Genomic DNA, 55,280 nt, shown 5'->3' on the forward strand with positions numbered 1-55,280 from the left:
GCGCCGGAACTCGAGGAGATGACGAAAGATCATGACGAGCTGAAAGAGACGCTCGGCAACTTCCTGAAGAGTGTCTTCGGCGGCAGCACACAACCGGCCGCTGCCGAGACGGCGAAGACCGCGGCGACCGCCGCCCTGACGAATCAGGCCCTGATCTGCGGTCTCGTCGTCGCCCTCACCGCCGCGATCGCCGTCAGCATCCGCAACCGGCCCCGCCCGGCCGCCGACACCGGCTCCCAGGAGGAGCTCTCGGACCCGTCGACCGCCGATGCGGCCCCGATCCACGTCGATGATGCCGCCGACGTCATGGAGCGCAAGCTCGAACACATCCTGCAACACAAATATCACCTGATCGAACCGGCCGAGGTCGAAGACGACGAGCATGGCCTGGCCCACGAAGTCGGCCAACAACGTCTCCTGCCACGGTCGGAGCGCCCCCACCGCAGCGATGGTCAGACGTCCAGGCAGACCCGCCGCCGTCCTCGGCCGCGGCCCGCGAACCCGACAACCGAGAAGTCGCAGGTTACGCCGTGGGTCGCTGCTTCTCAGAGTGGTCGGCTCGCAACGCCTTCGCGGATATCGTCCACCGCGCTCGCCGAACGCCAACGCTCCCACAGATAAGACCCGTCGGCTGCCGTCCCACGGTGGTCGTCACCGACGGCGACCACTTCGATGGTCTGGATGTCCGCGTCGAACCTGCGCTCATGTTCCACTGACGACCGACCTACCGCGTCCCGGAAACTACATCTCCCGGGACGCGGTAGGCGTTGGATCACTTGGCCGGGAACGGTGCGTTGATGGTGGTGATGTACTGGATCACCGCGCCGATGGCCACGGGTGTGGTGATCAGGATCTGGCCCGCCACGGCGCCCAGGCTACCGACGGCCATCACACCGCCGAGGCAGCCGATGGCGGCGGCGGGGATGAAGGGGCCGAACAGGCCGATGATGGTGGCCGAGGCGATGGTCGCACCCGCGATGCCGCCGAGTACGCAACCGACTGCCGCACCACCTAATCCGCCGACGAGCGCCGCGACGCTGGCGCCGAAGCCGACCGTGCTGGTCATTCGGCTCCACGCATCCTTCTCACGGTCGTACTCGGATTTGTAGGTGGCCTTGTCCTCGAAGGGGAGAGCCACCGGCCGGTAGGCGGCGTGGGCGAGATCGAATTGCGGGGTGAGTGTGGCAGTACGGCCGGAGATCTCGGCCGCGATCGGGAACTCGAACTCGTCCACCCGGAATGCCAGCGGCATCCCCGCGAGCACACTGCCGTTGGGCGCCTTGATTTTCAGCACCCGGTCTTCGACCACCAGCGAACCCGCGTCGGTGTTGATGACGCTGGTGGTGTCGGTGGCCGTCGCGGTGAAGCCGACCGCCTCGGGCTGTGGCGTGGGCGCGGCCTGGGCAGGGGTTGCGGTCAAGCCGAGGGCGGTGGTCGCGGCGATGGTCAGCAGGGCGAATGTGTTGATCTTCATGGGGGTAATTCCTTGTCGTAGGTAGATGCGCGTCGCGTGGGCGGATACGGGTGCGTCCACGCGATCGAGCGCACGGCGAAGTCGGGCCCACGTCGGTCGTGGGCCCGCGAGTCGAAGATGTATGGGTGGCTACCCGGTGGCGCGACCCCGGACGAGGCCGATCACCACATCGATCAGCAAGAACCCGAGCAGGCTCACCCCGATCAGCGGCGCGAACCAACCGATCAGCAGCGTCACCGCCGCCAGCGGCACGATCAGCACCAGCGGACTACGCCGCGACCAACCGCGCTGCGGAGGCTTGCCGACGGCGAACCGCCCGGCATCGCGGATCGGGCGCCGCCGCCACCACAGCAGATAACCGCGCACGATCACCGTGATCAGGCCGATCATCACCGTGAGCAGCAGCAACTGGTTGAGCAGCCCGAACATCAGCCCCATATGGAACTGGATGCCCCAGTTGGACAGCTTGGCCATGAGCGGCCAATCGGCGTAGGGCAGTCGCGCGGTGATGGAACCGGTGGCGCCGTCGACCGCGACCGCGTCGACGGTGTAGACGCCGGGCAGACGCCGTTCCTTGATCGAGAACGCCGTCGAATCGTCGGCGGGAATCGCGATCTCCGCGGGCCGATCGATTCCGGCCGCGCGCGCCGCCTCGACCACCCGATCCAGTTGCACCACTCGATTGCCGGGATCGCCGACGGGCATGGGCGCCGAATCACCGTGGTGGTGGTCGCCGCCCGCATGGGTCGCCGGTGCATCCGATCCGGGCAGTGCGGTGCTGACCGCGGGTGTGGTCCAGCTGAGGTTCTCGCGCAGTTCGGTGATGTTCGCACCGGCATAGGTCGACCAGGTCATTCCCGTCGCCGACAGCAGGAGCAACACCGGAAGGATCCAGAAACCCACGGCACCATGCCAATTCAGAGTGCGCGCACGTCCGCTGCCGGAACGATCCGGCAACAGCAGCCATCCGGCCGAATTGCGCTCGCGCCTGGCACGTACCCGGCGGACCCACAACAGCAGACCGGCCGCCCCGATCACCCACAGCCACGATGCGGCCAGTTCGCTGTAGAGCCTGCCGGGCTCACCCAGATGCAGATCACGGTGCAGCCGGTCGATCCAGGTGCGCATGGGTAGCGCCCCCGAACTGCCGTAGACCACGGATTCACCGACCGGTGTCGCGGTCGCCGGATCCACGAACACCGCGCGCCGCTCGGATTCCCCGAGCGTCGGATCGCTGAAGATCACCCGTGTGGTGTCGCCCGGTTCGGGTGCCGGTGCCACGGCGACCAACGCCAGATCGGGCCGGTGGGCGACGGCGGCGTCGACCTGCTGGGAGACCGGCCGCGCGGGCCCCGACGAATCGACGTGCAGCAGATCGCTGCTCACGATCGACTCCAGCGTCGGCGCGATCGCGTACAGCGCGCCGGTGACGGCCGCGATCAGGATGAAGGGGCCGACGAAGACCCCGGCATAGAAATGCAGCCGCAGCGCCAATGCGCGGGCGGCGGCACCCGGACTCGGCCGTCGCGGTCCGGGTGGGGAGGTGGACTCCTGCGGTGGAGTCCCGATATCAGTGGTACTCATCGTTGTTCGACTACGTCCTGTGCGAGACGCCCAGCCGCCGACACACCCTGGCCAGGACCTGGGTTGTTCGACAGCTCGAATGGGCGAGGTGGAATCCCGGACACGAGACGATCGCGGTGGTCGTCTGCTGCGCGGATGCCTGGACCGAGGTCGCCGGATCAGCGCGGACAGCATGCTCACGTCGGCCGAACCGCAGAACACTCCGCTGACCCACGCAGCACCGGCGGCGTCACAGCGGAACCACCGTGAGCGACGCGGTACTGCACCATGCCCCGCGGTACTGCACCGGGTTGTGCGGTACCGCGTTGCGCCACGCGGGACTTCAGCGAGCCACACGGTGCTCCACCGAGCCATGCGGGACCAGTCTGAGCCACGCGGTGCTGCGGTGCAGCGCCGAGCTACGCGGTGCTGCGCCGAGTAACGCGGTGCTGCGCTGAGCCACGCGGAACTACAGCAAGCCACGCGTGCTGCGCCCAGCTGCGCGGACCGGGGCGAGCGCCGCGGTGCTGCGCTGAGTGCTGCGAGAGCTTCAGCGAGCCACGCGGTGCTACGCCGAGCCATGCGGAGCTTTCAACAAGCCACGTGTGGCTCCACCAGCCATGCGTTGCTCGACCGAGCTACACGGAGCTGCGGTGAACTACGCGGAGTTACGCCGAGCCTCGCGTGGCTTCAGCGAGCTACACGGTGCTGTGCCAGCCATCTGGCGCCGAGCTTTGCGGCACCAGGACGAGCGACGCGGTGCTCCACCGAGCTACGCGGGACTTCGGCGAGCCACGCGGTGCTGCGCCCGAGCCATGCGGTGCTGCGGTGAGCTGCGCGGAACTACCACGAAACTACGCGGAGTTACGCCGAGCCACGCGTGACTACAGCGAGCCACGTGGGGCTGCTGAGCTACGCGGAACTACAGCAAGCCGCGCGGTGCTGCGTCGAACCACGCGGTGGTCGACGGAGCTACAGCGAGCTACGCCGAGCTACCGCCAGCCACGTGGGGCCTGCGCCGGTCGTGCGGTGCTGTGCCGAGCGCCAACGGGTGCGCGGGAGTACGGCGAGTCACGCGGGGCTACAGCGAGCCATGCACAACTACGGCGACATCACGCACACCTGCGGTGCGGCGATGCAGGCCTACGGCCTACGAGAGCACATCTTCTTGTGTCCGAGAGATGGATTCAGAGACGAACGACCGAAGGGGGGCCGCGGGTCCGTCGCGCTTCGGCCGCGAGCACACGCAGGATGACGCGATCGCGATGGCTGGTGCGCAGGGGAGCGGGCCCTGCAATGGCGGGCGGGTGGTACCGCATGGGCAGGACTCGGGCCAGGGCCGAGCCGCCGATCCGGTAGGTGATTTCGGCGCCCCGGATCAGCGCCGCCGCCACCACGACCGCGACCAGGTGCGCGGCGATCATGGCGGGCGTCAGCTGCATATCTCCGTGATGCAGATGTCCCGAACCCCACCCCATCGAGAGGTGGCCGAGGAGCTGGCCCGCGGCGAGCACCGTGATCAGCCCGGTTGTTCCGGTCCGCAACGGGCCGAATCCGCCGACCAGGGCACCCACCAGCGCGGAGGCGGCGAGGAGCAGGACGAGGGTGGCGCCGCTCGGCGCCATCCCACCGGAGGCCCAGCCGTGCGCCGCCACCGAGACCGTGCCCGACAACGATCCGGCCGCCCCGCCGCGCATATGCGCAATGCCGCTGCGGTCATCCGCAGGGGGTCGGCCGAACCTGATGATCACGCGCTGATGATAGCCGAGGGGTATTCATCCGATGTCTACCTCGGCCGCTATCGGGTAGCGGGCACGGGCCTATGACGCGTCGACGTCCATCTCGATCAGCGGCTTACGCAGGAGCTTGCCGGTGGCGTTGCGCGGTAGTTCGTCGAGGAAGATCACTTCGCGCGGCACCTTGTAGCGGGCCAGGTTCTGCTTGACGTAGTCCTTGATCTCCTGGACGTCGCGAGCCGAATCGGGCCCGGGCACGACGAATGCGCGCAGCCGCTTGCCGAACTCGCGGTCGTCGACGCCGACGACGGCCGCCTCCAGCACGTCGGGACGGTTGGACAGCAGGTGCTCGACCTCCTGCGGGAAGACGTTCTCGCCACCGGAGACGATCATGTCGTCGTCGCGGCCGTCGATGAACAGCAGACCGTCCTCATCGAAATGGCCGACGTCACCGCTGGACATCATGCCGTCCACCCGCTCCTTGGTGCGGCCGTCGGTGTAGGCGCGGAATCCGTGCGCGTTCTCGATGAAGATCGTGCCGGTGACATTCGGCTCGGTGATGAGCTTGCGGTTCTCGTCGTAGAGGGCGATCCGGATACCGGCGGGTGGGCGCCCGGCGGTGCTCGGGGCCTTGCGCATGTCGTGCGGTGTCGCCACCGTGATCACGGCGCATTCGGTGGAGCCGTACAGGTTGTAGAGCACCGGGCCGAAGTACTCGTCGGTGCGCACCACCACGTCCGGCGGAATCGCCGAACCCGCCGCGAAGATCACCCGCAGCGTCGACATATCGTATTTCGCGAGCACGTCGGCGGGCAGGTCGAGCATCCGTTGCAGCATGGTCGGCACCACGACCAGCGAATCCGCGCGGTGTTTCACGATATTGGCCAACGTCAGCTCGGGGTCGAAGCGGCGTTGCTGGAAGATCACCCGGTTGCCGAGCGCGAGACCGAGGGTGAACTGCGAGAGCCCGGTGCCGTGGAAGATCGGGGCCGCCATCACCATGGTGCCGTTCTTCGGCAGCGGCACCCGGTCGAGGAATTGGGCCGACATGAACGGGCTGACCCGGTCGCGTGGGGCGCCCTTCGGGGTGCCGGTGGTGCCGCTGGTGAGGATCACCATGCCGCCGGGCTTGGCCGGAGCCGGCATGGTTTCGGTGGAGCGGCCCGCCGACAACGATTCGATGGTCGGGATCGACGCGTCGGCGCCGTCTTTTTCATCCACCCAGGTCAGCACTCGTGGAATATCGGCGGGGATGGCGCTCATCAGGTCGAAGAACTCGCTGTCGTGCAGCACCGCCTTGATCTTCTCGCGGGCCGCCACATCGGCGAACTGGGGTTTGGCGAAGCCGGTGTTCATCAGCACCGCGCGTACGCCGAGCTTCCCGGCGGCGAGCAGGCTCAGCACCATACCGCGATGGTCACGGGCCAGCACCGCGATGACATCGCCCTGACCGATGCCCTTCGCGGCCAGACCGCGGGCGAAGGCGTTGGACAGCTCGTCGAGCTGACCGAAGGTGAGTTCACCCTGCTCGTCGACGATCGCGGCGGACTGCGGCCTGGTCTGCGCGGCGTGCATGACGACACCGGCGAACGGGCCGTACTTACGTATGTTGTAGAACGAGCGGGCGCCATGGTCGAGGCGCAGCGGGTTGAACAACCCGCGCTTGACCATGACATTCACGCCCAGGGCGAGGTCACGCGCCTTGCGGACGGGGGCGGGGGTCGACAGAGCCATGCGACAACAACCTTCCGCGATCCAGCCACCGTGACCGGGGTGGGGTGGATCGCAACCTCGGGATCCAGTGCTGGTGCTAACAATAGCAAGCATTACTGGCGAGTAGTGGTGCTCGTCTCACACACGCCGATGCCGGGGTCGATGTCCACCTCGACCCCGGCATCGGCGGATACGACTACTGCTCGACCTGGTACTCCACCAGCACTCGGCGCAGCAGTTTGCCGGTCGGGTTGCGCGGCAGATCGTCGAGGAAGACCACCTCGCGCGGCACCTTGTACCGGGCCAGGTTCTCCTTGACGAAGGTCTTGATCTGCTCGGCGTCGGGCGTATGCCCGGGCTCGGGGACGACGAAGGCACGCAGGCGCTTGCCGAACTCGACATCGTCGACGCCGATGACGGCCGCGTCGAAGATGTCCTCGCGCTCCAGCAGCAGGTTCTCGACCTCCTGCGGGAAGACGTTCTCACCGCCCGAGACGATCATGTCGTCGTCGCGGCCGTCCACCATCAGCAGGCCATCGTCGTTGAAATGGCCGACGTCACCGCTGGACATGTAGCCGTCGATGATCTGCTTGTGCCTGCCGTCGGTGTAGCCCTCGAACGGCGCACCGCTGCGCACGAAGATGCGCGCGGTGACGTTCTTGTCGAGCACCCGCTGGTCGTTGTCGTCGAACAGCCGCACATCACAGGTGATGGGCGGGCGACCGACGGTGCCGGGGGCCTTGGCGAGTTCGGCGGGGGTGGCGATGGTGGCGATCGCGACCTCGGTCGAGCCGTACAGGTTGTACAGGACCGGCCCGAACACCTCGGTGGCGCGAATGCACAGCTCCGGCGCCAGCGCGGACCCGGCGAGCAGGATCACCTTCAGCGACGACAGATCGTATTTGGCGCGCACATCGGGGGGCAGTTCGGTCATCCGGTGCAGCATGGTCGGCACCGCGACCAGCATCTCGGCCTTGTGATCGGAGATCATCTTCAGCGTTGCCTCGGCATCGAAACGGCGTCGCATCACGATCTTGTTGGTGAGGACCGTGCCGACCAGCCAGGTGCCCAGTCCGGTGCTGTGGAACAGGGGCGAGACGATCACCATCGTGCCGCGCCGCGGGAACGGCACCCGATCGACGAACTGCGCCGTCGCCATCGGCGTGACCTTGGTGCGCGGTGCGCCCTTGGGCAGGCCGGTGGTGCCGCTGGTCAGGATGATGAAACCGCCCGGCTTGTTCGGGGCGGGCAGCGGCTCGGTGGAGTTCGCGGCGATCAGATCATCGAAGGTGGTTGCGCCTTCGGGCAGTGCGGTGCCTTCGTCGACCCAGGTCAGGAAGCGCGGCAGATCCGCGGGCAGGGCGTCGAGCAGGCCGAGGAATTCGCTGTCGTGCAGCACCGCCTTGACGTTCTCGCGGGCGCACACCTCGGCGAACTGCGGCTTGGCGAAGCCGGTGTTCATCAGCGCGATCCGCACGCCGAGCTTGGCGGCGGCCACCTCGGCCAGGATCAGCCCGCGATGATCGCGCGCCAGCACGCCGACGACCATGCCCTCGGCCAGACCGGCGGCCTGGAGTCCCCGCGCGACAGCGGTCGACTGTTCGTCGAGTTCGCGGTAGGTGAGTTCACCGCGTTCGTCGGCAAGGGCGACCTGCTCGGGAGCGATACGGGCCGAATGCCGGACCAGGGCGGCGTGCGGGCCGTAGACCCGCGTCTCCTTCATGGTCTTCAGGGTTTCCAGCGGCGCTTTGGGATCGCTGACTCCACGCGAGCGCAGCACCCCCAGCGCTTTGACGGCCTCCAGCGTATGCGCCAGGTTCACCACGAACACCTCCACAAACTCTCGCGTCGGTACTCGACCTAGCGAAATCGAACGGGCATATCGGATGCCTACCGTAGCAGTGCACGTGTGACAGGTCACATACAAAGCCGACATATCGGACTCTATGTCTGCTCCGGTGCCTGAACCCCGAGATGAGACGGGCGCGCCTGTGACCTCACAGAACGCGCCCGTTATCGGTGAGCGGGGCTGTCAATTGACGACTGCCCCCAGTGACGGGAACGAGATGGTGCCGAGCTTGTACTCGAAGCCGTCCGGGTGCTGATCGCTGACCGGCACCGACCAGCGGTGCCACAGGGTGCCGTACACCGCGGCGACGACCATGCCGGGGCCGGGGTCGATCACCCGCGAGCGGATCGTGGTGTCGACCGGAATGTCGTTGTGCTCGGTCAGCACCTCGGTGCCGCTGCGTCCGTTGGACAGGTTCAACCAGATGACCTCGAGCTTGGCGCCGGTCTGGTTCGGGGCGATCGTGCCGGGTCCACCGAAGAAGCCGAAACGGAATCCGTCGATGCCGAGCGCGATGCCGGAGCCGTAGACTCCCGCACCGCCACCGCGGCCGATATCGGATTGCGCGGGTACCTGGAACGGCTGGGCGGGCAGCGCCACCTCACCGGCGGCATCGAGACGCTCCGGCTCCGCCAGCACGCGGTCGATGGCCTGTTCGGCGGCCGGGTTGCCGGTCGCTACGGCCCGCAGTTGCTCGGCGGCCGAGATCCAATCGACGGTTTGCGACTCCGCGGTCGCGTGACCGGTGAACAGCATGGCGGCAGCGGCGGTCGCGGCGAGGCCGGTCGTGAAACGGGAAATCAAGCGTGGCATGTGCCTGTCTCCTTCGGAAGATTCATTCCTTGGTACAGCTCGACAACACCATCCGTTTCCTGGGACGAAACGGTCCGGCGGCTACGTTGCCAGCGATATGCCGCACTGTCCAGAGCCGCCGCCGAGACGCGCCGTCGGGGCGTTCGCCGATATGCCGGTCAGCGTCGCGTACTCACCACTGCCACGAGCAATGGAACCAGCCGCTGCGCGGGCACTTCGAATCGGCCGAGGCCCGCGGTATGCAGCCAGCCGACCGCCGCGAGTGCGCGTAGACGGTGGTAGATCATCGAAGCTACGTAGCCGGGGGAGCGGGTGGATGTTCGCCGTCCTGCGGTCGCGTCGAGCGTTCGGCAGAGGGTAGTCCGGCGGACTCCGCGCCTATCCCCAACTCCGGGAATGCTCGATACTCGAGGCGTCGCAGGTGTTCGTCATCAGGTGATCTGATGGTTGTGGGCGAGTGAGGGTCCGGATGCTCCTGGTTAACTACTCGCTGGGGAATGGGACCCGGGCTATCGGGAGGTGGTGGCGATGAGTCTGGCGACAGATCTCGAGCAGATCGATAACCTACGTGCTCCAGGCAATTCACCGCCGGGGCTCGTCTCCACCGTCAACATGGCCAAGCTGGCCATTCGGGTGCAAGTGTTGCAGTTCGCCTCCGGTGAGTCACCCGGACAACCGGATCTGCTCGACCGGCTGCAAAAGGCCAAGCTGTTGCGCAACTCCGATATCGACGGTACCGACGCCAAGTCCGTGATGGTCGAAAAGTATGGCGAGCGCAAGAGTGACTTCCAGGCCATCGAGAACGATCTGCGGACCAAAAGCGATAAGGTCGACGGCTCGGTCACCGGCACTTACGATACCGCCAAAGGCACCCGCAAGGATGTTATGGAGCAGGTCGGCATCTTCCGGGACGCGCTCGCGGACGCGGCCAACCTCAGCAAGGGCAAGGAGGAAATGCCTCCACATATCGCCAACCGGACGTCCGCGATCGCGCTGCGGGTCGCCGACCAGGTGTACGACCTGGTCAACGGCGCCTACACCAAGATCAAGAAGGATGCCGCCGCCATCAAGGCGGCTACGCCGAACCCGCAGCAGAACATCGGAAACTCCCCGAGCGCGATGGGCGGAAGAAGTCCGATCAGCATGCCGTCGGGCGGGTCGTACTCGCAGGCGTCTGCGCGCGAACCGCACCGCATCGCGTCGAGCGGGCGCACTCCATGGACCGGAAACACGCAGAGCGTGATTCCCAATACCGGGCAGGGTCCGATCGCTGACGCGGTAACTCTCGCAATAAGCGAGGTGGGCACACGGGAGGTGGGAACATCCAACTATGTGCCTGGAAAGGAATACGACATCAAAGACGCCTGGTGTTCCTCGTTCGCGACGTGGCTATGGGAGAAGACAGGCATTACTCCCCCGGCCAAGTCGTATTGGCGCAACAAAGATGGGGTCGCCGCAGTCTGGTCGCAGGCCGGGGAAAAAGGGCTTGCTGGCAACATATCCACAGCACAGCCAGGCGATCTGATCGTCTGGGGGCACCAGAACCACATCGGTATGGTGGTTGCGCGAAACGGGAACAGCGTCACCGTTGTCGAAGGCAATGCTGGTGATGCTGTTCAGAAGAACACCTACGATCTGAGCCGCGGGGGATTCGCAGGCGTCATCCATCCGCCTGCCTCCTCAGGACAAGGGCAACGGCAACCGGCGGGTGTGGGGAATTGACGGGCTGCCACCGTGTGTCAGTCGTCGTTGCCCGGTAGTCACTCACCAATGGTGCCAGGGTGTTTCCGTGCACGGACGCTCCGCGACTGAATGTAGTGGTCCAACCCACGGTATGTCGGGAACAGATCGGATAGCCGCGATGTTGCTCATCGATCGGGGACACCGCCGTAACCGATGACGAGAGGACAACCGTGCGGGTCGAGATCTGGACCGATATCAACTGTCCGTTCTGCTATCTGGGTAAGGCGCGGTTCGAGGAGGCGTTGACGGAGTTCGCGCACCGCGACGACGTGGAGGTCGTGCATCGTTCGTTCGAACTCGATCCGACTCTGCCCGCCGACGAATCCGGTCCGGTGGTAGCGAAGATCGCCCACAAGTACGGCATCAGCGAGGCGCAGGCGGCGGCCAATGAGCGCGGTATCGGCGCGCAGGCGGCGGAGTACGGTCTGCCGTATCTGACCGAAGGCCGTGATTACGGCAATTCCTTCGATATGCATCGGCTGCTGCATCACGCACTGGCGCAGGGTTCGCAGGATGCCCTGCTCGATGCGCTCTACCGGGCGAATTTCGCCGACGAGCGGTCACTGTTCGGTGATCGGGAGCGCCTGGTCGAGGTTGCTGTCGGGGCCGGTCTCGATGAGGCCGGGGTGCGCGCGGTGCTCGACGACCCCACCGCCTACGCCGACGCCGTGCGCGCGGATGAACGGGAGGCCGCCCAGCTCGGGGCCAATGGCGTGCCGTTCTTCGTCATCGACCGTAAGTACGGGGTTTCCGGAGCGCAGCCCGCCGCAGTGTTCACGCAGGCCCTGAGTCAGGCGTGGGCCGACCGTGCACCAGCCGTGCAGTTGGTCGCCGACGGCGATACCTGCGGGCCGGATGGGTGCGAAGTTCCGGCACGGGACTGATCCCGACGCCGTCGAGGGCGGGCTGATCAGTCGGTGGAGTCGGTACCGGATTCGCGCTTCGGCGCCCCGGTCAACCGGATGACGCCCGCGTTCAGGTCGATATCGAGCTGCGGGCGGTGCGGTTCACCATTGCTGTCGCCGCTGCCTTCATCGGTCAGCTTCTTACCGGGGAACAGTTCGCCGATCACGCCCATGAACCCACCATAGCGACGGCGGAGGCGGTCGCGATTTCCCACGCGTGATCGTGAGAGGACGGAGGCGGGCCGACGGAGAAGAATCAAGCAGGCGGCGTGGTCATGCGTGATCGGCAGGGGCTCCGCCGCGAGCTGAGTGGACACACCATATGCCCTTGTGTGCAGGGTGTTGGTGCACCCGTCCGTCCGGACGCCATCGAGTCGGGCCACGTCCGAACCGATACGCGTCAGTCGGTGACGACCGCGTACGCGAACCCGTCCCAGCCTTTGGAGCCGACAGTCTGAAGCGCGGTCGCGTCCAACCGCGGTTCGCTGCCGAGCAGTTCGAGCACTGCACGGCTGGCGCGCACCGCGGCGTCCTCGGACTCTCCGTCGATGATCCGCCCGCCGCGCACCACATTGTCGACAATGATCACCGAACCGGGCCTGGTCAGCCGCAATGCCCACCGCACATAGTTGGCGTTGTTGACCTTGTCGGCATCGATGAACACCAGGTCGAACGGCGCACCGCCCTCCTGTTCGAGCGCGGGCAGACTGTCCAGCGCCGCCCCGACACGAATGTCCACCCTGGCGCCGACTCCCTTGCGGTCCAGATTCGTCCGTGCGACCTCGGCGTGTCTCGGCTCGTACTCCATGGTGACGACCTGTCCTTGCGGTCCCACCGCCCGCGCCAGCCACAATGTGCTGTACCCACCGAGCGTTCCGATCTCGAGCACCCGTCGCGCTCGCACCGATCGCGCGATCAGGTGCAGGAACATCGCCTGCGCCGCAGAAACGTCGATGGCGGGCAGCCCGGCGGCCGCATTGGCCTCGAGCACATCCGAATCCGCTTCGCCCACAACTGTATCCACCAGGTATCGGTCGACCGCACCCCACTCGGCATTCGTCATACCGGAAGTCTTCCACGCGCATCGTGCCCATGCGATCGGACCCATTCACGCACGATCGAACCTCGTCAGTCCCGCACCGGGGACGGGTCGGGGATCTCGCCCGGCCGGTAGTCGGGAAGCCGACTGGCGGGCACGATCGCCGTCGCGCTGATGCCCGCCAGGATCAGCAGGCCGAATTTGAGGGTACGAAGTCGCACGTCTTCGTTCACCTCGACGGCGGCGTCGACCTGTTCCGGTGTGGCGTCGGTGCGTTCGAGGATCTCGCGCAGCCGGTCGTTGCTGACGAAGTTCACGTTGTCGAGATCGACCTGCGCGATCAGCGAATCGGGCAGCTCCACATTGTCGATGATCTCCTGGCCCACCGTCAGACTCAGGATGGTCACCAGCATCGCGCCGACGACCGCCGTGCCAACGGCCGAGGCGAGATTCTGGGTGGTGCCGCGCAGCGAACCGACATCACCGGCCAGTTTTTTCGGCGCCGAGGTGACGAGCACATTGAACACCAGCGTCACCAGTGCGCCCTGGCCGATGCCGAATACGATCAGTCCGAAGATCGTCGGCACGGTTTCCCAATTGTTGGTGACGACATACGCCAGCCAGATGAGCGCGGCCGTGGTCAGTGTGAACGAGAACATCCCGATCACGCGCGGGGTGAATCGTTTGTAGAACCGCACCACCAGCATCGCGGTGATGAAGACCGTGAGGTTGAACGGCATCATCGCCAGCGAGGTATCGAACGGCGAACGTCCCTGCACGATCTGGATATAGAGCGGAACGGTGAAGATCAGCGCGGCTTCCAGGGCCACGACGATGAACATCGCATAGACCGCGGCGCGTTCCCGTGAACTACCAAGCACCGACAGATCCACCAGCGGCGCCTTACCCTCCCGCATGCGCCGACGAGTCCACATGATGAACGCCTGCCCGAGCACGATGCCGACCACGATCAACACCGGCGCGGGTGACACTCCGAGCAGGTCGAACGGTGCGTCGGGATCGGCGAAGAACACACCCCAGGCATTGAGATTGTTGAAGCCGATGGTGAGCAGCACGATCCCGGCGCCGATGAGCGCCGCTGCGGTGAGGTCTATCTCGATGCCCGCGTCGCCGTCGTCGGAGCGCAGGGTGAAGCTGAAGGCGAAGACCACCACGGCCAATGCGAGCACGATGCCGAAGACCGGCCGCCACCCGATGAGCGTGCCGAGCGCGCCGCCGATGAAGAACGCGCTCACTCCGGAGATGGCGCGTGCGGACCCGAGTGAACCGATCGCCGTGGCCTGCTGATCACCGTGATAGTTCTCCGCGATCAACGCCACCAGCGACGGGACGATGATGGCCGCCGACGCTCCGGCCACACCCTGGGCGGCGATCGCCCAGCCGACCGAGGGCGAGACGATCATCATGATCGCCGAGGCGCCGAACGTGGCGACGACGACGCGAAAGATCGCCACCCAGCCGATCCGCTGCCCCAACTTTCCGCCGACCATGACCAGCGCGGCGACCGCCAGTCCGTAGACGACGATGGTCGAGCTGACCACCGTGGGCGCGACCTCGAAGTCCTCGACCATCCCGCCGAGCGAGATGGGTAGGGCGGCCACATTGAACGACATCAGGACCTGCGCGAAGAACAGGCCGACCATCGGCAGCCACGAGGCGCGTTCGGGTGTGATTGCCGCGGTGGTCGATTCGGTTGTCATGCCGAGGTCTCCTTCTCGGTACCGGGACCGGCCGCACAGCTGCTGCGGCGGCGGACGTATCGGTGCCCGAGAGGCGCCGCAGCTCGCCGGATCGGCAGACCGGGCCCGGCGGGTGCCGGGTGGATGCCGATGGTCGGATCTGGCCCCACGATCAGGTCGAACCCGGGAAGTATGGCTGCCGGTGGCGATCCTTGTCCGAAGCGACACAGGATGGAGGCGACAATGTTATCGAAGGGCCTGCGGTGCACGGGGTCGGCGATTGTCGGTGCCACCTGGAAGAATTCGCCGTATGAGTGCCACCGGTGACGATGTCCGTGCCTTCGCTCTGTCCTTACCGGAGACCACGGAGCAGTTCACCTGGGGTATGCCCATCTTCCGGGTGGCGGGCAAGCTCTTCCTCACCCTGCCCGAATCCGAGACCTCGATGGCGGTCCGCTGCCCCATCATCGAACGCGACGAACTCGTCGTCGCCGAACCGGCCAAGTTCTGGATCGCCTCCCATGAGGCGGCCAACGCCTGGGTGCGGGTGCGATTGGCCGCGCTCGACGACCACGAAGAACTGACGGCGATCATCACCGACTCGTGGCGGCAGGCCGCGCCACGCGAGCTGCTGGGGGACGCGCAGTGACGGCCGATCGCCGTCGAATCCTGAAGGTAGGCGCACGGCAGTACCTGTGGAAGACCTACCACCGGCACCTGGATGGTTGCGAGGAAGTGCTGCGGTTGCGGGAATTCGGGTCGGTGGCCGGTCTGACACTCGTCTTCCGGCCCGGCGGCGAGCGCCGGGTCGCCGACGGCGGGACCTCCGCATCCGGCGACATCCGGCTCGGTGAACGCCTGCTGAACCTGAACGAGCCCGGTGTGGTCCGCGCCTTCCTCGACGCGGCCGTCGATGCGGGCTGGATGGCCGAAACCCGCACCGCCGGGCTTCGAGACGGGTGGGAGCTGTTCGATATCGCCTACGTCAGGCGGGGACCGCGTCACCTCGGATGACGTCGGCGATCTCGTCGAGCAGTCGGCGCTTGGACCGCGCGCCGACCAGCCGCCTGGCCTGTTCACCGCCGCGGAACACCATGAGGGTCGGCATCGCCAGCACCCCGTACGCGGCGCTGGTTTCCGGGTTCGCGTCCACATCGAGGGTCACCACCTTCAATTGCGGCGTCTGCGCGGCCAGTTCGGCGAGTACCGGCGTAATCATTCGGCAGGGACCACAGTGGTCGGAGGTGAAGTCGACCAGCACGGGGAGTTCGGACCGCAGAACCTCGTCCGCGAAGGTCGCATCCGTCACCGTGGTCACCGCGTTGCCATGGGTCATCGTCATCTCCTGTGCTCGTAACCGGCACCGGCGACGGTAGACATTGACGTCGGGGTCAAGGCAAGGGATGTGATCGGGCTACTGCCGGTTCACCGCTGCGAGGAGGTCGTCGGGCGGATGCGGCCGATCCCGTTCTGCGCCGGTCCCACCGCGGTGAACTCGCAGGCCGGCGCGGGTGCCGCAGCGTCGGGGTCCGGTCGGGCGAGTCGGTCGAGGATCCAGCTCCGCACTCCCTGCAACTGCCCGATGAGGTCGTCGACCTCGGCCAGCTTCCTTCGATAGACCTCGGCCGAGGCCGGGCACGAATCGCCGGAGGGGTTTCCGGCTTGCAGGCATTCGACGAACGGGCGGATCTCCTCGAGTCCGAACCCGCAGTCCTGCAAGGTCTGGATCTGACGCACCACCCGGTAGTCGTCTTCGCCGTAGACGCGGTACCCGTTGGTATCGCGGTCGGCGTCGAGTAGGCCGAGTGATTCGTAGTACCGCAGGGCACGCGTAGTCGTCGCCGCGCGCTCGGCCAATTCACCGATCCGCATCCCGATCCTTTCCGATCCGCGCACGGGGCGCGCTATCGGTGACAACCGCGCGGGCCCGGATCTTCATCCGGGGCCGGTGTCAGGTCAGGTGCTTGCGGAGGACTTCCTGATGCGTCGGCCGGGCCGCGGCGAGGCGTTCACGGCCTTCCGGAGTGAGCTTCAGGAAGTTGGCGCGACGGTCGAAATCGCAGGCGGCGCGCTCCACCAGCCCGGCCTTCTCCAGCCGGGTCACGGTACGGGAGAGCGCGCTCTGACTCAGGTACATCTCGGTCTCGATGTCCTTCATCTTGACCTTCTCCTCCTGCGCTTCGCCGCAGCGCCCGCCGAGCACTTGCAGCACCTCGAATTCACTGAGTCCGAGCTGATGCTGCGTTTGTAGCGCGCTCTCCAGCTCGCAGGAGGTGCCGTGGTAGAGCCGCAGCGTATCGGACCACTTCGCGCAGACATCTTTGTCGGTGTCGTGGTACATGACCCGAGGCTAGCATGTCAAGGCATTATATGCACTCGCATTACATGTGTTGACATTGAATGCATGTGCATTTAAGTTACCTGACGTGACCACGACAACGGCACCCCAGAACCTCACCGCTCCTACTACTTCCGAACCAACCGCAGGTGGTTGGGGGCCCAAGCTGTGGGCCATCCTGTTCGTCGCCGGTCTGGCGATGTTCCTCGACGCCCTCGACGTCTCCATGGTCGGCGTCGCGCTGCCCTCCATCGGCCAGGACCTCGGCCTCGACACCTCCGCGCTGCAATGGATCGTCAACGGCTACATCCTCGGCTACGGCGGACTGCTGCTACTGGGCGGACGAGCCGCCGACCTGCTCGGCCGCAGACAGGTCTTCCTCACCGCACTGGTGGTCTTCGGAATCGCCTCGTTGATCGGCGGCCTCGTCGATGACGGTGCGTTGCTGATCGCCACCCGCATCATCAAGGGTGTCGCCGCCGCCTTCACCGCACCGGCCGCACTCTCGATCATCACCACCACGTTCAAGGAAGGTCCCGACCGCAACCGGGCCCTGTCGATCTTCACCATCTTCGGCGCCACCGGGTACGCCTCCGGGCTGATCGTGTCCGGCCTGCTCACCGGCATCGACTGGCGGCTGACCTTCTACATGCCCGTCGCCGTCGTCGCCGCCGTGACGATCACCGCCTACTTCGTCATCCCGCGCAATATCGAAAAAGAAGAGGGCCGCATCGATTTCACCGGTGCCGCGCTGCTGACCGGTGGCATGCTCGCCGCGGTCTACACGATCGTCACCGCGCCGGAGACCGGCTTCACGCCCACCGTCATCGCGACCACCATCCTCGCCGTCGGCCTGCTCGGCACGTTCTTCGTGGTGGAGAACCGGGTGAGCCACCCGCTGGTGCGGTTGAGCATCTTCAAGGTGAAGTCGATCGTGCGGGCCAATCTGGCCGCGCTGGCCATCTTCGGTTCCTACCTGAGCTTCCAGACCATCGTCTCGCTCTACCTCCAGAACACCCTTCAGTGGGAGCCGTTGCAGATGGCGCTGGCGATGGCGCCGACCGGCATCATCGTCGCCATCCTGTCGCCGATCGCGGGCAAGTTCATCGACCGGTTCGGCACCACCCCGATGATTCTGGCCGCACTCACCTCGTTCGTCGCCGGTTACGTGTGGTTCCTGATCCGCGGCGGCAGCCCCGACCCGGCCTACGCCATCGACTACCTGCCCGCGTTCCTGCTGCTCGGACTCGGCTTCGCCCTCGGCTTCTCGGCGGTCATGGTGCAGGCCACCGAAGGTATCGCCGACCATGAGCAGGGTCTGGCCTCCGGTCTGGTGCAGACCTCGTTCCAGATCGGTGGTGCGGTGGTCCTCGCCATCGCCACCGGCCTGATCAGCGGCGCCGCCTCCGACGGCATCGCCGGATACCGACCCGGGCTGTACCTGGTCACCGTGGTCTCGGTGATCGGCCTGATCGCCTCCGCTTCGGCCGTGCTGGCCCGCAAGCAGGCGGTCGCCGAACTCGCGTGAGCGGATTCGACAACTGAACAGACGAGTGGGGTCGCCGAATCGGCGGCCCCACTGTCGTAGGTCGATCTCGAGGCGCAGCACCGCTACGCGGCCGCCCGGTGCGAGGACACCCGGTCTGCCTGTGTCGCATGGCTCGCCGAGGTGACCATTCGCATACCGGATTCGGTACGGCCGTGCTGACCTCATGGGTTACCTCGGCGTAAGCAACTCCACCAAGAAGTAGGTACTTGTCGCGGGCTTGTGGCACACCGAAACTCGGGAAGTCGAACGAGGTCGTGGACCTCGCCGCGGTTCGCAGATGATCGGAGTCGAAATGAATGAAAGAGCACGCACCGCCGTGACCGTCCTCGGGCTCGGTTCGATGGGCAGCGCCCTCGCCGCGGCATTCGTCGGCGCGCAGTACGTGACCACCGTGTGGAACCGGAGTCAGGAGCGGGCGGCGGCGTTGGCCGCGAAAGGGGCGATTCAGCAGCCGAAGATCGCGGATGCGGTGGCGGCGAGCCCGGTGATCATCTCCTGCTTCAGCACCTTCGAGGCGACCAGGGAGAGCCTCGCCGACGTAGATCTGCGCGGACGCGACCTGATCACCCTGAACAGCGCAAGCCCCGCCGAGGCCCGTGATTTCGCACGGTGGGCCGCCGAGCGTGGAGCGCGCCTGCTCGCCGGGGCGATCAAGAACGTGCCGTCGGCGGTGGGCAACCCGGACACGCTGCTGTACTTCGGCGGCGATCGGGAGGTATTCGACGACCATGCCGACACCTTGCGCACGCTGGGCGGCAATCTCGAATTCCTCGGTCCGGAACCGGATCTCGCCGCCCTCTACGAATCCGCCGTCGGCGCCACGCTGCTGCCCGCATTGCTCGGCTTCCTCGAGGGCGCGGCGATCCTGGCCACACGCGGCTATCAGGCGCGAACGATGGTCGGCTATTCCGTGCAATGGTTGCAGATGATCGAGTCGGTCCTGCCGGTCGTCGCCGACGAGATCGACAGCCGCGACTACACCCACCTCGGTTCCTCGATCGAGCTGTTCCAGCACGCGATCGATCAGGATGTGCAGCTCGCCGCCGAGTCGGGTGTCGACCTGTCCTGGCACACACCGATGCATGAGCTGATACAGCGGGCGGTGGACGAGGGCCGGGGTCGGCAGAGCATTACCGCTCTCATCGAATTGCTCGCGCGGCCATCCGGTTCGGTGGTCGCGCAATAGGCGCTGCTCAGCCGAGCTGTTTGAGGTTCTTCATGGTGAATCGGGAATTGACCCGCCCGATCTTCGGGATCGTCATGACCTGCTTGCTCAGGAACGCCTCGTAGGCATCCAGATCGGCGACGGCGACGCGCGCGAAATAGTCGGGGGTGCCGAACAGGCGGCGCAACTCCCTGACTTCGTCGAGTCCGGTCATCGTCTCCTCGAAGCGGGCGACCGTTGTCGCGTCCTGGCCTTCGAGGGTGAGGTCGAGCAGCACCTCGAACGACCGCTCGATCGAGACCGGATCGATCACGGCTCGATATCCGCGGATGACGCCCTCGGATTCGAGGCGCTGCACCCGGCGCAGACACGGCCCCGGTGTGAGGCCGACCCGTCCGGCGAGTTCGACGTTGGTCAGGCGCCCGTCGGCCTCCAACTCGGCGATGATTGCTCGATCCAGCGAGTCCATGCATCTATATTGCTCGCCATAGGTGGTTGTGCGCAATTTATGCAACCAAAGAGCAAGCCGATTGCGCGACCATGGATGGGTGCGACAACTCGAACCGGCGCCGGGCCTCGCGGTGCCATCCAAACCAAGGCAGGAGCAGATCGCCGCAGGCCTCGGCGATTCGATATCGGCGGGGCTCGGTATCTTCCCGCTCGGTATCGCGCTCGGTCTGCTGGTGGTCCAGGCAGGTCTGCCGTGGTGGCTTGCGCCGGCGCTGTCGCTGGCGGCGTTCGCGGGCTCGCTGGAGTTGCTGCTGGTCGGGATGGTGGCGGCGACGGCGCCGCTGATGGCGGTCGCGGTCACCGTGTTCGTCGTGAACTTCCGGCATGTGTTCTATGCGTTCTCGTTCCCGATCCACCTCGTGCGCAACAGATTCGCGCGCGTCTACAGCGTCTACGCGATGATCGACGAGGCCTATGCGGTGTCGGCCGCACTGCCGCCCGCGCAACGATCGGGGCCACGCCTGCTGACGATGCAGCTCGCGTCACAGATCTACTGGGTCGGCGGTGGACTGGTCGGTGTCGCGATCGGTGCGCTGATTCCCGGCCCGATCAAGGGTCTGGAGTTCGCGTTGTGCGCGCTGTTCACCGTGCTCGCGCTCGATGCCTGCCGGTCGCGTCGGGAACTGCCGTCGGTACTGCTCGCGGCCGTCGCCGTCGGGGGTGCGCTGATCCTGGTGCCGCAGATCGCCCTGTTCGGCGCGCTGCTGGCGTTCGTGGTGTTGCTGCTGGTCCGCTACCGGCTCGACGTGCGGAAGGTGGTGCTCGCCGATGCCTGACACCGGATATCTCCTCGCGGTGCTGGTGATCGTCTTCTCCATCACTTTCGCGTTGCGCGCCGCCCCGTTCGCGGTCCTGAAGCCACTGCGCCGGTCACATCTGGTGCGGACGTTGGCGGTGTGGATGCCCGTCGGAATTCTCGCGATCCTGGCGGCCACGTCACTGCACACCAGCATCGTCGATGACGGCGCGGCGCTCTACGCGGTGATCGCGGTGGCTACGACGGCCGCGGTGCATCTGCTCTGCGGGCGGCGAACCCTGCTCAGCGTGGGTATCGGTACCGGTGTCTATGTCGTGTTGCTCAATCTGTTCTGATCGCGGCTGACCATTCGTCACCGATGACGAGCGTGCCCGCATGGCCGACAGCTACTTCCGCCGAATCGGCGCGCAACGATTCCGGCCGACCGTGCATCGGGCCCGGCGGGCAGGCTCAGCCGAATGAATGGGGTCAAGGGCGGATCGAGAAGAGGCTGGCGTCGTAGCAGTAGGTTTCGGTTGTTCGCGGGGTGGTGGCCAGGGCGGCAAGTCTCCGGACGGGCAGTTCCGCCCAGTCGTCCTCGGCGACGACCTCGACATCGTCCGCCACACCGGACACCTCGCTCTCGGCACTACCGAGCACGACCAACGGGATCCATACGCCGGGGTCGGCATGGATGCGCCACAGCGTCGGCTCATATGCGCTCAACACGAGGACCTGCGGACGAGTGGTGTTGTGCACGTACACGTCCGCCGCACCTTGCGGGTGGTAGCCGAACGAGTGGTCGTTCCGGGTCTGGTAGACCTCGATATCGTGCACGTCGAGGTCGTCCGCGGCATCCGAATTCCTTTTCTCGGTCACTTCATACCCACGCTCGAAGTCGCAGTCGTGCACCACGACCGGATGCGCTCCGGGTGGGAGGGGCGGCTCGGGCCGCGGCTGCGGCAGACCGGTTTCGGAGGTCGTCGGCGGTTGCTCGAGAGAGGTCGGATGACCCTCGGTGGAGGTCGCGTACGCGACGGCAGTGGCCGAAGCCAACACTGCGACACCGACTCGCCGAACCGGATCACGGAACGTCATCACCCGAGCATGCGCGTGCCCGGAACGGTGCGGCAAGGGTAGGACTACTCGAGCGCCGTATCCGCTCGCTGGTCGGGCTCAGCGTCCTGCTCGGCGACTGCTGCTGCGAAGTCGGGGTGGGCTCGAATGGTGATCGAGTCGGCGTCGACGATCGGTTCGAATCGGATGAACTGACCCGCTGCCTGATACACGAGTGTGGCGGTGAGGAGGCCGATGGGTAGCCAGCCGGGAAAGAAGGCCACGACCCAGGCCGGGTGGATGTGGTCGACGCCGAGCTGGAGGGCGATGAGGAGGGCCGGTAGCAGGGGGAGCCCGATGACGATGAGTATTCGGCCCAGCCAGCGCAACAGCGTGGTGCGGCGCACGCAGGTCGCGCACACCGGCCACTCACCGTGGAGGTCTCCGGCGACGGGCGGTACCCGATACCCGGACTTGACGATGCCGGAGCCCAGCCCTCGCAACGAAACGCCAAGCCCCTGCTGCTCGATGCCGCGGGGTGTGCGCCGGAAGAGAATCACCTTGTTCCAACGCTCGACGGCAGGCAGCCCATGCGCACTGCATACCTCCGGCAGCGGTCGCTGGAGTTCCAGCGAGAACAGCTCGCGCCATTCGCGAGAGTTCGACATCCGCAACATGTCGAACCCCGTCTCCATGCCGTACCGGGGTTGGACAGGTACCGCGATATCCGCGCGTTCGGAGGAATCGTCGGCCATCAGATCCGCCCGTCCGAAGTGCGGGCCGATGTCGAACCGACATCCCGAAGGACCATGGACGACCTCCTCGATCCCCGCACTTGTCTCGACCGAACCGCCGCTGATCCGTCCCACACTGTCATTGTCCGATGCCCCTCCCTGCGCGCGGCCGTCGAATCGGCCCGATACAGCGCTCGAGTCGCGGTACACGGACCCCTTCGACCACACGCGACACACTCATCGCTGATCTGATAATCCCTGGCCGGGTAACCCGATCGACGTCCTCCGAAACCACGGACCGGTGCGGCCTCAGCAGAGGCGGGTACCGGTTTCGGTTGTCCGCCAGTTCACTTCGGAACATTACTGCGCCGGAATAGGATTCGCCCCTGACACAGACTGCTCGATTATGTCCTACACCGTAGCCGACCGGCACGTACATTCTTGGTGTCGGCGACACCACCGACACCGACCTGGAACCCCTGATCAACCAGCTAGGCCCCCAGGCCGAGGAGACCTTCATGACCACCGCCGAACGACTCCAAGAGCGAGGCCGCACCGAAGGCCGTGCTGAAGGCCGTGCCGAGACGTTGATCGAACTGCTGGCGCTGAAGTTCGGTCCTGTTCCGACTCGGGTGGTCAATGCTGTGCATCAGGCGACTGCTGAGCAGTTGCATGACTGGACGGCTCGTATCCTCACCGCCGCCAGCCTCGAGGAGATGGGCATCGACTGAGTTCGGCTCGCCACCGCCAGGCCGAGGACGATGCCGCTGGCATTTGGGAGCTTCCTGCCGACGACGGCCTAGAGGCGGCCTGAGAGTAGATGCAGCCGTCGGGAGCTTTCGCTGAAGACACGAAACCGGTCCGGGCCACTACGGTGACTCGGACCGGTCTTACGTGTCCGACCTACCTATTTCAGCTCGGCACTGGTCTTCCCCAGCACCCGGCGAGCCACGATCAGCTGCTGGATCTGCTGGGTGCCCTCGAAGATGTCGAGGATCTTGGAGTCGCGGCCCCACTTCTCCAGCAGTGTCCGCTGAGAGTAGCCGATGGTTCCGGCGAGTTCGACGGCCTTGAGGGTGATGTCGGTGCCGGTGCGGCCCGCCTTGGCCTTGGACATGGAGGCTTCCAAGGAGTTCGGCTTCTTGTTGTCGGCCATCCAGGCGGCGCGCAGCGACAGCAGATAGGCCGCTTCGTAGTCGGCTTCCATGCGCAGGAATTCGGCGGCCGCGGCGGGCTGGTTGTTGGGCGGGATGTCGTAGGACGGTTCGATACCCGCGTCCTTCAGCACCGCGCGCAGCTCTTCGAGCGCCGCGCGGGCGACACCGACGGCCATGGCGGCGACGAGGGGACGGGTGTTGTCGAAGGTCTGCATGACCCCGGCGAAGCCCTTCTCCACGTTGACTTCCGGGCTGCCGAGGATGTTGTCCTTCGGAATCCGGCAGTCCTGGAGCAGTAGCACGGCGGTATCGGAGGCCTTGATGCCGAGCTTGTGCTCGAGCCGCGCCACCGACAGGCCGGGAGCGTCGCGCGGGACGACGAACGACTTGATCGCCGCCCGGCCGAGGCTGCGATCGACCGAGGCCCACACCACGATGTGAGTGGAGCGTTCACCGGCGGTGACGAAGATCTTCTCGCCGTTGAGGACCCACTCGTCACCGTCGAGGACGGCGGTGGTGGTGACGGCCGCGGAGTCGGAGCCGAACGACGGTTCGGTGATGGCCATGGAGGCCCACACCTTGCCGAAACGCTTGAGCTGCTCGTCGGTGGCGACCGCGGCGATGGCGGCGTTGCCGAGGCCCTGATAGGGGATCGACAGCATCAGGCCGACATCGCCCCACGAGGTCTCGAGGGCATTGAGCAGCGCGGACATATTGCCGCCGTTGGTGTTTCCGAGCAGTTCGGTGGCATGCGAATTGGTTTCGCTGTCGTCTTCACGGCCACCGGCGGCGCCGCCGATCTTCTGGGTGCCGGAGTCGGCGAGGCCCTCGACCATGGCGGCCATGGTGTCGAGTTCGACGGGGTACTCGTGCTCGGCGAGGTCGTATTTGCGCGAGATCGGACGGAAGATCTGCGAGGCGACCTGATGCGCCTGGTTGGCGCTGGCCCGCAGCTTCTTGGGGAGTTCGAGATTGATCATGGTGGGAATCTCCTGAAGTAACGAACAGGCCGGTTAGACGAGCACGACACCTTCGGCGACGCCGATGCCGCGCAGATCGCGGTACCAGCGCTCGACCGGGTGTTCCTTGGTGAAGCCGTGGCCGCCGAGCAACTGCACACCGTCCAGGCCGATCTGCATGCCCTTGTCGGTGGCCAGCTTCTTGGCCAGTGCGGCCTCGCGGGCGAAGGACAGGCCCTGCTCGGCGCGGGAGGCGCCACGCAGCGTCACCAGACGCAGACCGTCGAGTTCGATGGCGATATTGGCGACCATGAACGCGACCGCCTGACGGTGCGAGATCGGCTCGCCGAACGCCTCGCGCTCGTTGACGTAGGGGATCACGTAGTCGAGCACGGCCTGACCGGTGCCGGTGGCCAGCGACGCCCAACCGAGGCGGGCCAGGCGCACGGCGTCGGCGTAGTCCTCGGCGTGCTGTTTGCTGTCGCCGTCACCGAGCAGTGCGTCGGTGCCGACCGCGACGTTGTCCAGGATGAGGCGGCCGAGGCCCGCGGCCCGCAGACCCATGCTCGGGTCGGCCTCCACGACCAGGCCCTGCGCGTCGGACTCGACGATGAACAGTGCGGGACGTCCGTCGAGTTCGGCGGCGACGATGAACAGTTCGGCATCGGCGGCGGCCGGGACCAGGCTCTTCACCCCGGAGATGCGGTAGCCGCTGGGGGAGCGCACGGCCTTGGTCTGCAACGCGAAGGGGTCGAACAGTGCGCGCGGTTCGCTGATCACCACCGAGGCCTGCGGCACGTTCTCGCCGGTGAAGGCGGGCAGGTAGGTCTTCTGCTGGGCGTCGGTACCCCACTGCGACAGCGCGACCGCGACGCCGCTCGGCGCCAGGATCGGCAGTGCGAGACCCATATCGCCGTGCGCGAGCGCCTCGGCGACCATCGAGTTGGTGACGGCGCCACGTTCGCTGGCCGCACCCTCGAGTTCCTCGGGGACGTTGATCAGGGTGATGCCGAGTTCGGCGGCGCGACCGAGGAGGTCCTTCGGCGCGGCGGCGGCCTCATCGGCGTCGTGCGCGGCCGGGCGCAGGATCTCGGCGGCGAACTCGCGCACCGTCTCGACGATCATCTGCTGCTCGTCGGAGGGGGTGAGGTCGAAGTAGTCCTTGTTCTTGGCCTCGTTGGCGGCCAGGCGTTGCGGCTGCCCGCCGCCTGCGACCTTGCCGAACGCGCGGGTGGCCGCGCCGAGGGTGCGGAACCCGGTCTTGGTGCCCTCGTAGGTGACCCGCTCGATCGGCTTGCGGAGGTTGTACTTCTCGGCGAGTTCGGACCCGGTGAGGGTCGTCATCACCCGCATCGCCGCGCCCATCCAATCCCGTTTGGGCTGGTTCAGGCCGACCGCGGAATCCTGGCTCCGGCCGGTGTCCGGACGTCGCTTCGTCGCGCTGTCTCGAGTGCTCATCATCACCTGTTTTCTCGGATGGGTGGGTGAGGTGGGTGGTCCCATTATCTTACTCCAGAGTAAGGCTATCTTACTCCAGAGTAAGAAAACCGTCGAGACGAGAATTCTGTTCGGAGTCACAGTTGCCTCGCGATAGCCGTAACACCCTTGGTAAGGTTTGCCTTATCTCCTGTCGCCCGCTCTAATGGGCATCGGCCCGGAACTGCGAACAAGGGACGGCAGACATCGACAACTACGGGATTTCACCGAATACCGCCTTGAATCGCCGTCGGCTCTTCGCCGTGGCCGGAATCGTCGGCGTGGGTGCCGCGCTCGCTGCCTGCGGAGCGGGCTCCGAGGACGAGCAGTCGGGCGATGGCTGGACGTTCACCGACGACCGTGGCAACGCCGTCACCCTCGGCGCGACGCCGAGCCGGGTCGTCGCCTTCACCGGTTCGGCCGGTGCGCTCGCCGACTACGGCGTGCGGGAACCGCTGGTCGGCATCTTCGGCGATGTCGAGGCGGGCAAGGGCACGCCACGGGCGCTCGCCGGTGATCTGAACGTCGACGAACTCACCGTGGTCGGCGACGACTGGGGCCAGTTCGATATCGAGAAGTACGCGCTGCTCGAACCCGATCTGCTGGTCACCGACACCTACGTCCCCGATCGGCTCTGGTACATCCCCGATGACAGCAGGCAGAAGATCGAATCGGCGAACCCGAACGTGATCGCCATCGCGATCGCCGACCGTGGGCTCCCGGCGATCATCGGCAGATACGAGGAGCTGGCCGCGGCGCTCGGCGCCGATCTCACCGCCGAACCGGTCGTCGCGGCGACAGCGCGTTTCACCGCCGCCGCGCAATCGGTGCGCGATGCGGTGGCCCGGCGGCCGGGTATCCGCGTCCTCGCGGCCTCGGCGACATCGGCCACCTTCTACGTGTCCGATCCGCGCACCTCGGCCGATCTGAAATATTTCGCCGAACTCGGCGTCGAACTCATCATTCCGGACGCGGTCGACGACGGCGGTTACTTCCAGAGTCTGAGCTGGGAGGCCGCCGACCGCTATCCGGCCGATCTGATCCTGCTGGACAGCCGCTCCTCGGCCATGCAACCGGACGCCCTCGCGGCCAATTCGGTCTGGCGGTCGCTACCGGCGGTACAAGCGGGGCAGGTCGCGCCGTGGAATCCGGTGTTCCGCTTCTCGCACGCGGGCGCGGCGCCGTTGCTGGAGGATCTGGGGGTCGTGCTGGATCGGGCGAACCGCCTGGAGTGAGTCTGCCGCGCGGCGGTTTCCGGCTCGGGAACGCGCGGCCTGCGCTCGAGCAGACCGAGATGGCGGCTTGCCGGAATGCCTGCGTCGCGCGGGTACGACGGCGCGCCTGGGCAGCCGTGTCCGCGCCGCCCCTCCTATTCGCGCACGTAATACCGCAGCGTCGCGTAGGCCGTGAGCGCCGCGAACACCACGCCGACCGGTGCGATGATCAAAGCTGTCGTCGCGATGTCGTCGCCGGTGATCCGCGGGAACACCTTGCTGGCGAACAGATCGCCGAGCGCTCGATCGACCACCAGCGGCCGGGCGATGAACAGGCCGACCACCGCCAGCAGCGAACCGGCCAGCGCCGCCACCACCGCCTCCAGGAGGAACGGTAGCTGGGTGTACCAGCGGGTGGCGCCGACCAGGCGCATGATGCCTACCTCGGTGCGGCGGGTGAACGCCGCGATCTGCACCATGTTCGCGATCAGCAGCAATGCCGCGACGGCCTGCAAGATGGCGAGGCCGAATGCCGCGTTCCGCAATCCGTCGAACAGGTTGACCAGGCGGTCGACGATGTCCTTGTCATTGCGCACCATGCCGACACCCGGCCGGTCGTAGAACGATTCGTAGATCGTCGGATACAGCTCGGCGTCGACCATCTTGACCCGCAGCGACGCGGGCAGCGGGGTGTCGGCCACGAATTCGGCCAGCTCCGGCTGATCCTTGAACGTCTTCTCCTTGGCCTCGCGGATCGCGTCGTCGCGATTGAGGAACTGCACCGATTCCACGCCCTCGGTGGCCTTGAGATCGGCCATCAGCGTCGCGCACGGCTCCAGCGAGCAGTCCGGGTCGGTGGCCGAGACATCCTCGGTCAGATACAGCCGCACCTCGAGCCGATCCAGGAAGTACTGCTCGGTCTTGTCGGCGATCCGTACCGCGAGCAGACCGCCACCGAGCATGGTGAGCGAGACCGCGGTGGTCAGGATCATCGCGATGGTCATGGTGACATTGCGGCGTAGACCCTCGAAGACCTCGCCGAACAGGAAACTCGCCCGCATTATCGATCAACTCCGTACACGCCGGTGGCTTCATCGCGGACCATGCGGCCGTGATCGAGCTCGATGACCCGTCGGCGCATCGAGTCGACGATGTGGTTGTCATGGGTGGCCATCAGCACCGTGGTGCCGATGCGGTTGATCCGTTCCAGCAGGGCCATGATGTCGGCGCTGGTCTCCGGATCGAGGTTGCCGGTGGGTTCGTCGGCCAGTAGCACCAGCGGCCGGTTGACGAACGCGCGCGCGATGGCCACGCGCTGCTGTTCACCGCCGGACAGTTCACCGGGCAATCGGTCGGCCTTACCGCCGAGCCCGACCATGTCCAGCACCTCCGGGACCGTGCGCTCGATGAACTGCCTGCGCTTACCGATCACTTCGAGCGCGAACGCCACGTTCTGTTCGACCGTCTTCTGTTGCAGCAGCCGGAAGTCCTGGAACACGCAGCCGATCCGCTGACGCAGTTTGGGCACCCTGCGGCCGGGCAACCGGTCGACCCGGAAATCGGCGACCTGGATCTCGCCCGCGGTGGGGGTCTCCTCTTTGAGCAGCAACCGCATGAAGGTCGATTTGCCCGAGCCGGACGGTCCGATGATGAAGACGAACTCGCCCTTGCCCACATCCACCGTGATGTCGTCCAGCGCGGGTCGCGTCGAGGTCTTGTACGACTTGGTGACGTTGCGCATGGTGATCACGGGGAGCCAGTGTAACCACCGACCATGGTGTGACCTGGGCGCGTGAGGTCCCTCACCGGTAGCGGGAGACGCTGGTCAGAGCCGTGATCGCGGTCCGCTCAGGCCCGCGACCTCGGGCGGGTCACTTCACCGGCGCCGTCGTATGCACCGCTGCCGGAACGGTATTCACCAGGGGCGCGGGCGGTGTGGGCGTGTCGGGTCTGACGAACAGATACAGCACGAACGTGGCGACCCAGCTCCCCATCAGGATCGCCGTAGATTTACGCGGTCTCACTGATACCCTCCCGGCGCAGCGCTGCGGCTACTCGTACCCGCAGCTCGCGTCCGACTTCGAATTGCTTACCAGGAAGGGTGCGGGCGACCATCCGGATGTTCATCTGATCGACCGTGAGGTCTTCCACACCCATGACCGTCGGCTCGTCGAGCAGCAGTGGCTCGAGCCTGCGGTCGCGGTAGGCCTCTTCGCCCACCTTGTGCAGTATCTCGTTGACCCGGGTGATGTCGGCGCTGGCCGAGACCGGGACGTCGATCGCCGCACGTGCCCAATCTTTCGACAGATTCGTGACTTTCACAATCTGGCCGTTGGGCACGATGATCACCTGGCCGTCGGCGTCGCGCAATGTGGTGATCCGCAAGGTGACGTCCTCGACCGTGCCCTCGGCCGGATCCGCGGCGCCGGTGACATTGATGCGGACCACATCACCGAACCCGTACTGACGTTCGGTGATCAGGAAGAACCCGGCCAGGATGTCCTGCACGATGCGCTGGGCGCCGAAACCGAGAGCCGCACCGAGCACCGCGGCGGGGGCTACCAGGCCGGTCACCGCGAACCCGAGTTTCTGCAACACCTCCATGCCGACCAGCACGTAGACGATGGTCAGCACCACCCAGGTGACGACCTGGGCCAGCGCGTGCCGATGTTTGGCGGCCTCGGTGCGCACCAGCGCATCGCTGCTCTGGAAACCGGCGTCGATCTTGCGGGTGACCCGATCGCGCAGGAACGTCGCGAACCGGCTGAACAGCACCGCGCCGAGGATGAGCAGCACGATTTCCAGACCGGAAGAGCGCAGCCAGGGCGTGACATCGGCGGACATCGACAGTGCGTGGATCCCCGAACTCTGGATCCCCGAGGCGAACATCAGTTGGTCTGCTCCCGCATTCTCCAGCGGATACCGGACTCGATGAACGCGTCGATATCACCGTCGAGGACCGCGGACGGGTTGTTGACCTCGTAGTTGGTGCGCAGATCCTTGACCATCTGATACGGGTGCAGCACGTAGGAGCGCATCTGGTTACCCCAGGACGCGCCCTCATTGGTCTTGAGCGCGTCCATCTCGGCGCGCTCCTCCTGACGCTTGCGTTCGAGCAGTTTGGCCTGGAGCACGCGCATCGCCGAGATCTTGTTCTGCAACTGCGATTTCTCGTTCTGGCAGGTGACCACGATGCCGGTCGGGATATGGGTCAGGCGCACCGCGGAGTCGGTGGTGTTGACGCTCTGACCACCCGGCCCGGACGAGCGATACACATCGACCCTGATCTCGCCCTCGGGGATCTCGATGTGATCGGTGGTCTCGACGACCGGAAGCACCTCGACCTCGGCGAAGGAGGTCTGGCGGCGGCCCTGGTTGTCGAACGGGCTGATCCGCACCAGTCGGTGCGTACCCATCTCCACCGACAGCGTGCCGTAGGCGTAAGGCGATTTCACCGCGAAGGTGGCGCTCTTGATACCTGCCTCTTCGGCGTAGGAGGTGTCGTAGACCTCGACGGGGTACTTGTGCCGGTCGGCCCAGCGGATGTACATGCGCATCAGCATCTCGGCCCAGTCGGCGGCGTCCACGCCACCGGCGCCGGAACGAATGTTGACCAGCGCGTCGCGTTTGTCGTATTCGCCCGACAGCAGGGTGCGGACCTCCATGGCCTCCACATCGGCGTGCAGGGCGGCGCGTTCGGCGTCGGCGTCGGCCAGTGCGGCGGTCATCGCCTCGCCTTCTTCGCCCTCGGCCAGCTCGTAGAGGACCGGCAGATCTTCCAGCCGTTGGCGCAGCTCCTCGACCCGGCGCAGCTCACCCTGGGCGTGTGACAGCTCGCTGGTGACCTGCTGGGCGTGGTCCTGGTTGTTCCACAGATCGGGGTCGGCCGCCTGATGCTCGAGTTCATCGATGCGGCGGCGCAGCTCCTCGATGTCGAGGACCGACTCGACGGTCTTGAGCGTGGTGTCGAGTTCGGCTAGATCGGCGGATACGTCGGGATGCACGATGTCCAAGGCTACCGGGCGGGTGCGGCCGGGTGAAACCGCAGGGCAGGCTATCCGGAGACGGCCCGCAAACCGCCGGGGCGTCGACCGTTGAGCGCGTCGAGCGCGGCCGTCGTCGCGGCGTCGGCGGGTAGGTAGATGATGAGCTGCTGGTCGTCGTCGGCCGGTAGATCGAGGGTTTCGTAGGCCATGCGCAGGCTGCCCGCCTCGGGATGGCGGATGCGGGTGACTCCGGTGACCCTGGGCAGGTTCGGGACCGTGTCCACGCGGTCGGTGAACGCGGCGCCGGCGGTGATGGTGAGCCGGTCGGCGAGGGCGTCGATATTCGGGTCCGCGCGGAACGGGCCCTGTTTCAGAGTGGCGACCACATGGTCGGCGACACTGTCCCAATCGGGGAAGAAGTCCTTGGCGCGCGGATCGGTGAACACGAATCCGGCGAGATCGGGCGATTCGTCGTCGAGCTGACCGGAGGCCCGCATCAGGGTGCGGTAGCCCTCGGTGCAGGCCAGGATCTCGGTGAGCCGGTCGACCACGATCGCGGCCGCCGGTTCCAGCTGCTCGAGAATGGTGCGCACCGTCGGCCGCAGCTGCCGGTTCGGTGGTGCTTCGCCCATGCAGGTGAATCCGGAATCGGCCTTGGTGAGCCGGTAGAGGTGGACCCGTTCGCTGGGGGTGAGGCGCAGGACCTCGGCCAGCGCCGACAACACCTGGGGTGAGGGATTGCGGTCGCGGCCCTGCTCCAGGCGGGTGAGGTATTCGACGCTGACCCCCGCGAGCGTCGCGAGTTCCGAACGGCGCAGACCAGGGGTTCGGCGCCGCTGCCCGGTCGGAAGACCGACCTCGGCGGGCGTGACCGATTCGCGCCGAGTGCGCAGGAACAAGCCCATTTCGTTGGTGCTCACCCGTTCACCGTAGCCAGCTTTCCGGTGCCGAGGGTGGCCCTCGCACTACCACCCTCGGCGCGGCCTCCATCGGCATCCGGATGTCGATGACAGTGATTGCCGAGCGGCCGCCACGGTCGCACCTCGAACCGAAGGAGAACAGCATGACCTCGCCACTGAAGCTCGCGGTGATCATCGGCAGCGTCCGGGAGGGACGGTTCGGCCCGGTGGTGGCCTCGTGGTTCGCCGACCTGGCCCGCGCGCACGGCGGATACGACGTCGACGTGATCGACCTGGCCGATTACGAGATCCCCATGGAGCTGCCCGCCGCCCCGCCCGCCATGGACCCCGAGCCGCAACGGCCCGTCGGGATGAGCGAGCTGACCGAGCGGCTCTCGGCGGCCGACGCCTACGTCATCGTCACCCCTGATTACAACCGCAGTTTCCCGGCCTCGATCAAGGCCGCCATCGACTGGTATTTCACCCAGTGGAGCGGCAAGACCGTGGGATTCGTCGGCTACAGCGGCGGCAGCGGCGGACTGCTGGCCATCGAAGGACTGCGGCAGGTGTTCAACGAACTCGATGCCCACACCCTGCGCGAGTACGTATCGTTCCCGCGCTACTACCTGCTCTTCGACGAGAACGGGTCGTTGCTCGAACCGGAGGAGCCGGTGGCGGCGGCACGGACGATGCTCGATCGGCTGCACTGGTGGGCGACGGCGCTGACGCTGGCTCGGTCGGCGGCGGCCGCCGCCTGATGTGCGGGAGCAAGCAGTGCGGGGCGACGATGGATTACCGATAGGGTTCGGAGGTGGCTGCACACACTTCCGATCTCGAACTCGCCCTGCGACTCGCCGATGCGGCGGACGCGATCACCAAAGAGCGTTTCGGTGCGCTGGATCTCAAAGTCGACGCCAAACCGGATCTGACACCGGTGTCGGACGCGGATCTGGCGGTGGAACGGCAGATTCGGCAGATCCTCGAACGTGAGCGTCCCGCCGATTCGGTGCTGGGAGAGGAGTTCGGTGGCGATGCCGAGTTCACCGGCAGACAGTGGGTGATCGATCCGATCGACGGCACCAAGAACTTCGTGCGCCGGGTTCCGGTGTGGGCGACGCTCATCGCGTTGCTGGAGGACGGTGTGCCGGTGGTCGGCGTGGTGAGCGCACCGGCACTGGCCCGGCGCTGGTGGGCGGCCGCGGGTTCGGGCGCCTGGTCCAGCTTCCATCCCGGCGCGCCGAAGCCGATCACCGTCTCCGCGGTCGCCGACCTGGATTCGGCCAGCCTCGCCTTCTCCAGCCTGTCCGGCTGGCGTGATCGCGGTCTGCGGGAGAAGTTCATCGAGGTCACCGATCAGGTGTGGCGGGTGCGCGGGTACGGGGATTTCCTCAGCTACTGCCTGGTCGCCGAGGGCGCGGTGGATATCGCCACCGAACCCGAGGTGTCGCTGTGGGACCTGGCTGCCCTCGACATCCTGGTCCGCGAGGCGGGCGGAACTTTCACGTCCCTCGACGGAACCTCCGGCCCGCACGGCGGTGACGCGGTGGCTACGAACGGACGCCTGCACCAACAGATCCTCGACCGCCTGCACCCCTGAGGCGGCGCCTGCGCGGTCCGCCTCTCGGTGGCATCAGCAGGGGCAAGGTCGACGTCTGCCGGGCGACCGGAGCGGGTGCCGGCCGACGAATCGCATCGCGCCCTCAACGATCGACCAATGGCTCCCTGATCAGTGAGAGTGCCATGCCTACACTGCAAGGGGTCCTTGCAGCGATTCGTGGTAGTGGATTCCCTTCCATCCGTTGTCGGTGCGATGCGCGATCAGCGTGGCGCGGCCGTGCACGATGAACGGCTCATGCCCTCCGGTCGTCTCACCCTCGATATGGAAGGAAAAGAACGCGTAAGCGACGTTTTCGATGATGTCGATCCGCACGTCGGAGACGGTGATGACGTGCACGTCACCGATGTCCCGGAAAACCCGGTCGAAGTACAGGTCGATCGAGGCCTTGCCCAGTACCGGTCGGGCCAATTCGGAGGGGCAGTACACAGTTTCGTACTCAGAGTCCCACATCGATTGGAGTGTGGCAGCATCCCGTCTCGCCCACCCCCTCTGATAAGCCTCGATCAGTGCGGCAACATCTTCGGCGTCGTTCGTCATGAGCGCGACGCTAGAACATCAAGTTCACTAGAGGTCAAGTTGTCCGCGATACTCGGGTTGCTGTCTCGTGCGGCGATTGGTCGTGCTCGGACTACCACTCGCGATCTTGGGGAGCAGCAGCCTCGCAGCAGTTCGAACGCATTTCGGGACAGGCCCAAGAGATCGGCACTGGTGCTGGCCGGCGCGTCTTCTTGGCTCCAGGTGATGCGGCTCGTCCGCAGCGACCGTCGGCGTACAAGTCCCGGATCGTAGCTATCCACGTGTGCGCAACTTCCGATTCCGGCCCAGGTCGCGCTCGGTAGCCACCCGCAGCTGTCGGGCTGTCCTCGTAGGATGGGCCGCGTGGAAACAGCCGACGCCCTCGCCGCCGTAGACCGCACCGTCACCGGTGCCGAACCCGATGCGGCGCAACAGGTTCTACGTCGGGTGTTCGGATACGACAGTTTCCGCGGCGATCAGCAGCACATCGTCGACCATGTCGTCGCCGGTGGTGACGCCCTGGTGTTGATGCCGACCGGCGGCGGCAAATCCCTCTGCTATCAGGTGCCCGCGCTGGTGCGGCCGGGCGTCGGCGTCGTGGTGTCGCCGCTGATCGCGCTCATGCAGGACCAGGTCGATGCGTTGAGCGCGCTCGGCGTGCGGGCCGGGTTCCTCAATTCCACCCAGAACCCGGATGAGCGCCGCATGGTGGAGGCACAGTACATCGCGGGCGAGCTGGATCTGCTGTACCTGGCGCCGGAGCGGCTGCGGCTGGAATCCACGGCCAGGCTGCTCGAACGCGGCCGCATCGCGCTGTTCGCCATCGATGAGGCACACTGCGTATCGCAATGGGGCCACGACTTCCGCCCCGACTATCTCGCCCTGTCGCTGCTGCATGAACGCTGGCCCGATGTGCCGCGCATCGCGCTCACCGCGACCGCCACCGAGAAGACCCGCGACGAGATCATCGAACGGCTCGATCTGGGCGGTGCCCGCCGATTCGTGGCCAGCTTCGATCGGCCCAACATCCAGTACCGCATCGAGCCGAAGAACCGGCCCGACCGGCAGTTGCTCGATTTCATCCGCGCCGAACACGCGGGTGACGCGGGCATCGTCTACTGCCTGTCCAGGAACTCGGTGGAGAAGACCGCGGCCTTCCTCACCGAGAACGGCATCCGCGCCGTGCCGTATCACGCGGGTCTCGACAATCGCACCCGCGCCGAGAACCAGTCGAGGTTCCTGCGTGAGGACGGACTCGTCGTGGTCGCCACCATCGCCTTCGGTATGGGCATCGACAAGCCGGACGTCCGGTTCGTCGCCCACCTCGACCTGCCCAAATCGGTCGAGGGCTACTACCAGGAAACCGGTCGCGCAGGCCGCGACGGACAACCCTCCACCGCGTGGATGGTGTACGGACTCAACGACGTCGTGCAGCAGCGCAAACTCATCGACGCCTCCGACGGTGACGCCGCGCATCGCAGGCAGCTGCAACTGCATCTCGACGCCATGCTGGCGCTGTGCGAGACGGTGAGCTGCCGCCGCACCCAGCTGCTGGCCTATTTCGGGCAGCGCGGCGAACCTTGCGGCAACTGCGATACCTGCCTGAACCCGCCGGAATCATGGGACGGCACCGTCGCGGCACAGAAGCTGCTCTCGACCGTGCTGCGGTTGAAACGCGAGCGCGGGCAGAGCTTCGGCGCGGGCCATCTCATCGACATCCTGCTCGGCAAGAAGAACCCGAAGGTGCTCCAGCACGACCACCACGAACTCACGGTGTTCGGTGTCGGCACCGATCTGCGCGATGTCGAATGGCGCGGTGTGGTGCGCCAGGCGCTGGCGCAGGGCCTGCTTGCGGTGCACGGCGAGTACGGGGTGCTCACTCTCACCGAAGCCGGTAACGCCGTGCTGTTCGACGGTCACAAGGTGCTGCTGCGCCGTGAGCCCGAACGTCCGGAGCCCACCCGCGCCGCGCGAGCGGCGAAATCGGCGAAGAACCCGCCCGCCGATCTCGCGCCCGAGGATGCCGCACTGTTCGAGAAGCTGCGGGAATGGCGTGCCGCCACCGCCAAGGAGCAGGGCGTGCCCGCGTATGTGGTCTTCCACGACGCCACTCTGCGCGAGATCGCGGCCCGTAAACCGGCCGATCTGTCCGGTCTCGGCGCGGTCGGGGGAGTGGGTGAGAACAAGCTCGCCAAGTACGGCGAACAGGTGCTCGAGGTCCTGGCCGCGCAGTGAGTCCTGGCCCGTGGGCTGGCAGCCGCGCGGCGAACGGAATGTGAAATCTCGACCCCTCAGATCGGGCTGCCCGATCCAGTAGTCCAGGATGACTGGCGGAACTTCATCGGACGATCCAACGAGTCCAGCAGACGGCAAACGGAGGCGCGGCATGAACGGGTCGGCACCTGGCGGTGGCAACGCGCGCCACCACGCGGATCGGTCCGTTCACGACGGTTCATCCGGTATCGGGCGGCGAGAACTGCTGACCGGTGCGGCCGTGGCCGCTGCCGGGTTCACGGTGGCCGGGCTCAGCCCCGCCCATGCCGTTCCCGTCGCCGAGGGCGTCACGAAATTCGGCTTCCCGCCCCGCGGTGACCGGGTCCGCGTGCTCGTCACCGGCGACGCGGGCACCGGGACCAGGGCTCAGTGGGCGGTCGCCGACGCGATCCGCGCGTTCCACCGGTGTGAGCCCTTCGATATGGCGCTCGGGCTCGGCGACAACATCTACGAGAGCGGCCCGAGCAGCGGCGAGGATCCACAGTTCGCCGAGAAGTTCGAGAACCCCAACACCGGCCTGGACTTCCCGTGGGCCATGGTGCTCGGCAATCACGACAACAGTTCGGTCCTGCCCGGTGACGGCGGCTGGCTGCTGCGCGGCGATCACGAGGTCCGCTATCACGCCGACTCGCCGCGCTGGTGGATGCCGAGCCGCTACTACTCGGTGCGCGTGCCCGAACGCGATCCGGTGGTGGAGTTCTTCGTGCTCGACCTCAATCCGCTCGCTGTCTACTTGCCGCCGCTGTTCACGCCGTACTGGGCCGTCGACGGCCAGTTCATGAACGAACAGCGCGCCTGGCTGGACCGCGCCATTGCGGAATCGCCCGCCACCTGGAAGGTCGCCTGCACTCATCACCCGTACCTGAACAATGGGCCGCACGGTGATGCCGGGCATTACGAGGGTCTGCCGATCGAGCCCATCAACGGCGTGCACGTGAAGCAGTTCTTCGACGACCATGTGATCGGCCGCTGTCACCTGATCTTGTCCGGTCACGATCATTCCTTGCAGGTGCTCGACCAGAAGGTCGAGATGAAGGGCACGCGCCAGATCATCTCGGGCGCCGCTGCCAAGACCGTCGGCGCCCAGCCGAGAGAACTGCCGGACACGGCGCACGGCGCCCAGTTCCAGAGCTTCCATCAGCTCGGTTTCCTGGTCCTCGACCTGGCTCCGGGCGCCATCGACGCGCGGGTGTACACGGTCGACCCGGCATCCGGTGCCGCCACCGAAGAATTCCGCCGCAGGATTGCCTGACCGGCCTCCTCGGCCTGCTTCGCGCGGCCCGGAGGCGGCGTCATCGGGAGCCCGGCTGCAAAGTGCCCGCGACTGCCCGCCTCGCTCATAGCCACCTCGGTGGACGCGCCGCTGGCCGCCTGAATTCCGCCGCGACGCGGGCGCCCGGGTTACCGTGCACGCCATGGCATCCGGTGACGGCTCCGAAAACGGCGAAATCTCGGGCGGCTCGTCGAACGCCGAGGCGCCCGACGCCGCCCCCGTGCAGCATCGCAGCGGCGATCCGGCTGTCGAGACCGTCTGGTTGGGCCGCCGCGCCGACCCGCGCCGCCATCCCAGTTGGCCCCGCGTCTCCACCATCGCGCTGACCGTCGCGTTCATCGCGCTTCTTGTTCTCTACGTGGTGCTGCGGCCGAACTGAGCCGATGATCCGTGCTCGGCGGTGTGATCCAGCTCGTCCGAGAATTAGTTGATTAGCGAAAGCAACTAATATAAAGTTGCTTACCGCAAGCAATAATTCTCGTGTTGGGAGTCCGGCATGGCAGTGTCACCCGATACCGCCCAGGACCTGACCAGAGAGCTGTACCTCATGGGCCGCGCGATCCGCGCGGCCATCGCTCATCCCGAAGAAGGTCAGCTGCTCTCGGGCGCCATCGGTGTCCTCGTGGTCCTGGAAGGTGCGGGTCTCATCCGGCAGGTCGACCTGGCCTCACATCTGTGCATCAGCCCCTCGGCGCTGAGCCGCCAGGTCGCCGAGCTGGTCACGGCGGGATACGTGACCAGGCGGGCCGACCCGACAGACGGGCGCGCCACCCTGCTGGAAGTGACCGAGGAAGGCCACGATCTGCTCCGGCGCGTTCGCGCCTCGCGGGCTCGTCGCCTCCAGGCCGTGCTCTCCGATTGGGATGAAACCGAAGCCGCGCAGGTATGCGCTGCCATCGAAAAACTCAGAAACGCGCTGGTCGCGCGTGTTCAGCACACTATGGCCGATAGGCCGGTTATCGAAGAGAGTCAGGAAGTAGATGCCTAGCCAACACGATGAGGTGAACTCGACCGAGGCGGTGACCCAGCGGGATCCGTACGCGATGACCCATCGCGAAGTCCTGGAAGCCATGACCGGCCTGCTGGCGGCGCTGTTCACGGCGCTGCTCAGCACCACGATCGTGGCGACCGCACTGCCGACCATCATCGGTGACCTGCAAGGTTCCCAGACGGCCTACGCCTGGGTCATCACCGCCGCATTGCTGGCCACCGCCGCCTCCACCCCGATCTGGGGCAAGCTCGCCGATCTGTTCAACAAGAAGACGCTGGTCCAGATATCCATCGTCATCTTCGTCGCCGGATCCGTGCTCGCCGGATTCGCCCACAACGTGGACCTGCTGCTCGCCGCACGCGTCGTCCAGGGCATCGGTATGGGCGGTCTGACCGCGCTGGTGCAGGCCATCATCGGCAGCATCGTCGCGCCCCGCGAACGCGGTCGGTACTCCGGCTATATGGGCGCCGTCATGGCGGTGTCCATGTCGGGTGGGCCCATCCTGGGCGGTGTGATCGTCGACAGCCCGCTCGGCTGGCGCTGGTGCTTCTTCGTCTGCGTGCCGTTGGCGGTCATCGCGCTGGTGCTGCTGCATCGCACCCTTCGCCTGCCCACCGAACGCAAGGACGACGTGTCCATCGACTGGCTCGGCGCCGTGCTCTTGACCGCCGGCGTGTCGATCCTGCTGATCTGGGTGTCCTTCGCGGGCAAGGCCGACTACTACGACTGGGTCTCGCGGGAATCGGCGATCTACGTCGGCAGCGGTCTGCTGCTGCTCGCCGCCACCGTGTGGGTCGAATCGAAGGCGAAGTCGCCGATCATCCCGCTGCCGATCGTCACCGAACGCACCACCGGCCTGGCCATCATCGCCTCCATCGCCGTCGGTGTCGGCATGTTCGGCGCGACCACTTTCCTCGGTCAGTACTTCCAGACCGCGCGTGGCTACTCACCGACCGTTGCGGGCATGCTGACCATCCCGATGGTCGCCGGCATGCTGATCGCTTCGGTCGGCTCCGGGCAGCTGATCACCCGGTTCGGTAAATGGAAGGGCTTCGTCGTCGGCGGAGCGTTGGTGCTGGTGGCAGGCTTCGGGCTGCTGTCGACCCTCGATCACGCGACGAACCTGTGGCTGGTCGCGGTCTACATCACCATCGTCGGCCTCGGCGTCGGCAGCCTGATGCAGAACCTGGTGCTGGCCGTGCAGAACACCGTCAGCGTGCACAACATCGGGTCGGCCTCGAGTGCGGTCGCCTTCTTCCGGACCTTCGGCGGCGCGATCGGTGTGTCGGTGCTCGGTTCGGTGCTGGCGACCAGGGTGAGTGATCTGTCGGCGGAAGGATTCGCGAAACTCGGCATCCACCCGGCGTCCTCCGGTGGCAGCAACCTCGACCTGGGTGCGCTGCCCGCGCCTATCGCGACGATCGTGCGTACCGCCTACGGTGACGCGACCGGTCGAATCTTCCTGATCGCCGCGTTCACCACCGTGCTGGCCCTGGTCGCGACCCTGTTGCTACCGAACCGCCCGCTACGCACCACGATCGATATCGATCCAGCGCTCGATCCGATGCGGGAGGCCGAGGAGGCGAAGACGGATACCGCCGAGCTTCCCGCCGATCCGGTGCGGCAGCCCGAACGAGTTCTCCAGAAGTAACTCCGAACGCGTGCGGCAGGTCCCGGTTCGTCCGGGGCCTGCCTCGCCGTCTGTACCGTGTCGACCTGGGAATAATCCGGTTGCTCCATCACTTTAAGGTTGTCGTTATGAAGGAGAAGGGGCGCAAGGTCATCGCGACCAACCGCAAAGCGCGGCACAACTACACGATCCTCGATGTGTACGAGGCCGGGATCGCGCTGGTCGGTACCGAGGTCAAGAGCCTGCGCGAGGGCAAGGCATCGCTGGTCGACGCCTTCGCCACCGTCGACAACGGCGAAGTGTGGTTGCGCGGCCTGCACATCCCGGAGTTCAGCCATGGCACCTGGACCAACCACTCGCCGCGGCGGGTGCGCAAACTCCTGCTGCACAAGCGGGAGATCGAACGGCTGGTCGGCAAATCGCGCGAAGGCAACCAGACGTTGGTCCCGCTGTCGATGTACTTCTCCGACGGCAAGGTGAAGGTCGAACTCGCACTGGCCCGAGGTAAGCAGGACTACGACAAACGTCAGGACCTCGCCCGCCGCACCGCCGAACGCGAAGTCACCCGTGAACTGGGCCGTCGCGTCAAGGGGATGAGCCGCTGACCTGCGCCGCGAGTGGTCGGAAAAATGGGAATGAACACCGGTCGGTGAGGTGTTAACATGACAAGCCCGGCAAGGCGCCGGGACGTACGGGGCTGAACGGTTTCGACTGCGTACGTTGATTCAGGGGAAGCGTGTCGGTGCAGGCAAGAGACCACCGTAAGCGTCGTTGCAACCAATTAAGCGCCGATTCTCATCAGCGCGAGTACGCCCTCGCTGCCTAAGTAGCAGGACGTCTCTGTCAGACCGGGTTCGTCCCTCGACCCGGATCCTGGCATCAGCTAGAGGGACTTACCGTCAGGGCCGGTCGCGGGTCACGGCGGAACATCCAACAGCGACTGGGATCGTCATCCGAGCTTGTTCGCGAGACCCGGAGATCCGAGTAGAGACCTAGCGAACTGCACACGGAGAAGCCCTGAAGACGCGGCGGAGGACCCGGGTTCGATTCCCGGCAGCTCCACTCGAGGCCCCTCACCTGACCCGCAGGTGAGGGGCTTTTTTCATGCGCCGACCGCGCGAAGGCCGGGCCTGTTGCCATACTCAGCGCGGTTTATGCCTCCGACTCCCCATACGCCGCGGCGATGTCCTCGGAGCTGCTCCAGCCGCTGTAGGTGGGGGATTGGGGCCAGCCTTCGGGGGAGTCCTGCCATTTTTCCTGGCGGCCGTAGGGGAGGATGTCGATGAGGGGGAAGGTATAGCTGAGCTGTTCGACGCCGCGGCCGGTGGTGTGCCAGGTGCGGTAGACCTTGTCGCCGTCGCGTAGGAAGACGTTGAGGGCGAATCCCCCGCCGGGAGGCGCGTCGACGTCGGTGCCGAAGGAACTGTTCGCCGTGGAGTACCAGGTCATCTTGTTGCCGACGCGGCGCTTGTAGGCGAGCGCCGCATCGATCGGGCCCTGGGTGACGATGACGAACCTGGCGTCGTAGTTCTCCAGGATCCGCAGGCGGGTGAACTGGGAGGTGAATCCGGTGCAGCCGCCGCATTGCCACCGCTGGCCCGGTGCCCACATGTGGTTGTACACGATCAGCTGTGCGTGGCCGTCGAAGATGTCGACCAACCGGACCGGTCCCGCTTCGCCCTCCAGGGTGTATTCGGGCATCTCGACCATCGGCAGACGGCGACGCTGCGCGGCGATCGCGTCGAGTTCCCTGGTGGCGGCCTTCTCCCGAACACGCAGCTCGGCGAGTTCACGCTGCCAGGTCTCGGCGTCGACAACGGGTGGTAATGCGTTGGTGCTCATGGGGCCTCCCTGACCGGTCTCATACATCGCGCTCGTAGATAGAGACGACGGCCGTTCACCGGATTCATCGGTGAACGGTCGCCTCCGCGTCGCAGGAACCGGCCGAGGCGGCTTTTCCGCATCGACCGGGAGGTTCAGCGTGCGAAATCGAGTCCGGTGCCCGCCACATAGGTGGCGGTGATGGAGCCGTCGGGGTGTCTCGTGCCATAGGCCGCGATAACCGCACCCGGTGAAATATCGGCGACGCGTGAGCCGAAGAGGACGTGGACTTTGGTGGAGGGGGTCGTGCGGATAGTGGTCTTCGTACCGAAGAGGCTTTCGACTTGCAGCGTGGTGCCATCGGTGTCGGCGACTCTGCCGACGGCCACCATCTTGCCGAGAGTGGCGGTGGGCGAGACCACCGGAGCCGGCGCCGGTACAGGTGCGGGTACGGCTGTGGGTGCGGGCGCCGCCATCGTCGCGGTGGGGGAAGGATCGATCTCGGGCGGGGGCGTGGTCGGCGTGCGATCGCCGGTGAAGAGGGCGATGAGCATCGCCAGCAGTGCGATCACCGTGGCAGTTCCACCGACCAGCAAATTCGATTCGCTGTGCGGGGTCGAATCGGAGGCGGCGGGCTGCGGGGCGGGTCGATCGGAAGGGGCACAGGACTCATCCGGGCGCCTGCTGGACGCCTGCGGAGGGCGGGACCACGGGGTGCTCGGATGGGACATAGCCCACAGCGTAAGCGGGTACTCATGCGTACCTATCGCCACTGGCGGTGAGTGGGGGCGATCGGAGGTAGCCTGCACGTTTCCCTGTGCGAGAAAAGGTTTCGGATCTGGAAGCGAGAAAGGGTTGCGGATCTGATCCGCGGCCCGCCGCACCGGCGGACGACGCTTGAATCGCCGGAACTCGAACGAGCCGACGTCAACGTAGGTGGCCGGATGTCAACGTACGGGGCGCAGAATCCGCAGGGTGATGACGAGCCCGATGATCAGGGCGATGGTTGCGGTGATGGCGGTGCTCAGGGTGTGGGTGAGGGTGGCGATGCCGACGGTGAAGATGAGGCAGGTGGCGATTGCCAGCAGCGCGGTGCCCCATTCCATGCCGACGATCCGGGCGGGTCGGTGGCGCATTGCTGTCATGACCGGGGAGTACCCAGGCGTTCCAGCAATCAAACCGTTATCTCCTGATCGGTGTCCGTTATGTGTCGCTATCTGCGGTTTGTCCAGGCCGTTGTCTCGTTCGATAGCCATGATCGAGCCTTTCTCGGCGTTTTCGCACCTTCATGGGCGGTCTACCGATAACGACCCGGCAACGGCGCGGATGGCACGCGGCAAACAATGAGACAACCGTCACGTCGGGTGGGTGGCCGCGACGCCACGTGGTCGGCGATCAGCGCTGGTGGGTGATGGGGCGCGCGAGCGTCATCCGCAATATCTGTGCGACGAACCTACATAGCCCGCGCGCCGATCTGCGGGTGCGAGCAACCGACCAGACGTCGGTGGTGCCCGGCTCCTCGAGTGCATGACCGGCGAAGCGGTCGTCGAGCCAATCGGCCATGGTCGGGGTGCCGAGGAATTCCAGCGGCAGATGCAGGGCGAGGCGGTCGCGCAGGTAGTGCACTTGCGCACCGGCGGTGCGGTACCGGTCGACGAGCGCATCCACATCGGCGACGGCGATGACTTCATCGGGAATCGCTTGCAGGACCAGCATCGGTGCTCGTGGCGCGGTGGCGCCGGGCCGGATGTCGTCGAAGATCGCGCGTAATCCCGGCTGCTCGACCAGTTCGGCAATACCTCGATCGCTGTGTCGGTCGACGTTCTTGCCCGCGAACCTGACCAGCAGCGGCAAGGTCGCCCGCGTTTCGGCCTCGCCGAGCAGACGCAGGAATCCCGGATGGAGCCACTCGGCCAGTAGCGCCGCCAATTCCGGGTAGGCGCGCCGCAATCCGGCGGTGTACACCGCGGCGAACCCCGCGTACATCGTTGCGTTCAACCGCACGAACGCGGCCGCGGGATCGCCGACCGGTGATCCGGCGACCGCGCCGACGATGTCGATCTCGGGTGCGTAATCCGCGGCCACCTCGGCCGCCCACGCGGTCGCCAGCCCGCCGCCGGAGTAGCCCCACAAACCGACGGGTGTTGTCGCGGACAGGCCGAGCGGCGCGAAATCCAGTGCCGCGCGGACTCCGTCGAGCGTGCGATATCCGGGTTCACGACCGGCACCGAAGTGACCACGCATCCCCTCGTGGTCGGGGACGGAGACGGCCCAGCCGCGTGCCAGCGCATGGGCGATGAGTGGAAACTCCAGCTGCGGAATCGCACCGAACACCCGCGCCCCGCGCCGCAACGCGTACGACGGGAAGCAGGTGGAGGCGACGGCGTCGATAGCGCATTGGAACGAGACGAGCGGCCGGTGAACGTCGGGCTCGGCGCCGTGGGGGAGCAGCACGGTCGTCAGTGCGACTTCGGCGTCGCCGTGTCGATCGCTGGTGCGGTAGAGCAGCTGCCAGGCCCGCACGCGCTGCGGAATCCGGCCGAACAACGCCAATTCCACGGTGCGGGAACGGATCACGGTGCCAGGCGTGGCGGTATCGAGGTTCGGTGGCGGTACACAGAACGGGTCGTATTCGACGCGGACCGGCGGCCCGGAGTCGGTGAACGGCTCCGCTGAGCCCATGTACCCGGGGATCGGGGGCAGCCGTTCATCCTCGGCGCGCAACGCCGCCTCGGTACTCATCGTGCTGGTCCTTCCGAGGCGGAGTCGTGCTGTCGGCACAAATCTAGGTCGGCGGCGGGGAGGGCGTCACTACGTCGGCGGTACCAAGTGTTCGCGCCGAACTCGTCTCCGAAGACAGTTTTTCCGGAGTTGATCGTCTCGGTGACCGGAGGAATTGCCGCAGCCATAGTCGTGGGCGACAATCCGCGACATGGTTGTCGATCTTCCCCCGCTGGCCGCGGACGCCGCGATTCTCGATCGGCTCGGCCGTGGGCTGCCCGGTATCGCCGATCGCATGCTCGCGGCCGGACTCGGTTCGACACCACCGGCCGCCGACCTGCCCGACGACCACTTCCACGAAGTCGTGCCTGCGATCCTGGCCTGCGGGCACGCGTTCCTTCGCGCGCTGCGGGAACAACGCGAGTTCACCGATGCCGAGGTGGCGCTCCACGTCGCGCCGGTGGTGCATCATCATGCGGCCGAGCGGATCCCGCTGCGGCTGCTGGTGGATGCCGTGCACGGTTCGGCGCAGCAATTGCTCCAGGAATCGGCGCGCTCGGCCACCGCGGACGAACTGGACGATCTGATCGCCTTCGGCGCGCATCTGCTCGATCTGCTGCGCCGCATCACCACCGTGGTCTACGAGGCGTATTCGGAACTCGAGCAGTCGGTCTACCAGCCGGAGCGGGAGGCCAGGCGGGCGCTGTGTTCGGCTCTGCTGCACGGGCTTCCGGTGGTCGAACTCGCCGCCCGCGCGGATATCGCACTGGCCGAGGACTATCGGGTGCTCGCCGTGCTGGTTCCGCCGCAAGATCAATCGGCGCAGGTGGCGACCATGATCGCCCGGCGAAGGATGCGGGTGTTGCAGTCGATCCTCGATGATCTCGTCGGCCCCTCGGCTCTGCACACCTTCGACGGGTCCGCGGGAATCGTGCTGCTGCCCGGTTCGGCCACACCCGATCCGGCCGATCGTCTTGCGGCAGCCGCGGACGGACGGATGGGCGCGCCGGTCTTCCTCGCCGATGCCGGTGCCGTATCCCGTGCGGACCTGCCGGAGGCCGCGGCCGAGGCGGGGGAACTCGCCGCGCTGGCTCGGGCGCTCGCTCGTCCCGCCGGGGTGTATCGCCTCGACGATCTGCTGCTCGAGTATCAGCTCACCCGTCCGGGCCGGGCCCGCGACCGCCTGGCCCGGCGTATCGAACCGCTGACGGCGCGCCCGCATCTACTCGCGGCGCTGGACGCCTATCTGCGCCACGGCACCGACCGCAAATCCGCCGCCGCCGAGGTGCACGTCCACCCCAACACCTTCAGCTACCGGATGCGCCGCATCGCCGAACTCACCGGCCTCGACCCCGCCGACCCCACCGACACCCGTCTACTGGCCGCGGCGCTCACCGTCGACCGGGCCGGTCGACCGTCCGGATCGCCCGGAACGCACGCGTCCACCACTGAGACGACGATCACGGGATAATCGACCGTGACGAATCCCCATGCACGGTGTCCAACACAGGAGCGGGCTGAGGAGGTGGGTGTGACCGCGACCGAGACGACGACCGTTCCGGACGATGTGACCCTGGTCAGCAGGTCCAAGGACGGTGACGTCCGGGCCTACGAACAACTGGTGCTGCGGTATCAGGGGCAGATGTTCCGGCTCGCATCCAAAATGCTCGCCGACCGCGCCGAGGCCGAGGACGTGGTGCAGGAGGTCTTCCTCGCGGCCTGGCGGCGGTTGCGGCAGCTCAACGACGACGCGGCATTCGTCGGCTGGCTCTACCGGATGACGACCAACCGCTGTCTGAACGTGATCCGGGCTCGCCGCCCGCACGTCGAGGCGGATCTGGACCTGACCGAATCGCCGCGTTCGGACATCCGGCCCGAGCACGCGACCCAAGTGAAAACCCAGCTCGAGGCGCTGAACGTGGCGCTACAGGAGCTGACGCCCGAACAACGGGCCTGCTGGCTGCTGCGCGAGGTGCACGGCCTGTCGTATGAGGAGATCGGAGACATCGTCGGCGCGAACACAACCGCGGTCCGCGGTCGCATTGCCCGCGCACGAGCCCAATTGTCCGAGGTGATGAAGCCATGGCGGTGAACGAGACGACCGAACAGGACTATGTCCTGCCGTGCGGCCGTGAACTGGAACAGGTGTGGGAACGGCTCGACGCCGTCGAGGCCGGTCGAGCCTATGAACATGAGCTGAGCTGCCCGGATTGCGCGGCCGCACGCGACAGTCTGCTGGCGTTGCGCGCGGCGACCAGGCAGATGATCGAGGAGCCGGTCGCGCCGCCGCCGGATCTGGTGGGTCGGATCATGTCGGCGGTGCGGGCCGAGGTGCGCCGCGGCCGCACACTGGACTTGCCCACCTCGGAGCCCGGCGGGGTGGAAGTGAGTGAGCAGGCCGTGAACGCCGTGCTGCGATACGCCGCCGATTCGGTGCCCGGCGTGCGAGCGCGGCGCTGCCGGGTGCGTCCGGCCGGCATGGGTGCGGACGGTGAATATCTGGTCGATGTCGAGATGTCGGTCGCGGTGCGGTTCGGTCCGACGGCCGTGGCCGAGCTGATGCCGATCGTGCGTGAACGCGTCACCGCGGCGCTGCCCGCCCGCATCGGGCTGACCCTGCACCGGCTGGATCTGACGATCGCCGATGTCTACGAGGATCCCGCCCCGGACAACGGCACCGCGACCGACCGGCGCGAAGAGGGTGCGACGCCCGACTCCGGCGATGCCGGGGGCCCCGATGCGTCCACCGGTGGTCCCGGTCCGGAGCGTACTCGGGGAGACCGCCGATGACGCCCGCGGTATCGGTGCTCATCGAGCCCCCGGTGATCGCGGCCGTCGCCGCGCACGCCGCCCTGGCCACTGCGGGTGTGGTGCGGCTGGAGCCGGGCGTACGCGGCCTGCTCACCACATTGGTGCGGGCGGGTAGGCAACGCTGGCTCGGCACCGACCCGGCGCCCTCGGAAGGTGTGCGGGTGCGGCGCACCGAGGACGGGCGGTTGCTGGTCCAGATCGATGCGGTGATCGCCGGTGACCGGCACGCGGGTGAGGTGGGGCGTGCGGTGCAGCGCGCGGTCGCCGCGGTGGTGCGTGCCCAGACCGGGCAGCGGGTGGACGAGGTCGTGGTGTCGATTCTCGATATCGAGCCGGAGCCGCGCTGATGTTCGACGAGGAAACCATCGACAAGATCATCGGCGCGGTCGAGGGGGTCGCCGGACTGCGGCCCGCGACACCGATCGTGCGCGAGAACGCGAGCTGGTGGCCGTGGGACGCCCGCACCTACGCGGTCGACCTCACCGACGACGCGGTGCAGGTGCGGGTGGTCGCCGCCACGTTGCCACTACCCCCGCTACTCGATCTCGCGAGTGAGGCGATTCGGCCCGTGCTGGCGGGTACTCCATGGGAACAGGCCACGGTGCGGCTGGTGGTCACCGAACTCGACGCGGCTGCTTTCGCCGAGGAAGGAACTGTGGACGAGCAAGGAACTGTGGGCTGAGCCACACGGTTCGCCCGTGACGAACGCGCGGATCGGGTGTCGATCAGAGTGCGGGACCGAATCCGCTGTATCCCAAAGGAATCAGGAGGAACACCATGACCGCCACCACCGAGAAGAGCACCACCAACAACACCGCGACCGAGGCGAGCGGCGCCGAGAAGACCACGGTGAAAAAGGAACACGCGCTGGTCAGCGAGCTCGGCACCACCACCATCTCCGACATCGTGGTGCAGAAGGTCGCCGGTCTGGCCGCCCGCGAGGTACGCGGCGTGCACAACCTCGGCGGTAGCGCCGCCCGCGCCTTCGGCACCCTCCGCGACCGCATCCCCGGCGCCTCCGCCAGTATCGGACAGGGTGTTTCGGTCGAGGTCGGCGAGACACAGGCCGCCGTCGATCTGGAGATCGTCGTCGAATACGGCGTCGCCATCGCCGAGGTGGCGCGTGCGGTGCGCCGCAATGTGATCACCGCGATCGAGCAGATGACCGCGCTGCACGTGGTCGAGGTCAATATCAATGTCAACGATGTGTTCATCCCGGGTGACGACGATGACGAAGACGCGCCCACCGCGCGCGTGCAGTAGCCACCGACCGGATCCAGCGAAGAGGAGTCGATTGTGAACGCCACAACGATATGTCTGGCGATCGGTCTCGCGCTCGGATTCGCCGCCGCGTTCGGCGGATTCGGCGCGTTCCTGATCGTGCTGGTGTTCGCCGCGCTCGGTCTGGCGATCGGCCGATGGCTCGATGGCGAACTCGACCTCGCCGCGCTGGTCCGATCCGCCCAGGACAAGGGCAGGCGATGACGGCCGCCGCGGTCGGAGCCGAGCTGCCGGGGCGGACCACGGTCAGTGAACGGGCGGTGCGCCGGATCGCCGCGCACGCCGCCCGCGAGGTGCCCGGCGTCGATCGCGGCGTCAAGGTCGAGGCCACCGTCTCCGGTGATCGGGCCGCGCTGGCCGTGCGGCTGCCGGTCCGCTATCCGGAACCGGTGGGCCGGGTGACCGAGGACTGCCGCACCCATCTGCGTGCACGCACCGCCGAACTGACCGGGATCGGTATCTCCAGGGTCGACATCGTGGTCCCGGAGCTGACCACGGAAACCGTTGTCGCCGGGAGGGTCCGGTGATCCGCAGGCCGCGGCGCGCGTGGCCCGCCGTCGTCATCGCGGTGGTGGTGCTCGCGGCGTGCGTCGCGGTGACCGTGTCACTGGTGCAGCGACTGACCGACACACACGAGTACATCTCCTATGACAGCGTCGCCGGTGAGGTGCACGGCATCACCTGGAACGAGCTGCCGGTACTGATCGGCGGGGTCGTGGCATTGGCCATCGGGGTGGTGCTGCTGGTGATCGCGTTGCTGCCGGGGCGTGCGAAGGTGTTGCCGCTGACCGGCCACGAGGACGGTATGGAGGCGGGAGTGAGCCGGTCGGGTCTGCGAACTCTGTTGCGTACCAGCGCTACCGGGGTCGATGGGGTGACCTCCGCGCGGGTAAAGGTGCGCCGCGACGTCGTCACCGTGGTCGCGCGCACCGATCGGCACGACAGCGCCGGGCTGGCCGATACGATCTGCGACACCGTCACCGGCCGGGTGCAACAGGTCGGCCACCCGGTGAAGCGGGTGAAGGCGAAGCTGCACGGACCCAAAGCCGGAGGCCCTCGATGAGCAAGGTGAATCGGCCCGCAGGTGTGAACCGGACGCTGATCGGCCTGACCGGGGTGATCCTGCTCGCGGCCGGTGCGTACGCCCTGGCCGCCCACTTCGGGCAGCTGGGGTGGGTGGACCGCGAATCGGCGCTGGTCCCGGGCACCGCTGCCCCGCCGACCTGGGTGTTCTGGGCGGTGATCGCCGGTGCGGTGGTGCTCGGCCTGCTGTGCTTGCGCTGGCTGCTCGCCCAGATCTTCCGGATGCCGAAGTCGCAGTCGTGGCGATTCGAGGCCGATCCGACCGCAGGGAAGACGGTCATGGCGTCATCGACGGCGGCCGCCCCGGTGGCCGCGGATATCGCCGCCTTCGATGATGTGCGCTCGGCCTCGGCGTGGCTGACCGGGACCCGGTGGGCGCCGGAGTTGCACCTGACCGTCACCGTGCAACCACATGCCGATGTGGGGTCGCTGCGCGGACGTATTCTCGACGAGGCCGTACCCCGGCTGCGGCAGGCGCTCGAAGTCGAGACCATCCCGGTGACGTTGGAGTTGAGCTTCGCCGACGCCGGTAAACGTCCACAGTTGCGTTGATCTGGTTCGCAGATCGAGTCGTGCAGCCACCCTGTGTCGTGCCACGAACCGCGCCCGATAGCCTGACGATATGACGAGTTCGGCAAGGAGGCGACGGCCGCGATGAGCATGGACTGGCACGCCCGTCCCGGCCGGATCGCGGTACTCACCGGCGCGGGCATCTCCACCGATTCCGGGATTCCGGACTTCCGTGGCCCGCGCGGGGTCTGGACGAAGGATCCGATCGCCGAACTGCTGTCGACCTACGACAACTACCTCGCCGACCCCGAACTGCGCGAACGTTCCTGGCTGGCCCGCCGCGACAATCCGGCCTGGCAGGCTCGGCCCAATGCCGCGCACACCGCGCTGGTCGAACTCGACCGTGCCCGCACGGTCACGATCATCACCCAGAACGTGGACCGCCTGCATCAGCGGGCTGGTTCGCCGCCGGGCGGGGTGATCGAGATCCACGGCAACATGTTCGACGTGGTCTGCGTCGACTGCGATTACCGCTCCACGATGGCGGCGACGCTCGAACGGGTCGCGGCGGGCGAGGTCGACCCGCCGTGCCCGGACTGCGGCGGCATCCTCAAAGCGGGCACCGTGATGTTCGGGCAGGCCATGGACCCGCGCACCATGCTGAAGGCGACCATCACCGCCGAATCCAGCGATCTGTTCCTCGCGGTCGGGACCTCGCTCCAGGTCGAACCCGCGGCCTCGCTCTGCGCGCTCGCGGTGGACAACGGGGCCGACCTCGTCATCGTCAATGCCGAGCCGACGCCATACGACCGCCTCGCCACCGAGGTCATCCGCGAACCCATCGGCATCGCACTGCCCGAACTCGTCGCGCGCATTCTCGGCTACTAGCGACCGGATCGCGTTCTACACTGGTGGTGCTCAGTGCTGTTGCGTGGAAAGCGTTGGTGCGGACGCCATTTGGCTGATTTCCGCTGCCGGCCCGGTTCTGAATCCACGAGCTGAGTGCTTGTCGATCGTCTTGGTTTCGAAGCATGCGCGCATGCGCGCATGCCGCCAGCTGGACCCGCCATGCCGTATCTCTCGAGGAGACGAAACAGTGTCTACCGCTGTCGATTTCGCCGCACGTCTGATCGATCCCCGCGCCATCGCCGAGGCGGGCCACAGTGCCGTGCTCGCCTATGTATCGCCGTCGCGACCCGGCTCCGACTTCGGCGCCAAACCGATCACCAGATCCTATGCCGATGAACTCAGGAATACCGGTCTCCAGGTGGTATCCATCTGGCAGTACGGCAAACCCGGCCATCCGAGCGCGCCCTCGGATTGGACCACCGGCTACGACGGCGGCCATCGCATGGGCCTGGATGCCCGCAACGGCCACTTCGCCGCGGGCGGGCCAGGATACTGCCCGATCTTCTTCGCCGTGGACGAGGACATCTCGCTCGGCCAATGGAACGAGGTCGCCGTGCACTTCTTTCGTGGCGTCAACGATGCCATCGGCCGGGAATGGACCGGGATCTACGGACATTCCCGCGTCTGTGCGTGGGCGATCGAAGACGATGTCATCGGACGGACCTCCGAGGGTAAACGCTGGGCCTGGCAGACGAGGGCATGGAGCGGAGACCGGCTCGACACCCCGGAAGTCGTTCTCTACCAGCACATCATCGATACTCCGAGTAGTCCGGGCCCGAAGATCGACGGCACCTCGGTGGATGTGAACGACATTCTCGCCGCCGACTACGGCCAATGGTCGATCGACCGGACACCGCGTGTGGTGAAACCCGCCTACACCGAAATCGAACTCATGGGCAATTCGCGTAGTCCACGCGGCGGCGCGCGGATCACCAACTTCCTGCTGCACACCCAGGAGGGCAACGGTAGCGCCGAATCTCTCGCCGGATATCTGAACAATCCGAACAACGGCGTCTCCTACCATTACACCCTGCGCGAGGGCATCCTCTGCGATGTGGTCGACACCGATTACGCCTCCTGGTCGGTGCTCGACGCCAACAGCCACACCATCAACCTGTGTTTCGCCGGTTCCCGAGCGGCCTGGTCACGCGAGCAGTGGCTTGCCATCGATCACGATCTGCGGGTCGCCGCCTACATCGCGGTGCAGGATTGTCGCAAATACGGTGTCAGCACGGAGGTGATCGCCCCGCCGTACCGTTTGGCCGACGGCATCTCCGACCATCACTACGTCACCGTTCAGCTCGGTATCGGCAGCCACACCGATGTGGGACCGAACTTCCCCTGGGATGTGTTCGCGCAGTACGTGAACGAGTACACGAGCATCTGACCCGAACCGGACCGGCCGTGCCCCGGCGGGTGGGGTGGCCGGTCCGGTTCGGCATCAACCGCCGCGGACGCTGCTCGGCTTCGCGCCGAAGCGGTGCCGGAACGCGGTGCTGAAACTGCTGACGGAGCCGAAGCCGAGGCTCAGTGCGATATCGGTGATGCTGATGTGCCGATAGGCCGGGCTCCGCAGCCGCGCGTACGCGATCTGGAGCCGCTCTTCTCTGATGAGTTCACGCGGTGTGGTGCCCGCCTGCTGCAACGCCAGCTGGATCTGGCGTACGGACCAGCCGAGCGCACGGGCGATCGCCGCCGTGGCCAGGTCGGGGTCCTCGGCATGTCGACGGATATGGCGGCGTACGGTCTGCTCGATCTCGGCGAGATTCCCGGGCCCGGTGGGTGATTCACCGAGGATCAGCATGCAGATCAGATCCACGAGTCGCTCGGAGACGGCATCGAATTGGGTCGCCGAGAGGGTTGCCGCCTCGCCGTACAGGCCGGTCGCCAGGTCGGCGGCCACTCTGCCGAGGCCGACGGTCAGATCGAGCGGCCGACCAGGGGGTTCGATGTGGTTGAGTCGGTGCCGGATCTCGCGGCGCGGAATGGTCACGATCAACCCGTGGCTACCGCCGTGTACACCCATCCGCAGCGGTTGGTCGATGGTCACCAGACTGCTCGCCCCCGGTGTGAGCGCGAGGCCGGTGTCGTCCTGGCGGAGGTCGAATTGCCCGGTGAGCGGAAGCACGAGGCGGTAGTCGTCATCGGGATCGAGCAGGATCTGCCGCCTGCCGCGTGAGTAGACGATCGGATCGGATTCCCATCCGACGATCTGATAGTTGTCGGTGCGGCGACGTCGCATCCGGCCGTAGAAATCGCCCGTGGACGGGAACTGATACGACAGCCTGCCCTGGAACGAGTCGACCAGCTGCGACCAGTAGTCGATCCGATTACGCGGATTCTCCACCTGGGCCGTGGCCGCCTCCTCGATGGGCGACTCGTCCACCATCACAACGTCCCCGATCTCTCGTCCTGCCCCCGCGGCGTGCCGCACCGGCTCGGAGCGAGGAAAGCGAGGACAAGTCGCTGAACTCGTGGCCGGTCGCGGCACCCAGAATATCGTCGGGTGGGCCTACGCGGCCCACTTCCTCACCGACCGCCGCGCACGCTGCTCGGTGTCGCGCCGAAGCGGTGCCGGAAGGCGGTGCTGAAACTGCTGACGGAGCCGAAGCCGAGGCCGAGGGCGATATCGGTGATGCTGGTGTGTCGATAGGCCGGGCTCCGCAGCCGGGTGTAGGCGATCTGGAGCCGCTCTTCTCTGATGAGTTCGCGGGGCGTGGTGCCTGCCTGCTGGAGCGCGAGCTGCACCTGCCGTATCGACCAGCCGAGACTGTTGGCGATCATCGCACTGGTCAATTCGGGGTTTCCGGCATTGCGGCGGATGTATTGCCGGATGGTGGTTTCCACTTCACCGAGGTGGGTCGCCGCCGGTGCGTCGCCGAGCAGAAGCATGCAGATCAGATCCACGACCCGCTCGGAGACGGCATCGAACTGCGGTGCGGTGAGTACCGAAGCCTCCTCGTACAGCCCGGTCAGGAGGTCTTTGGCCATCCGGCCCAACCCGGTGGTCAGATCCAGCGGTCCGGCGGGCGGATCGGCGCGGTTGAGTCGGTGCTGGATCTCGCGGCGCGGAATGGTCATGATGAGTCCGTGGCTGCGGCTGCTCGCGCTGAATGCCATCGGGCGATTGACGGTCACCAGGCCACTCATGCCGGGTGCCAGCGAACCGCAGCCTTCGTCGCTCCGTACCGTGAACTGTCCGGTGAGGGGTACCACCAGCCGGTAGTCGTCATCGGGATCGGTGCGGACGTGCTTGGTGGCGCGGGTATAGACGATCGGGTCCGATTCGCGCCCGACGATCTGATAGTTGTCGGTGCGATGGCGCCGGATACGTCCATAGAAGTCGCTGGACGAGGAGAATCTGTAGCTCAGCTGTAGGCCCTGATACGAGTCGACCAGATCGGCCCAGTAGTCGACGCGCTCGCGAGGGTTGTCGACGTCTGCCGTCGACGCTGTCTCGACGACCGCCTCACCTACCATCACAGACTCCCAGGTTTCGTGCCGTACAGGTCCCGGCCTCGGCTCGGA

General features: G+C 66.6%; 61 protein-coding genes and 1 other RNA gene (1 of these 62 only partly in view). 32 read left to right on the forward strand and 30 right to left on the reverse strand.

Translation table 11 applies throughout. The features are described from left to right. Positions 1 to 621, forward strand: partial view of a hypothetical protein gene (locus QH168_RS14245; protein WP_280235115.1) — the 3' portion only. The gene continues 393 nt to the left of window position 1, outside the view; the window shows 621 of its 1,014 coding nt (coding positions 394–1,014); its start codon lies beyond the left edge, outside the window; it ends in the stop codon at positions 619 to 621. 151 nt (positions 622 to 772) lie between these two features. Here the strand turns inward: QH168_RS14245 and QH168_RS14250 are convergent, their stop codons facing one another. From QH168_RS14250 to QH168_RS14280, 7 genes are all read right to left on the reverse strand, one after another. Beyond that, positions 773 to 1,474, reverse strand: coding sequence for a hypothetical protein (locus tag QH168_RS14250; RefSeq protein WP_280235116.1), 702 nt, complete (start codon positions 1,472 to 1,474; stop codon positions 773 to 775). 129 nt (positions 1,475 to 1,603) lie between these two features. Next, positions 1,604 to 3,058, reverse strand: a complete 1,455-nt coding sequence (locus QH168_RS14255) for a PepSY-associated TM helix domain-containing protein (protein WP_280235117.1) — start codon at positions 3,056 to 3,058, stop codon at positions 1,604 to 1,606. 1,166 nt (positions 3,059 to 4,224) lie between these two features. Beyond that, positions 4,225 to 4,788 carry a hypothetical protein gene (locus QH168_RS14260; RefSeq protein ID WP_280235118.1) on the reverse strand — a complete coding sequence of 188 codons (564 nt, stop codon included), beginning with the start codon at positions 4,786 to 4,788 and terminating at the stop codon, positions 4,225 to 4,227. A 69-nt stretch (positions 4,789 to 4,857) separates the two neighbouring features. After that, positions 4,858 to 6,507, reverse strand: a complete 1,650-nt coding sequence (locus tag QH168_RS14265) for an acyl-CoA synthetase (RefSeq protein WP_280235119.1) — start codon at positions 6,505 to 6,507, stop codon at positions 4,858 to 4,860. A 175-nt stretch (positions 6,508 to 6,682) separates the two neighbouring features. Beyond that, positions 6,683 to 8,308 (reverse strand): acyl-CoA synthetase, encoded by a 1,626-nt coding sequence (locus QH168_RS14270; RefSeq protein WP_280235120.1) that lies wholly within the window; start codon positions 8,306 to 8,308, stop codon positions 6,683 to 6,685. Between the two features lie 210 nt (positions 8,309 to 8,518). Beyond that, on the reverse strand, positions 8,519 to 9,148 hold the full coding sequence (locus tag QH168_RS14275) for a hypothetical protein (RefSeq protein ID WP_280235122.1): 630 nt from the start codon (positions 9,146 to 9,148) through the stop codon (positions 8,519 to 8,521). A gap of 158 nt (positions 9,149 to 9,306) precedes the next feature. Beyond that, on the reverse strand, positions 9,307 to 9,435 hold the full coding sequence (locus tag QH168_RS14280) for a hypothetical protein (protein ID WP_280235123.1): 129 nt from the start codon (positions 9,433 to 9,435) through the stop codon (positions 9,307 to 9,309). Positions 9,436 to 9,676: 241 nt separating this feature from the next. On the opposite strand from QH168_RS14280, the gene QH168_RS14285 reads away from it, so the two are divergent. Both QH168_RS14285 and QH168_RS14290 read left to right on the forward strand, forming a co-directional pair. After that, a complete protein-coding gene (locus QH168_RS14285; protein ID WP_280235124.1) occupies positions 9,677 to 10,870 on the forward strand; it encodes a CHAP domain-containing protein in 1,194 nt (397 codons plus the stop codon). 191 nt (positions 10,871 to 11,061) lie between these two features. Continuing rightward, complete coding sequence (locus QH168_RS14290) at positions 11,062 to 11,775, forward strand: DsbA family oxidoreductase (RefSeq protein ID WP_280235125.1); 714 nt, start codon at positions 11,062 to 11,064, stop codon at positions 11,773 to 11,775. 26 nt (positions 11,776 to 11,801) lie between these two features. Here the strand turns inward: QH168_RS14290 and QH168_RS14295 are convergent, their stop codons facing one another. The 3 genes from QH168_RS14295 to QH168_RS14305 form a co-directional block, all read right to left on the reverse strand. Then, positions 11,802 to 11,969, reverse strand: a complete 168-nt coding sequence (locus QH168_RS14295; protein ID WP_280235127.1) for a hypothetical protein — start codon at positions 11,967 to 11,969, stop codon at positions 11,802 to 11,804. A 227-nt stretch (positions 11,970 to 12,196) separates the two neighbouring features. Next, on the reverse strand, positions 12,197 to 12,859 hold the full coding sequence (locus QH168_RS14300; protein WP_280235129.1) for an O-methyltransferase: 663 nt from the start codon (positions 12,857 to 12,859) through the stop codon (positions 12,197 to 12,199). A 65-nt stretch (positions 12,860 to 12,924) separates the two neighbouring features. Beyond that, entirely contained in the window at positions 12,925 to 14,556 is a 1,632-nt protein-coding gene (locus QH168_RS14305) for an MFS transporter (RefSeq protein WP_280235130.1), read from the reverse strand. 289 nt (positions 14,557 to 14,845) lie between these two features. Here QH168_RS14305 and QH168_RS14310 point away from each other — a divergent pair, with 289 nt between their 5' ends. Beyond that, complete coding sequence (locus tag QH168_RS14310; RefSeq protein WP_280235131.1) at positions 14,846 to 15,184, forward strand: MmcQ/YjbR family DNA-binding protein; 339 nt, start codon at positions 14,846 to 14,848, stop codon at positions 15,182 to 15,184. Then, the gene (locus tag QH168_RS14315) at positions 15,181 to 15,549 is read left to right on the forward strand and encodes a hypothetical protein (RefSeq protein WP_280235132.1); all 369 of its coding nucleotides are present in this window, start codon (positions 15,181 to 15,183) and stop codon (positions 15,547 to 15,549) included. The genes QH168_RS14310 and QH168_RS14315 overlap by 4 nt, the downstream gene beginning before the upstream one ends. On the opposite strand, the gene QH168_RS14320 is transcribed toward QH168_RS14315, so the two are convergent. From QH168_RS14320 to QH168_RS14330, 3 genes are all read right to left on the reverse strand, one after another. After that, complete coding sequence (locus tag QH168_RS14320; protein WP_280235133.1) at positions 15,521 to 15,871, reverse strand: thioredoxin family protein; 351 nt, start codon at positions 15,869 to 15,871, stop codon at positions 15,521 to 15,523. The genes QH168_RS14315 and QH168_RS14320 overlap by 29 nt on opposite strands. An 89-nt stretch (positions 15,872 to 15,960) precedes the next feature. Next, complete coding sequence (locus tag QH168_RS14325) at positions 15,961 to 16,407, reverse strand: MerR family transcriptional regulator (protein WP_280235134.1); 447 nt, start codon at positions 16,405 to 16,407, stop codon at positions 15,961 to 15,963. A 79-nt stretch (positions 16,408 to 16,486) separates the two neighbouring features. After that, on the reverse strand, positions 16,487 to 16,876 hold the full coding sequence (locus QH168_RS14330) for a MarR family winged helix-turn-helix transcriptional regulator (RefSeq protein ID WP_280235135.1): 390 nt from the start codon (positions 16,874 to 16,876) through the stop codon (positions 16,487 to 16,489). Positions 16,877 to 17,072: 196 nt separating this feature from the next. Between QH168_RS14330 and QH168_RS14335 the strand changes: the two genes are divergently transcribed. Together QH168_RS14335 and QH168_RS14340 are read left to right on the forward strand one after the other, a co-directional pair. After that, positions 17,073 to 18,401 carry an MFS transporter gene (locus QH168_RS14335; RefSeq protein ID WP_432421097.1) on the forward strand — a complete coding sequence of 443 codons (1,329 nt, stop codon included), beginning with the start codon at positions 17,073 to 17,075 and terminating at the stop codon, positions 18,399 to 18,401. Positions 18,402 to 18,714: 313 nt separating this feature from the next. Then, entirely contained in the window at positions 18,715 to 19,608 is an 894-nt protein-coding gene (locus QH168_RS14340; protein ID WP_280235137.1) for an NAD(P)-dependent oxidoreductase, read from the forward strand. Positions 19,609 to 19,615: 7 nt separating this feature from the next. Here the strand turns inward: QH168_RS14340 and QH168_RS14345 are convergent, their stop codons facing one another. After that, positions 19,616 to 20,056, reverse strand: a complete 441-nt coding sequence (locus QH168_RS14345; protein ID WP_280235138.1) for an Lrp/AsnC family transcriptional regulator — start codon at positions 20,054 to 20,056, stop codon at positions 19,616 to 19,618. A gap of 79 nt (positions 20,057 to 20,135) precedes the next feature. On the opposite strand from QH168_RS14345, the gene QH168_RS14350 reads away from it, so the two are divergent. Both QH168_RS14350 and QH168_RS14355 read left to right on the forward strand, forming a co-directional pair. Continuing rightward, positions 20,136 to 20,873: an AzlC family ABC transporter permease gene (locus QH168_RS14350; protein WP_280235139.1), complete on the forward strand. Its 738-nt coding sequence runs from the start codon at positions 20,136 to 20,138 to the stop codon at positions 20,871 to 20,873. After that, entirely contained in the window at positions 20,866 to 21,189 is a 324-nt protein-coding gene (locus QH168_RS14355) for a branched-chain amino acid transporter permease (RefSeq protein ID WP_280235140.1), read from the forward strand. The genes QH168_RS14350 and QH168_RS14355 overlap by 8 nt, the downstream gene beginning before the upstream one ends. Before the next feature lie 133 nt (positions 21,190 to 21,322). On the opposite strand, the gene QH168_RS14360 is transcribed toward QH168_RS14355, so the two are convergent. Both QH168_RS14360 and QH168_RS14365 read right to left on the reverse strand, forming a co-directional pair. Next, positions 21,323 to 21,712, reverse strand: a complete 390-nt coding sequence (locus QH168_RS14360) for a hypothetical protein (RefSeq protein WP_280235141.1) — start codon at positions 21,710 to 21,712, stop codon at positions 21,323 to 21,325. Between the two features lie 263 nt (positions 21,713 to 21,975). Further along, positions 21,976 to 22,644: a hypothetical protein gene (locus QH168_RS14365; RefSeq protein ID WP_280235142.1), complete on the reverse strand. Its 669-nt coding sequence runs from the start codon at positions 22,642 to 22,644 to the stop codon at positions 21,976 to 21,978. A 497-nt stretch (positions 22,645 to 23,141) separates the two neighbouring features. Here QH168_RS14365 and QH168_RS14370 point away from each other — a divergent pair, with 497 nt between their 5' ends. Beyond that, positions 23,142 to 23,354: a hypothetical protein gene (locus QH168_RS14370; RefSeq protein WP_280235143.1), complete on the forward strand. Its 213-nt coding sequence runs from the start codon at positions 23,142 to 23,144 to the stop codon at positions 23,352 to 23,354. 176 nt (positions 23,355 to 23,530) lie between these two features. Here QH168_RS14370 and QH168_RS14375 read toward each other — a convergent pair whose 3' ends face one another. Together QH168_RS14375 and QH168_RS14380 are read right to left on the reverse strand one after the other, a co-directional pair. Then, a complete protein-coding gene (locus tag QH168_RS14375) occupies positions 23,531 to 24,760 on the reverse strand; it encodes an acyl-CoA dehydrogenase family protein (RefSeq protein ID WP_280235144.1) in 1,230 nt (409 codons plus the stop codon). Between the two features lie 33 nt (positions 24,761 to 24,793). Beyond that, the gene (locus QH168_RS14380; protein ID WP_280235211.1) at positions 24,794 to 26,203 is read right to left on the reverse strand and encodes an acyl-CoA dehydrogenase family protein; all 1,410 of its coding nucleotides are present in this window, start codon (positions 26,201 to 26,203) and stop codon (positions 24,794 to 24,796) included. 275 nt (positions 26,204 to 26,478) lie between these two features. Between QH168_RS14380 and QH168_RS14385 the strand changes: the two genes are divergently transcribed. After that, positions 26,479 to 27,450 (forward strand): ABC transporter substrate-binding protein, encoded by a 972-nt coding sequence (locus tag QH168_RS14385; protein ID WP_280235145.1) that lies wholly within the window; start codon positions 26,479 to 26,481, stop codon positions 27,448 to 27,450. 134 nt (positions 27,451 to 27,584) lie between these two features. On the opposite strand, the gene ftsX is transcribed toward QH168_RS14385, so the two are convergent. From ftsX to QH168_RS14410, 5 genes are all read right to left on the reverse strand, one after another. After that, positions 27,585 to 28,490 (reverse strand): permease-like cell division protein FtsX, encoded by a 906-nt coding sequence (gene ftsX, locus QH168_RS14390; protein WP_280235146.1) that lies wholly within the window; start codon positions 28,488 to 28,490, stop codon positions 27,585 to 27,587. Then, positions 28,490 to 29,179 (reverse strand): cell division ATP-binding protein FtsE, encoded by a 690-nt coding sequence (gene ftsE, locus QH168_RS14395; RefSeq protein WP_280235147.1) that lies wholly within the window; start codon positions 29,177 to 29,179, stop codon positions 28,490 to 28,492. The genes ftsX and ftsE overlap by 1 nt, the downstream gene beginning before the upstream one ends. Before the next feature lie 260 nt (positions 29,180 to 29,439). Continuing rightward, positions 29,440 to 30,318: a mechanosensitive ion channel family protein gene (locus QH168_RS14400; protein WP_280235148.1), complete on the reverse strand. Its 879-nt coding sequence runs from the start codon at positions 30,316 to 30,318 to the stop codon at positions 29,440 to 29,442. Further along, positions 30,318 to 31,433, reverse strand: coding sequence for a peptide chain release factor 2 (prfB, locus tag QH168_RS14405; RefSeq protein ID WP_280235149.1), 1,116 nt, complete (start codon positions 31,431 to 31,433; stop codon positions 30,318 to 30,320). Before prfB ends, QH168_RS14400 begins: the two co-directional genes overlap by 1 nt. Positions 31,434 to 31,483: 50 nt before the next feature. Then, on the reverse strand, positions 31,484 to 32,335 hold the full coding sequence (locus QH168_RS14410; protein ID WP_280235150.1) for a helix-turn-helix domain-containing protein: 852 nt from the start codon (positions 32,333 to 32,335) through the stop codon (positions 31,484 to 31,486). Between the two features lie 143 nt (positions 32,336 to 32,478). Between QH168_RS14410 and QH168_RS14415 the strand changes: the two genes are divergently transcribed. Together QH168_RS14415 and hisN are read left to right on the forward strand one after the other, a co-directional pair. Next, positions 32,479 to 33,072: an NADPH-dependent FMN reductase gene (locus QH168_RS14415; protein WP_280235151.1), complete on the forward strand. Its 594-nt coding sequence runs from the start codon at positions 32,479 to 32,481 to the stop codon at positions 33,070 to 33,072. A gap of 53 nt (positions 33,073 to 33,125) precedes the next feature. Then, complete coding sequence (gene hisN / locus QH168_RS14420; RefSeq protein ID WP_280235152.1) at positions 33,126 to 33,911, forward strand: histidinol-phosphatase; 786 nt, start codon at positions 33,126 to 33,128, stop codon at positions 33,909 to 33,911. A gap of 147 nt (positions 33,912 to 34,058) precedes the next feature. Here hisN and QH168_RS14425 read toward each other — a convergent pair whose 3' ends face one another. Then, a complete protein-coding gene (locus QH168_RS14425; protein WP_280235153.1) occupies positions 34,059 to 34,469 on the reverse strand; it encodes a YybH family protein in 411 nt (136 codons plus the stop codon). A gap of 342 nt (positions 34,470 to 34,811) precedes the next feature. On the opposite strand from QH168_RS14425, the gene recQ reads away from it, so the two are divergent. The 7 genes from recQ to ssrA all read left to right on the forward strand — a co-directional run bounded on the left by recQ (position 34,812) and on the right by ssrA (position 41,681). Beyond that, complete coding sequence (gene recQ, locus QH168_RS14430; protein WP_280235154.1) at positions 34,812 to 36,683, forward strand: DNA helicase RecQ; 1,872 nt, start codon at positions 34,812 to 34,814, stop codon at positions 36,681 to 36,683. 151 nt (positions 36,684 to 36,834) lie between these two features. Beyond that, positions 36,835 to 37,974 carry a metallophosphoesterase gene (locus QH168_RS14435; protein ID WP_280235155.1) on the forward strand — a complete coding sequence of 380 codons (1,140 nt, stop codon included), beginning with the start codon at positions 36,835 to 36,837 and terminating at the stop codon, positions 37,972 to 37,974. Between the two features lie 163 nt (positions 37,975 to 38,137). Continuing rightward, positions 38,138 to 38,374: a hypothetical protein gene (locus QH168_RS14440; RefSeq protein ID WP_280235156.1), complete on the forward strand. Its 237-nt coding sequence runs from the start codon at positions 38,138 to 38,140 to the stop codon at positions 38,372 to 38,374. A gap of 117 nt (positions 38,375 to 38,491) precedes the next feature. Beyond that, positions 38,492 to 38,983 (forward strand): MarR family winged helix-turn-helix transcriptional regulator, encoded by a 492-nt coding sequence (locus QH168_RS14445; protein WP_280235157.1) that lies wholly within the window; start codon positions 38,492 to 38,494, stop codon positions 38,981 to 38,983. A 55-nt stretch (positions 38,984 to 39,038) separates the two neighbouring features. After that, entirely contained in the window at positions 39,039 to 40,637 is a 1,599-nt protein-coding gene (locus QH168_RS14450) for an MDR family MFS transporter (RefSeq protein ID WP_280235212.1), read from the forward strand. A gap of 107 nt (positions 40,638 to 40,744) precedes the next feature. Beyond that, positions 40,745 to 41,221 (forward strand): SsrA-binding protein SmpB, encoded by a 477-nt coding sequence (gene smpB / locus QH168_RS14455; RefSeq protein WP_036538887.1) that lies wholly within the window; start codon positions 40,745 to 40,747, stop codon positions 41,219 to 41,221. An 88-nt stretch (positions 41,222 to 41,309) separates the two neighbouring features. Beyond that, positions 41,310 to 41,681: a transfer-messenger RNA gene (gene ssrA, locus QH168_RS14460) on the forward strand. An 87-nt stretch (positions 41,682 to 41,768) separates the two neighbouring features. Here ssrA and QH168_RS14465 read toward each other — a convergent pair. The 4 genes from QH168_RS14465 to QH168_RS14480 form a co-directional block, all read right to left on the reverse strand. Beyond that, entirely contained in the window at positions 41,769 to 42,458 is a 690-nt protein-coding gene (locus QH168_RS14465) for a DUF899 domain-containing protein (RefSeq protein WP_280235158.1), read from the reverse strand. Positions 42,459 to 42,592: 134 nt separating this feature from the next. Continuing rightward, positions 42,593 to 43,009 carry a hypothetical protein gene (locus QH168_RS14470; RefSeq protein WP_280235159.1) on the reverse strand — a complete coding sequence of 139 codons (417 nt, stop codon included), beginning with the start codon at positions 43,007 to 43,009 and terminating at the stop codon, positions 42,593 to 42,595. Positions 43,010 to 43,384: 375 nt separating this feature from the next. Beyond that, complete coding sequence (locus QH168_RS14475; RefSeq protein WP_280235160.1) at positions 43,385 to 43,582, reverse strand: hypothetical protein; 198 nt, start codon at positions 43,580 to 43,582, stop codon at positions 43,385 to 43,387. 250 nt (positions 43,583 to 43,832) lie between these two features. After that, the gene (locus tag QH168_RS14480; RefSeq protein WP_280235161.1) at positions 43,833 to 45,179 is read right to left on the reverse strand and encodes a lipase family protein; all 1,347 of its coding nucleotides are present in this window, start codon (positions 45,177 to 45,179) and stop codon (positions 43,833 to 43,835) included. A gap of 190 nt (positions 45,180 to 45,369) precedes the next feature. Between QH168_RS14480 and QH168_RS14485 the strand changes: the two genes are divergently transcribed. The 12 genes from QH168_RS14485 (at position 45,370) to QH168_RS14540 (ending at position 53,139) form a co-directional block, all read left to right on the forward strand. Then, complete coding sequence (locus tag QH168_RS14485; RefSeq protein WP_280235162.1) at positions 45,370 to 46,629, forward strand: PucR family transcriptional regulator; 1,260 nt, start codon at positions 45,370 to 45,372, stop codon at positions 46,627 to 46,629. A gap of 60 nt (positions 46,630 to 46,689) precedes the next feature. After that, the gene (locus QH168_RS14490; RefSeq protein WP_280235163.1) at positions 46,690 to 47,250 is read left to right on the forward strand and encodes an RNA polymerase sigma factor; all 561 of its coding nucleotides are present in this window, start codon (positions 46,690 to 46,692) and stop codon (positions 47,248 to 47,250) included. Beyond that, positions 47,241 to 47,948: an Asp23/Gls24 family envelope stress response protein gene (locus QH168_RS14495; protein ID WP_280235164.1), complete on the forward strand. Its 708-nt coding sequence runs from the start codon at positions 47,241 to 47,243 to the stop codon at positions 47,946 to 47,948. The genes QH168_RS14490 and QH168_RS14495 overlap by 10 nt, the downstream gene beginning before the upstream one ends. Then, entirely contained in the window at positions 47,945 to 48,316 is a 372-nt protein-coding gene (locus QH168_RS14500; RefSeq protein WP_280235165.1) for an Asp23/Gls24 family envelope stress response protein, read from the forward strand. The genes QH168_RS14495 and QH168_RS14500 overlap by 4 nt, the downstream gene beginning before the upstream one ends. Further along, positions 48,316 to 48,651, forward strand: a complete 336-nt coding sequence (locus QH168_RS14505; RefSeq protein WP_280235166.1) for a hypothetical protein — start codon at positions 48,316 to 48,318, stop codon at positions 48,649 to 48,651. The genes QH168_RS14500 and QH168_RS14505 overlap by 1 nt, the downstream gene beginning before the upstream one ends. A 95-nt stretch (positions 48,652 to 48,746) precedes the next feature. After that, complete coding sequence (locus tag QH168_RS14510) at positions 48,747 to 49,232, forward strand: Asp23/Gls24 family envelope stress response protein (protein WP_280235167.1); 486 nt, start codon at positions 48,747 to 48,749, stop codon at positions 49,230 to 49,232. 33 nt (positions 49,233 to 49,265) lie between these two features. Further along, positions 49,266 to 49,454, forward strand: a complete 189-nt coding sequence (locus tag QH168_RS14515) for a hypothetical protein (protein WP_280235168.1) — start codon at positions 49,266 to 49,268, stop codon at positions 49,452 to 49,454. Continuing rightward, on the forward strand, positions 49,451 to 49,777 hold the full coding sequence (locus QH168_RS14520) for an Asp23/Gls24 family envelope stress response protein (protein ID WP_280235169.1): 327 nt from the start codon (positions 49,451 to 49,453) through the stop codon (positions 49,775 to 49,777). The genes QH168_RS14515 and QH168_RS14520 overlap by 4 nt, the downstream gene beginning before the upstream one ends. Continuing rightward, entirely contained in the window at positions 49,774 to 50,313 is a 540-nt protein-coding gene (locus tag QH168_RS14525; RefSeq protein ID WP_280235170.1) for a DUF6286 domain-containing protein, read from the forward strand. Before QH168_RS14520 ends, QH168_RS14525 begins: the two co-directional genes overlap by 4 nt. Next, on the forward strand, positions 50,310 to 50,885 hold the full coding sequence (locus tag QH168_RS14530) for an alkaline shock response membrane anchor protein AmaP (RefSeq protein ID WP_280235171.1): 576 nt from the start codon (positions 50,310 to 50,312) through the stop codon (positions 50,883 to 50,885). The genes QH168_RS14525 and QH168_RS14530 overlap by 4 nt, the downstream gene beginning before the upstream one ends. Before the next feature lie 102 nt (positions 50,886 to 50,987). Then, entirely contained in the window at positions 50,988 to 51,731 is a 744-nt protein-coding gene (locus QH168_RS14535; protein WP_280235172.1) for an SIR2 family NAD-dependent protein deacylase, read from the forward strand. A gap of 208 nt (positions 51,732 to 51,939) precedes the next feature. After that, positions 51,940 to 53,139, forward strand: coding sequence for a glycoside hydrolase domain-containing protein (locus QH168_RS14540; protein WP_280235173.1), 1,200 nt, complete (start codon positions 51,940 to 51,942; stop codon positions 53,137 to 53,139). 54 nt (positions 53,140 to 53,193) lie between these two features. On the opposite strand, the gene QH168_RS14545 is transcribed toward QH168_RS14540, so the two are convergent. Beyond that, positions 53,194 to 54,141, reverse strand: coding sequence for a helix-turn-helix domain-containing protein (locus QH168_RS14545; RefSeq protein ID WP_280235174.1), 948 nt, complete (start codon positions 54,139 to 54,141; stop codon positions 53,194 to 53,196). 140 nt (positions 54,142 to 54,281) lie between these two features. Continuing rightward, a complete protein-coding gene (locus QH168_RS14550) occupies positions 54,282 to 55,232 on the reverse strand; it encodes an AraC family transcriptional regulator (protein ID WP_280235175.1) in 951 nt (316 codons plus the stop codon). Positions 55,233 to 55,280 lie beyond the last annotated feature (48 nt).

It is taken from the genome of Nocardia cyriacigeorgica (assembly GCF_029868385.1).
Taxonomy (GTDB): domain Bacteria; phylum Actinomycetota; class Actinomycetes; order Mycobacteriales; family Mycobacteriaceae; genus Nocardia; species Nocardia cyriacigeorgica_F.

Excerpts from the sequence above, each read along its gene's own strand:
- QH168_RS14250 (WP_280235116.1), bottom strand. The coding sequence starts at position 1,474 with ATGAAGATCAACACATTCGCCCTGCTGACCATCGCCGCGACCACCGCC.
- QH168_RS14255 (WP_280235117.1), bottom strand. The coding sequence starts at position 3,058 with ATGAGTACCACTGATATCGGGACTCCACCGCAGGAGTCCACCTCCCCA.
- QH168_RS14265 (WP_280235119.1), bottom strand. The coding sequence starts at position 6,507 with ATGGCTCTGTCGACCCCCGCCCCCGTCCGCAAGGCGCGTGACCTCGCC.
- QH168_RS14275 (WP_280235122.1), bottom strand. The coding sequence starts at position 9,148 with ATGCCACGCTTGATTTCCCGTTTCACGACCGGCCTCGCCGCGACCGCC.
- QH168_RS14280 (WP_280235123.1), bottom strand. The coding sequence starts at position 9,435 with ATGATCTACCACCGTCTACGCGCACTCGCGGCGGTCGGCTGGCTGCAT.
- QH168_RS14285 (WP_280235124.1), top strand. The coding sequence starts at position 9,677 with ATGAGTCTGGCGACAGATCTCGAGCAGATCGATAACCTACGTGCTCCA.
- QH168_RS14295 (WP_280235127.1), bottom strand. The coding sequence starts at position 11,969 with ATGGGCGTGATCGGCGAACTGTTCCCCGGTAAGAAGCTGACCGATGAA.
- QH168_RS14300 (WP_280235129.1), bottom strand. The coding sequence starts at position 12,859 with ATGACGAATGCCGAGTGGGGTGCGGTCGACCGATACCTGGTGGATACA.
- QH168_RS14305 (WP_280235130.1), bottom strand. The coding sequence starts at position 14,556 with ATGACAACCGAATCGACCACCGCGGCAATCACACCCGAACGCGCCTCG.
- QH168_RS14310 (WP_280235131.1), top strand. The coding sequence starts at position 14,846 with ATGAGTGCCACCGGTGACGATGTCCGTGCCTTCGCTCTGTCCTTACCG.
- QH168_RS14320 (WP_280235133.1), bottom strand. The coding sequence starts at position 15,871 with ATGACCCATGGCAACGCGGTGACCACGGTGACGGATGCGACCTTCGCG.
- QH168_RS14325 (WP_280235134.1), bottom strand. The coding sequence starts at position 16,407 with ATGCGGATCGGTGAATTGGCCGAGCGCGCGGCGACGACTACGCGTGCC.
- QH168_RS14330 (WP_280235135.1), bottom strand. The coding sequence starts at position 16,876 with ATGTACCACGACACCGACAAAGATGTCTGCGCGAAGTGGTCCGATACG.
- QH168_RS14335 (WP_432421097.1), top strand. The coding sequence starts at position 17,073 with ATGTTCCTCGACGCCCTCGACGTCTCCATGGTCGGCGTCGCGCTGCCC.
- QH168_RS14340 (WP_280235137.1), top strand. The coding sequence starts at position 18,715 with ATGAATGAAAGAGCACGCACCGCCGTGACCGTCCTCGGGCTCGGTTCG.
- QH168_RS14345 (WP_280235138.1), bottom strand. The coding sequence starts at position 20,056 with ATGGACTCGCTGGATCGAGCAATCATCGCCGAGTTGGAGGCCGACGGG.
- QH168_RS14355 (WP_280235140.1), top strand. The coding sequence starts at position 20,866 with ATGCCTGACACCGGATATCTCCTCGCGGTGCTGGTGATCGTCTTCTCC.
- QH168_RS14365 (WP_280235142.1), bottom strand. The coding sequence starts at position 22,644 with ATGGCCGACGATTCCTCCGAACGCGCGGATATCGCGGTACCTGTCCAA.
- QH168_RS14370 (WP_280235143.1), top strand. The coding sequence starts at position 23,142 with ATGACCACCGCCGAACGACTCCAAGAGCGAGGCCGCACCGAAGGCCGT.
- QH168_RS14375 (WP_280235144.1), bottom strand. The coding sequence starts at position 24,760 with ATGATCAATCTCGAACTCCCCAAGAAGCTGCGGGCCAGCGCCAACCAG.
- ftsX (WP_280235146.1), bottom strand. The coding sequence starts at position 28,490 with ATGCGGGCGAGTTTCCTGTTCGGCGAGGTCTTCGAGGGTCTACGCCGC.
- QH168_RS14400 (WP_280235148.1), bottom strand. The coding sequence starts at position 30,318 with ATGTTCGCCTCGGGGATCCAGAGTTCGGGGATCCACGCACTGTCGATG.
- QH168_RS14415 (WP_280235151.1), top strand. The coding sequence starts at position 32,479 with ATGACCTCGCCACTGAAGCTCGCGGTGATCATCGGCAGCGTCCGGGAG.
- QH168_RS14425 (WP_280235153.1), bottom strand. The coding sequence starts at position 34,469 with ATGACGAACGACGCCGAAGATGTTGCCGCACTGATCGAGGCTTATCAG.
- QH168_RS14435 (WP_280235155.1), top strand. The coding sequence starts at position 36,835 with ATGAACGGGTCGGCACCTGGCGGTGGCAACGCGCGCCACCACGCGGAT.
- QH168_RS14440 (WP_280235156.1), top strand. The coding sequence starts at position 38,138 with ATGGCATCCGGTGACGGCTCCGAAAACGGCGAAATCTCGGGCGGCTCG.
- QH168_RS14445 (WP_280235157.1), top strand. The coding sequence starts at position 38,492 with ATGGCAGTGTCACCCGATACCGCCCAGGACCTGACCAGAGAGCTGTAC.
- QH168_RS14450 (WP_280235212.1), top strand. The coding sequence starts at position 39,039 with ATGACCCATCGCGAAGTCCTGGAAGCCATGACCGGCCTGCTGGCGGCG.
- smpB (WP_036538887.1), top strand. The coding sequence starts at position 40,745 with ATGAAGGAGAAGGGGCGCAAGGTCATCGCGACCAACCGCAAAGCGCGG.
- QH168_RS14465 (WP_280235158.1), bottom strand. The coding sequence starts at position 42,458 with ATGAGCACCAACGCATTACCACCCGTTGTCGACGCCGAGACCTGGCAG.
- QH168_RS14475 (WP_280235160.1), bottom strand. The coding sequence starts at position 43,582 with ATGACAGCAATGCGCCACCGACCCGCCCGGATCGTCGGCATGGAATGG.
- QH168_RS14480 (WP_280235161.1), bottom strand. The coding sequence starts at position 45,179 with ATGAGTACCGAGGCGGCGTTGCGCGCCGAGGATGAACGGCTGCCCCCG.
- QH168_RS14485 (WP_280235162.1), top strand. The coding sequence starts at position 45,370 with ATGGTTGTCGATCTTCCCCCGCTGGCCGCGGACGCCGCGATTCTCGAT.
- QH168_RS14495 (WP_280235164.1), top strand. The coding sequence starts at position 47,241 with ATGGCGGTGAACGAGACGACCGAACAGGACTATGTCCTGCCGTGCGGC.
- QH168_RS14500 (WP_280235165.1), top strand. The coding sequence starts at position 47,945 with ATGACGCCCGCGGTATCGGTGCTCATCGAGCCCCCGGTGATCGCGGCC.
- QH168_RS14505 (WP_280235166.1), top strand. The coding sequence starts at position 48,316 with ATGTTCGACGAGGAAACCATCGACAAGATCATCGGCGCGGTCGAGGGG.
- QH168_RS14510 (WP_280235167.1), top strand. The coding sequence starts at position 48,747 with ATGACCGCCACCACCGAGAAGAGCACCACCAACAACACCGCGACCGAG.
- QH168_RS14520 (WP_280235169.1), top strand. The coding sequence starts at position 49,451 with ATGACGGCCGCCGCGGTCGGAGCCGAGCTGCCGGGGCGGACCACGGTC.
- QH168_RS14530 (WP_280235171.1), top strand. The coding sequence starts at position 50,310 with ATGAGCAAGGTGAATCGGCCCGCAGGTGTGAACCGGACGCTGATCGGC.
- QH168_RS14535 (WP_280235172.1), top strand. The coding sequence starts at position 50,988 with ATGAGCATGGACTGGCACGCCCGTCCCGGCCGGATCGCGGTACTCACC.
- QH168_RS14545 (WP_280235174.1), bottom strand. The coding sequence starts at position 54,141 with ATGGTGGACGAGTCGCCCATCGAGGAGGCGGCCACGGCCCAGGTGGAG.
- QH168_RS14550 (WP_280235175.1), bottom strand. The coding sequence starts at position 55,232 with ATGGTAGGTGAGGCGGTCGTCGAGACAGCGTCGACGGCAGACGTCGAC.